A 57671-nucleotide genomic window follows, 5' to 3' on the forward strand; every position below is an offset into this window, starting at 1 on the left:
TTTTGATACCTGCTTCGCCAGTTAAATATTGCTGAACGACAGAGAGCTTGAATTGCGTTGAGTACTTGGACATAAAAACACCCCAAAAATATGGACGGGTGTCCAACTTTTGGGGTGCAGTTCATTATTTAAACGGGCTTTTTTTCGCAAGGGTGAATCTTACAGCGCGGGGGAGAGCTGTAATGCCTCGGCATCACTGATTTTCCACTCTGCTTTTAAGCGCCACTGCCGGGTTGTATCACTTAACTCAACCTGCCAGCGCGGTTGGGTGAGTGCGTTTTCCAGCTTGCCCACATAAAACTGCGGCGCTTGTCTGGTCAGGATGATGGTCTGGTCTTTGCCTGCGCGGGTAGGGTGCATAAGTTTAAGCACCAGATCATCTTTAAGCGCTTTATTGAGCTGAATACGGATTGATTTACCATCTTCGCCGAGCATCAGCTGGCCGCTCAGGCCCAGCGTAGTGGCTTTGGTATCACGATGGATCTGGCTGTTGATTTCCTGGCCTTCTTTGTAATAGTCATCACTCACCAGACCGTCATCTGTTTTGACGGCCTGATAAAACATATTGATGCCACCAATAACGGCAACAACAGGAAAAAGAATCAGCAGCCATACATGGCGATGTTTATACCAGGGCTGATTTTCCATTGGGTCTTTTTGCATCTTATCGTCCTATAAAGCTGGATTTTTCGCGTGTTTGAATTGCAGGGTTGTCGCTGGCCGTAATAATGAAGTGCATTTCATGCCCGCCGGGGCCTGCTTTGCCGGGGTCTATCTGAATGCGTACGCCAATATCCTGGCTGCTGGTGGCAGGTACAAAAATTAGACCTGTGCCTTCGATAATAGTTCTTGATCCGGGCAGGCCATCCGTGGTGATGATATAGCTGTGGGCTTTTTCATCCGCGTTTTGAATTTGCAAACGGTAGCTGTTTTCCAGCCAGCCATCATCGGCCTCTCTGACCATGGCAACACGATCCCGTGAGATATTTACTTTAATCGGTTTACGCAAAACTAAAGAGCCAATGGTTGTGCCTAGTACAATGAGCAATACCAGCAGATACATGACGACTCTTGGGCGGGTGATTTTTTTGATGATGTCGCGCTCAGGGTATTTGTGCTCCAGCGCGTTTTCGGTGGTGTAGCGAATCAGCCCGCGCGGATATTGCATCTTATCCATAATTTCATCGCAGGCATCAATACAGGCAGCACAACCAATACATTCGTATTGCAAGCCATCGCGGATATCGATGCCTACAGGGCAAACCTGTACGCAGACTGTGCAATCGATGCAATCGCCTAAACCTGCCGCTTTGTAGTCTGTGCCTTTTTTGCGGCTGCCGCGTGCGTCGCCCCGCTCAGCGTCGTAAGAAATAATTAAAGTGTCTGCATCAAACATGGTGCTTTGAAAGCGGGCGTAGGGGCACATGTATTTACAGACTTGTTCGCGCATCCAGCCTGCATTGCCATAGGTGGCAAAGGCGTAGAAGAATACCCAGAAGGTTTCCCACGGGCCAAGGCCAAACTGGGTGATTTCGGTCCAGAGCGTGCGGATTGGCGTGAAGTAGCCAACAAAGGTAAAACCTGTCCAGAGGGAGAAGATAATCCAGATGCTGTGTTTAATGGCTTTTAAGCGAATTTTACGCGCGGTAGTGGGGGCGTTATCCAGCTTGATACGCGCCATCCGGTCGCCTTCTACCCATTTTTCTATCCAGAGAAAAATCTCGGTATAAACGGTTTGCGGACAGGCATAACCACACCAAAGCCGACCGCCAGCGGTGGTCCAGGCAAACAGGCCAATGGCGCTGGCGAGGAGCAGGGCGGTGAGATAAATAAAATCTTGTGGCAGAAAAACAAAGCCGTAAATATAAAAAGTGTGCTCGGTAATGTTAAAGAGCAGTGCCTGACGGCCATTCATTTGCAGCCAAGGCATGCCGTAGAAGAAAAGCTGAGTGATCACAACAAACAGAATACGCCAGCGATTAAACAAACCATTGACCCAACGCGGATAGATTTTTTTATGCTTGCTGTAAAGATGGATTTCTTCGTATTCGCCATCGTCTTTAATGACGGTGACGGGAATATCGCGTAACTTTTTACTCATTTCCTTACCTACTCCTGGCAAAACGCTTTGCATGGGCTTTTATGCAAAAGATTTCGATCAAGGAAAAACGGGCGGGATATTTCCCGCCCGTTTTAATGGTGTTTTATGGGTGTCTTTGCACTATTTTGCAAGGACATCCAGTCCATTATGTTTATTTTGCTTTCTCGTTATTTGAAAGACCATAAACGTAGCCAGCCAGTAAATGTACTTTGGCATCGCCCAGGAACTCTTTCCATGCCGGCATTACATTGCTGCGACCATTGGTAATCGTTTCAATGATCGTGGCTTCAGAACCACCATATAACCAAGTGCCATCGGTGAGATTGGGTGCGCCTAAGTCTTTATTACCTTTGCCATCTGCACCGTGACAGGCTACGCAAACCTGTTTAAATGTTTCTGCGCCACGGCTGGCACGCAGTTCATTGCGTGGTTTGCCGGCAATTTGCAGTACGTAGTTAGCGGCATCCTTCACTTTTTCTTCACCAAACACCGCGCCAAAGGCTGGCATCTGGCCATGACGACCATTTGCAATGGTTTCTAGAATTTTTTCAGGTGTGCCACCATACAACCAATCGCCATCGGTCAGGTTAGGGAAGCCTTTGGCGCCACGTGCATCTGCACCGTGACACTGAATACAATAAGTCAGAAACAGGCGTTTACCCATATCTCTGGCTTCCTGGTTCTGTGCAACCGCAGCAATCGGCATTTTGGAGTACTTATCGTACAGGCCCTGATACTTGGAATTAGCCTGTACCACTTCTTTGCCATACTGATTGTCCGAGGTCCATTTCCACAGGCCACCCCAAATGCCGGGGTAGAGTACAAGGTAAACCACACTAAATACAATGGTCATATAGAACATCATGACCCACCAGCCTGGCAGCGGGTTGTTGTATTCTTCTAAATCACCATCCCATTTGTGACCGGTTACTTCGGCGCTTTCACCTTTTTTAAGCTTAACAACGCCCTGGCTCATTAAGAGCAAAGTCATTGCCACAATACCGCCGATCACAATGATCGCGATCCAATAATCCCAAAAGATACTTTGAAAATCTGTCATTTTTTATATCCTCTAGAAATCAGGAGGTTTTGTTTGATGAGGGCAGATCATCGTCAAGGAATGGCAGCTGAGCTGCTTCATCAAAGGATGCTTTGCTGTTTTTGCTGCAGGCCCAAACGAGGATGCCTACAAAGCAGATAAAGCTGATTACGGTCGATAAAACCCGCAGATCGTTGAGCATTTCCATGATGAATTACCTTTTGTTTTTGAGCGCAAGACCCAAGCCCTGCAGGTAGAAAATCACTGCTTCCATTTCTGTTTTGCCCTCTACCGCTTTAACAGAATCAGCAATTTCTGCGTCGGTATAAGGAGTGCCCAGTGTCTTTAGTGCTTTAAGTTTGGCGGGCATAATGGCCGCGTCTACTTTATTGGCAGCAAGCCATGGGAAAGCAGGCATATTGGATTCAGGTACTACATCGCGTGGATTCATCAAGTGAGCACGATGCCATTCATCCGAGTAACGCGCACCTACACGAGCCAGATCCGGCCCTGTACGTTTAGAGCCCCATTGGAACGGACGATCGTAAACGGATTCACCTGCAACCGAGTAATGACCATAGCGCTCGGTTTCTGCACGGAAAGGGCGGATCATTTGTGAGTGGCAGTTGTAGCAGCCTTCACGAATGTAAACATCACGCCCGGCTAAAGCCAGTGCAGAGTAAGGTTTAACGCCATCAATAGGCTTGGTGGTTGAATTGCTGAACATCAGCGGTAAGATTTCAACCAGCATCGCGATACTGAGCGTAATCAGGGTAAGGATGATTAAGAACGCAACGTTTTCTTCAACCCGCTTTTGCAGCTGGTTCATAAAGTTTTTCATGGTTTTCTCTCCGTTCGATCAGGCGTGTTGAGCGATGGCCGGAATTTTGGCATCGACGGCTTGGCCCGAAAAAGCGGTACGCAGCACGTTGTAAAGCATTAATAACATGCCCGACAAGAAGCACAGGCCACCCAAGAAGCGGATAAAGTAATACGGATACGATGCTTTAACTGAATCAATAAAGGCATAAGTTAAAGTGCCGTCTGTATTCACTGCACGCCACATCAAGCCTTGCGTTACACCGGCAATCCACATGGAAGAGATGTAAAGCACGACGCCAATCGTTGCAATCCAGAAGTGGGTATCGATCAGTTTGACCGAGTACATTTCTTCTTTATTAAAGAGGCGTGGGATGAGGTAGTAAATCGAGCCGATGGTAATCATTGCCACCCAGCCCAAAGCGCCGGAGTGAACGTGACCTACAGTCCAGTCTGTGTAGTGCGACAGTGCGTTCACTGTTTTGATGGCCATCATCGGGCCTTCAAAAGTGGACATGCCGTAGAACGACAGCGCAGTAACCAAGAACTTCAGAATTGGATCGGTACGCAGCTTATGCCATGCACCAGACAGCGTCATAATCCCGTTGATCATACCGCCCCAGCTTGGTGCCAGCAGAATCAGGGAGAACACCATACCCAAAGATTGTGTCCAGTCTGGCAGTGCGGTGTAGTGCAGGTGGTGAGGGCCTGCCCACATATAGGTAAAGCACAGTGCCCAGAAGTGAACAACAGACAGGCGATAGGAGTAAACCGGACGGCCTGCTTGCTTGGGCACGAAGTAGTACATCATGCCGAGGAAACCCGCGGTCAGGAAGAAGCCTACGGCATTGTGGCCGTACCACCATTGCACCATGGCATCAATTGCGCCAGAGTAAACAGAGTAAGACTTTGTTGCCGATACAGGGATCGCCAGACCATTCACAATGTGCAGCAGCGCTACAGCAAGAATAAATGCGCCGTAGAACCAGTTGGCTACATAAATATGCTTCACTTTGCGTTTGGCAATCGTGCCAAAGAACACAATCGCGTAGGCCACCCAGATCACTGCGATTAGCCAGGTAATTGGCCATTCCAGCTCTGCGTATTCTTTACCGCGGGTTAAGCCCATCGGTAAGGTAATGGCGGCTAAAACGATCACCAGCTGCCAGCCCCAGAAATGGAAGGCGGCGAGCTTGTCGGAGATCAGACGCACATTACAGGTGCGTTGAACCACGTAATAAGACGTTGCAAATAATCCGCAGCCACCAAACGCAAAAATAACCGCGTTAGTATGCAGAGGACGTAAGCGCCCGAAGTGAAAGTAGGGGCCAAAATTAAGTTCCGGCCAGTACATCTGGGCAGCGATGATCACGCCAACCAGCATCCCGACAATCCCCCAAATGACTGTCATGATGGCAAATTGCCGCACCACTTTGTAGTTGTATGTACCTTGGTGTTCCATGCGAGCTCCGATTGATCTCCAACAGCTTGGACTTTGAAAATTTGGACTTGAAAAATGTACAACCTGTCTGCATTTAACCTGTTGTAAGGAAAAAGCTGGCTTTTTGCTGGTTGTGAATATTTCTTATGTAATTATGCCAGCTGAACTTTAGCTGCTTCAGCAGGCGGTCTTATTGACGAACATCAATGCCTTTCGTCAGATCGCGGCATTTTACACCCCGTCAGACTTTAATTCTTTGTTTTTTCTTTCGTCAGAGGAACTTTTCTCTACTAGCATGCTGTCATCATCTTGCAAAATCTGCCAGCCAGGCCCCTCCATATCATCAAATTGCCCTCCTTTAACTGACCACCAAAAAAGAATCCCAATGAAAAAAACCAGCAAAACAGATAGTGGAATAAGTAAATAAAGGCTTTCCATTTAGTTTTTTCCTCTGAGGCGCAGCGCATTAAGCACCACCAAGAGTGAGCTGCATGCCATGCCAAGGCTTGCAATCCAGGGGGTGATCAGGCCGCATACCGCCAGAGGCAGGGCGGCCAGATTATAAATAATGGCCCAGGCTAAATTCTGACGGATGATAGTGCGGGTTTTTTTTGCAAGGGCCAGCGCTTTGGGGAGCCGGTCCAGCTGATTGTTGAGTAAAACCATATCGCCGGCAGCATGAGCAACATCCACACCCGCTCCCATTGCCATCGATACATTGGCCTTTGCTAAAACGGGCGCATCGTTAACGCCATCACCAATCATTAATACACAACGGCCCTGCTGCTGAAGTGTATTGATGTAAGCGAGCTTATCCCCGGGCGTTGCTCTGCCGGCAGCGTTTTCAATATGCATCTTTAAAGCCAAAGCTTGCACGGTAGCGTTGTTATCGCCCGATACAAGGTGCAGGCGTAAGCCTGCTTTGCTTAAGGCGGCAATGGCATCCGCCGCATCGGCTCTTAAAGTATCTGCCACAATAAAAGCGCCCAGCCATTCTGTAGTGCTGGCGATTGCAACCAGACTGCCCTCCGCATGCCGGATGGCATCGGGCATCAGCATGGCGCACTGGCGGTTTACAAATTCCGGATGGCCAATGTAGTAAAGCACCCCATTCACCACACCACTTAAACCCCCGCCAGGATAGGTTTGTATCTCTTGTGCAAGTGGCGCACCGGCCTGCACAAAGGCGCGGGCCAGCGGGTGGGCCGAGGCTGATTCCAGTGACGCGGCAATCTGGCGTGCTTTTTCTTCGGTGCTCTGGCTGGCAATATAGTGCTGAACCCGCGGCTCTCCATGGGTGAGGGTGCCGGTTTTGTCGAGCATGACATCTGTGATTTGCGAAAGCGTTTCGAGCGCCGGGCTGCGTGCCACCATGAGCCCAAGCTGAGCCAGGTGACCGGTGGCCGCGGTCAGGGCAACCGGGGTGGCCAGTGCGAGTGCGCAGGGGCATGAAATCACCAGTACGGCCACCATAATCGGCAGGGCATGAACAGGATCGTGCAAATGCCAGTACAGCCATGCCAGTGCGGCGGTCACTAATAAAATACTGATAAACCAGCCCGATACCTGCTCAGCCAGCAAGGCAATACGGGGTTTTTGTGCCAGCGCCTGATCCAGCAGGCGCACAATGGCGGCAAGGCGGGTGTTTTCGCCAATTTGGGTGATTTCAATGTGTAAGGGCGCGGCCAGATTGAGCGTGCCGCCTGTTACGTTCATGCCCGCTGTTTTAGGGACAGCGAGGCTTTCGCCAGTCAGCAAAGCCTCGCTGACTTCGCCGCTGCCCTGGCGGACAATGCCGTCTGCCGGGATGGTTTCACCAGACTTAACTAAAATCTGATCGCCAATTTTCAGGCTGTTGACAGTGACTTCGCTTGTGCCTTGCTCGTCTATTTTGTGGGCAAATGCGGGAATCAGTTTGACCAGTTGCTCGGTAGCTGCACCGGCTTTACGCCTTGCACTCATCTCCAGATAGCGGCCTGTGAGCAGCAGAAAGACAAACATGGAAACCGAGTCAAAATAGATTTCGCCATGGGCAGTTATCAGTGAATAGCAACTGGCTGTAAAAGCTGCCAGCACGCCAATCGCTACCGGCAGATCCATGCCGGTGCGGCGGCGTTTTAAATCGCGCCAGCTTGAAACATAAAAAGGCGTTGCAGAATAAAGCACTACGGGCAGGGTGAGGACCAGACTCGCCCAATTCATCAGGTTGAGCCATTCAGTGGCAATTTCGCCTGCTTTAGACATATAAACGGGCACTGAAAACATCATGACCTGCATCATGGACAGGCCCGCTACCCACAGGCGGAAGAGCGCACTTTTGCGCTGCTTTTGCCAGCCTTCTTCCTGTCTGGCCTGATCATAGGGCTGGGCGCGGTAACCAATGGCCGCAATGGCTTGCAAAATGGTCGAGAGCTGAATCTGCTTTTCATCCCAACGTACGCGGGCACGATGGTTGCTGTAGTTAATGCTGGCTGAAAGCACGCCTGGCAAGGTCTGGAGATGACGCTCGTTCAGCCAGATACAGGCTGCGCAGCTGATGCCCTCCATAATCAGCGCAGCTTCTCGCTCATCGGCATCAATATTGAGAACAAAGCTTGCCTGTAAGCTGACATCATCGAATAGCTTCAGCTGGGCCAGCAGCTCGTCAGGCAGCGGTTTGGCGCGGTCGGCGGGTTTGTCGCGCTGGGTGTAATAGCTGTCCAGCCCGCTTTGGATAATGGTATTGGCTACGGCCTGGCATCCGGCACAGCAGGTGGGCTGCTCTGTCTGGCGGTAAATAATCGGGAAGGATTCGTTTGGGCTAAGCGTTTCGCCACAGTGGAAGCAGTCGGTGCGGGAGATCATGCGGCGTTGACAGCCTTAGGAATGATAAAAACATAAACTCTAAGCGCTGCAGACACAGAGAGCACTAAGGGAAATTGAGCGCACAGAGCAATGGGCGTGAATTTGACTGGCGATGCGTTGCCGCTTACAAAATAATCGCAGTGGTAAAGGCTCGCCTGCTGCACTGCCTGGTTCTTTTCTCTGTGCACCTGTGTTCTTATTTAGCGCTGTGTCTGCAGATCTTTTTTACAGATGTAAGCCATTAAATGATCGCTGACTTATACCAAGCCCTTGGGTAGCGAGAAGATGACGTTTTCTTCGATGCCATCCATCTGGCGGATATGACCCGCGCCAAAGCTTTCTACCTGAGCGATCACCTGGCGAACCAGGATATCCGGCGCTGAAGCGCCTGCTGTCACGCCGATATTGGTTTTGCCGGTAAACCATTCCGCTTTCAGCTCGCTGGCGTTATCGACCATATAAGAGTCGATGCCTAAGTTGGCGGCAACTTCGCGCAGGCGATTAGAGTTAGAGCTGTTGGGTGATCCAACCACGACCACTACATCGACTTCTTTGGCTAAATGCTTGACAGCATCCTGACGATTCTGGGTGGCGTAGCAAATATCGTCTTTCTTAGGGCCAACGATATCGGGGAAACGCGCGCGCAGGGCGTCGATCACAATTTGTGCATCATCCACAGAGAGTGTGGTCTGGGTAACATAAGCCAGCTTATCGCTCTCAACAGCCAGAGTGACAACATCGCTGACTTCTTCAACCAGATACATGCCGCCCTGAGCCTGGCCCATGGTGCCTTCTACCTCAGGATGGCCCTTATGGCCGATCATGATGATCTCAAAGCCTTGCTCTCTTAAGCGTTTCACTTCGAGATGGACTTTGGTGACCAGCGGGCAGGTGGCGTCAAAAATTGTCAGGCCCCGTTCAGCGGCTTCAGCGCGTACGGCTTGTGAAACGCCGTGCGCAGAGAAAATCAGTGTATTGCCTGCAGGTACATCGGCTAAGTCTTCAACGAAAATCGCGCCTTTTTGCTTAAGATCTTCGATCACAAATTTATTGTGAACCACTTCGTGGCGCACATAAATTGGTGCACCGAATTTCTCCAGTGCTTTTTCTACGATGGCAATTGCGCGGTCAACCCCAGCACAAAAGCCCCGTGGCTGTGCCAGAACAATATTCATGATCATACTGTTTTCTCCGATGGCGTTTCACGGCGAAATGAATCGATCACCATTAAAACTGCGCCAATACAAATGCCTGAATCGGCAATATTAAATGCCGGGTAATACCAGCGCTGCTGATAGTGAATCTGAATAAAATCGATCACATGGCCCAGCAGCATTCTGTCGATGGCATTACCCAGCGCACCGCCTAAAATCAAGGCCAATGCCAGCGCGTAACGGGTTTCGGCATGATGTTTTTTAAGCAAAAACACGATAAACGCTGAAACACCCAACGCCAGCACGGTAAAGAAATGGCGTTGCCAGCCACCTGCATCAGCCAGAAAGCTGAACGCTGCGCCGGGGTTATAGGCTAGTGTCAGATTAAAAAAGCCCGGAATGATGGCGCGCTGCTCGCCAAACTGAAACAGCGCTTCAATCGTATGTTTGCTGGCCTGATCAAGGATCAGAACCAGTAGCGCAATGGCAAGCCAGCGCCCCAGCCCGCTTTTAAGCATGAGCACGAACCTCTCCTTGCTTAAACAGATTGTCATTACAGCGGCTGCACAGTGTACTGTGTTCGTCGTGAGTGCCTACACTGGCGGTGTAATGCCAGCAGCGATCGCATTTGGCTGCCGTAGACGCGCTCACGCTGATCTTAGTCGCATCACCTTTCACCAGGCGGGCTTGTGAAGTAATCAGGACAAACTTCAGCTCGTCGCCTAAATCGGCCAGAGCCGCATAAGTGTCGCCTGCGGCGGTGATTTCCACTTCGGCTTGTAAGCTCGATCCCAGTTTGCCGTCTGCGCGTTGCAGCTCAATTTCTTTTTGTGCAGCAGCGCGTACTTCACGGATCTGCACAAAGCGGGCGTTCAGCTGCTCTGCATCGCTGACGGCAGGCACGGCGTGCCAGGCAGACAGGAATACATTTTCTTCATTATTGAGTGTGCCCCATGCTTCATGCGCGGTGAAAGACAGAATCGGCGCAAGTAAGCGCACCAGCGCCTGGCTGATATGCCAGAGCGCGGTTTGCGCCGAGCGGCGGCCCTGGCTGTCTGCGCCCATGGTATAGAGGCGGTCTTTAATGATATCCAGGTAGAAAGAACCGAGGTCTTCCGAGCAGTAAGCGTGGATTTCCTGCACGGCAAGGTGAAACTCGTATTTGCCATATAGCGCAGTGATTTTTTCCTGGAATGCAGCCAGCTCAACCAGAGCGTAGCGGTCAAGCTGCAGCAGTTCTTGGGCGGGCAGCAGATTTTGTTCAGTAAAATCAGAAATATTGGCCAGCAAAAAGCGCAGGGTATTGCGGATACGGCGGTATGAATCGGTAGTGCGTTTCAGAATTTCATCTGAAATCGACAGCTCGCCCGAGTAATCGGTTGATGCCACCCACAGGCGCAGCATATCCGCGCCAAGTTGATTAATAACAGTCTGCGGCGCAATCACATTGCCCTTGGATTTGGACATCTTCAGGCCCTTGCCATCCACGACAAAGCCGTGGGTGAGCAATTGCTTGTAGGGCGCGCGGCCTTCCGTGGCGCAGCCTGTCAGCAGGGACGACTGGAACCAGCCGCGGTGCTGATCTGAGCCTTCCAGATACAAGTCTGCAGGCCAGGTGAGCTCTTCCCTCTGGCGCAATACGGCGTAGTGGGTGGAGCCAGAGTCAAACCATACATCCAGTGTGTCTTTGAGCTTGTCGTAGTAAACCGCGTCGTCGCCCAGGAGCTCACTTGCGTCAAGCTTAAACCACGCTTCGATGCCTTCGGCTTCGATACGCTTAGCCACGATTTCGAGCAGCTCGCCCGAATTCGGGTGCAATTCACCGGTTTCTTTGTGCACAAAGAATGTCATCGGCACGCCCCAGTTACGCTGGCGGGAAACGCACCAGTCCGGGCGGTTTTTAATCATGGCTTCCAGGCGGGCACGGCCCCATGCAGGGAAGAATTCTGTTGAATCAACCGCTGTATTGGCTTGCGAGCGAAGTGTTTTACCTTCAGTGCCTGCGGTTTCCATGCCGATAAACCACTGGCTGGTGGCGCGGAAAATAATCGGTGTTTTATGGCGCCAGCAGTGCGGGTAGCTGTGTTCCAGTTTTTTGCTGGCAAACAATGCGCCGCGCTCTTCCAGAAGTGCAAGCACCAGCGGATTGGCTTCCCATACTGTTTTGCCCGCAAAGAATTCCACATTGCTGTAGAAGCGGCCATCATTACCCACTGGGTTATCCGTTGGGATTTTATATTTGCAACCGACTACATAGTCTTCCAGACCGTGAGCGGGGGCGGTGTGCACAAGGCCCGTACCGGCATCGGTCGTTACATGGTCGCCGCAAATAACCGGCACCACGCGCTCCAGGAAGGGGTGTTGCAGTTGCAGGAATTCCAGCGCTGCACCCTTGGCCTGGGCGATAACTTCGGTGGTTTCGATGTCGTAACGTTTGATGGTGGCTTCGGCCAGATCGCGGGCCAGAATCAGCAGGCCTTTCGGAGTGGCGATCAGATCGTAAACCAGCTCCGGGTGAACCGATACGGCCTGGTTGGCAGGCAGAGTCCACGGTGTGGTGGTCCAGATCAGGGCAAAAGCGGGTACATCGCCCACGCTGACACCGCCAAAGGCTTTAGACAGCGCTGCGTTGTCGCTGACACGAAAACCCACGTCGATAGCAGGGGACACTTTGTCTTCGTACTCGACTTCGGCTTCAGCCAGGGCAGACGCACAGTCTACGCACCAGTGAACCGGCTTTTGGCCTCGGATCAGATAGCCATTGGCATGCACTTTGCCTAAGGTGCGGACAATATCAGCCTCGGTTTTGAAATCCATGGTGCGGTAAGGATTGTTCCAGTCACCTAAAACGCCCAGGCGGATAAAGTCTGCTTTCTGGCGCTCAATCTGGATGGCAGCGTAATCACGGCACAGCTCGCGGGTAAATGCCGCAGGCAGGCGTGTTTCTTTAGGATCAAGGCCATTGGCCTTGCGGTATTCCTGCACGCGCTCAAAAATACCGGGGTTGGCGGCCAGCGCCTGCTTATCAAATTTAACGATTTTTTCGATCTGATGCTCAATCGGCAGGCCGTGGCAATCCCAGCCCGGCACATAGGGCGCATCAAAGCCATCCAGCGTTTTGGCTTTGATAATGATGTCTTTCAGAATTTTATTTACGGCGTGGCCGATATGGATATCGCCATTAGCGTACGGCGGGCCGTCGTGCAGCATAAATTTAGGGCGGTTTTCTTCTTTAGCTTTATTGCGAATGGCCTGGTAGAGCGCATTATCCTGCCAGTCTTTTAAAAACCCCGGTTCGCGTTTAGCTAAATCACCACGCATAGGAAATGGCGTGTCGAGTAAGTTGACGGGGTACTTATTTACAGGTTTGGTCGACATGGTGATCTCTTAAATAGCGATGTGGTTGCAAAGTAAGGGGCGATGCTTTGCAACGACCTCTGGTTTTTTATTTGTTGCGGGCGTCTTTATGACGTGAGGCATTTTTGTTTACCGCAAACCATTCTTTGGCTGCGATGCAATCTTTTTCGATTTGCGCGACTAAAGTCGGCAAATCAATATATTTTTCTTCGTCACGCAGTTTATGCAGAAAGTCTACACGCAGATGCTGACGGTATATCTGCCGGTTAAAATCAAATAAATGCGCTTCTAATTTAGGGTAGAGGTCGCCGCCGTGGATGGTGGGGCGAAATCCTAAGCTTGCTACGCCTTGATATGGCTTTTCAAGCCCGTGGATTTCCACTACAAAAATGCCAAATAAAGGCGGGCGATTATGTTTTATCTGAATATTGGCCGTTGGAAAACCAAGCGTTCTGCCAATTTTATCACCATCAACAACCCGCCCGGAAATCGAGTAAGGGCGGTTTAAATAGTGCGCGGCTAAATTCATGTCACCAGCGGCTAAGGCATTGCGTACGGCGGTGGATGAAATTCTCAGGCCACCGTCTGCAACGGTGGCAAGACTACAGGTGCTGAAATCCGGGCTGGCTTGCAGCAGAGCAAAATCGCCTGCGCGTTTTGCGCCAAAGCAAAAATCGTCGCCCACAATTACATGCCGGGCATTTAAGTCTTTAGCCAGTATCTGGTCTCTGAAATCCAGCGCGCTTAAAGATGAAAACTTGCGGTCAAAGCGTTGCACAACCACGTAGTCAATCTCTCTGGCTGCCAGCAGCTCCAGCTTTTCCCGCAGGCTGGTGAGGCGGGCGGGCGCTGAATCTGGTGCAAAAAATTCTCGCGGGTGGGGCTCAAAGGTAAGTACGCAGGTTTTGAGCCCGTGTATTGACGCTGCCGATTTTAATTCGGCCAACATGGCTTCATGGCCAGCGTGCAGACCATCAAAATTACCGATGGTGATTGCCGCAGGAGGAAGGTGCGCGTCGGAAACGTTTCTGAAAACTTGCATGCTTAAGCGCTTGGGCTGACTTTACAAAGCCGTAAATTGTAGCGGCTGGCGAGCGTTTTGTCAGTTCGCATATGAAGATGGGTGATTATTGCTGGATTTTTGCGCGGACGGGCACTCTGCTGCGTTCATTTTGCAAGCCATTTCAATGGCTCACGTCCACGCTGCCTGTTGCTGTAGCAATGCCCTGGATGATCTGCCTTGTGCCCACGCGCACACGCACTGATTGCCCTTCGGCGGCGTTATTCATGGCAATGCCTTCGTTGGCCACCTCAATGACGTCGTCGCGATAAATAACCCGCACTTTTTGGTTTTGCTGGATCACCATGGCGGCTCTGAGCATTTCGCTGCGCAGTGGTTTGCCTGATGCAACGGCGGTGTTGAGCACGCGGCCCACGGCCTGGGAAGGATCCATAATCACAGACCCGGGAAGGGTGCCCAGGTCTCCCTGCTGAGCAGACAGATCACCTATGCCAATTTCCTGATTGCCAGACAGAGGGCGTGCTGCTGTGTAATAGGTCACCAGCAGAGAAACTTTAACCGGCAGATTGATGCCCCAGCTGGCACCGTCCACACATTGAATTCTGAGCATGGTGTTGCCTAAAAGCCGGTAGCCGCTGGGAAGCCCCACATCGTATTGTTTGCAGGGGGCAAGCTGGATGCGTTTATCAATCTGGCTGAGCTGATAGCTCGGCACGCCATTGCTGTTGGCTAGGGATTGATCCAGCCATTGCTGCGCCGCACGCTGAATAGCGGCGATATCTGTGGCATGAACGGCACTGGCGGATAGTGCAAATAGTGTAAATAGCAGAGGTCTCATGGAAGTGATTATAGGCTTACTGCCGTACATCGCCTACAATCGTGGCGTTGCGGGATAAGTGGAAAGCCATGTTAGATCTATTGTTTGGAATTACAACGCTGGTGGTTCTGCTGGCGGGCGCTCTGGTGGTTGCGCGTTTGCAGCAGCTGGCACAGTCGCAAAGAGATGTGTTGGATACGCTAACGCAGGACCTAGAGGCAAAGCACAGGGAAATGCTCTCTGATTTGCATCAGGGCTTAAGCCGGCAAACAGAAAGCACCCATGCAGCCTTAACACAGCAGGCTGCACAGCTTTCTGATGCGGTCACGCGATCGGGCGAGCGCCTGCGTGACACCATGACCGAAGCATTTGAGCGGGTGCGCAGTGGCGTAGGCAGTGAATTAAAAGAAACGCGTGAATCACTGACACGCTTGCAAACCGCGCAAACTGAATCGCTCTCTACCATGCGCCTGTCTTTAACCACCACTTTGTCGGAAACGCGCGAGCTGGTGGTGAAGCAGCTGAGCGATATTTCCAGCCAGCTGTCGGGCAAGCAAGATGCTTTGCGGGAAGAAGTATTATTAAAACTTTCTCAGATGCTGGCCGAGCAATCGGTGCGTGAAATGGAGCAGATTCAAATCGCACTGGCGCTGACCACCACGCAGCTGACTGCTGCCGTGGGTGAACTAACCAAAACGGCCGATGCAAAACTAGGCGAGATTTCCGGGAAAGTCACGGAACGCCTGGACGAGGGCTTTAAAAAGACCAATGAAACGTTTGCCAGCGTGATGGCACGCCTTGCCACGATTGATGAGGCGCAAAAGAAAATTGATGGCTTAACCACCAATGTGGTGAGCCTGCAGGAATTGCTGGGTGATAAACGCAGCCGTGGCGCATTTGGTGAGGTGCAGCTGGAGCATCTGATCCGCAATGTGTTGCCCAACCAGGTCTACGAATTTCAGTCGACCTTAAGTAATGGCACACGCGCCGATTGTATTTTGCGCCTGCCGGAGCCAACAGGCACGGTGGCGGTGGATGCTAAATTCCCGCTGGAAAATTATCACCGTATGTTTGATGGCACGCTGGACAGGGCTGTGGCTTCCAAAGCTTTCAGAGGCGATATTAAAAAGCATATCGACGATATCTCCAGCAAATATATTATCCCGAATGAAACAGCCGATGGCGCGGTGATGTTTATCCCTGCAGAGGCGGTGTTCGCTGAAATTCACGCCTATCACCCCGAGCTGGTGCAGCATGCCATGGCTAAGCGGGTATGGATTGTTTCGCCCACCACCCTGATGGCGGTGCTCAATACTGCGCGGGCCGTGATTAAAGATGTGGAAACGCGTAAGCAAGTGCATATCATCAAAGAGGCATTGGGTAAGCTGGGGCAGGAATTCACCCGTTTTGATGACCGGATGAAAAAATTAGCGACGCATATTCGCCAGGTGAACGACGATGTGCAGCAGGTGAGTATCACCAGCGATAAAATCTCACGGCGCTTTGTGGAGATCGAACAGGTGAAGCTGGAAGGGGAGCCAGAGCCTGTTCTGGTGGAATAACACAATAAACGCCACGGTCAAAACGTGGCGTCCGGCTTGTACCGGCTTCAGGATGCCGGTTTGCAGAGCTCTCTGAGCCGCTGGTTATTGCTTTTCAGCCAGGGAACGATTTCATCGCCGGGCATGGGCTTGGCGGTGAGATAGCCCTGGACAATATCGCAGCCCAGTTCTTGTAAGACGGCTAGGTCTTCTACGCACTCAACGCCTTCAGCCACGCTTCTGAGGTCCAGTTTTTTAGCGATCTCAATGGCGCTGGCCAGAATGGCGCGAAGATGAGGCTTGGCATGTGCGCCATCCACAAAGGAGCGGTCCAGTTTTAGCTCGGTAAAGGGGATGCGGGAGAGCTGCTGCATCGATGAAAACCCCGTGCCGTAGTCATCAATCGATAAGCCAAAGCCTTTAAGCCTGAGTCTTGCCAGCGTGCCCAGCGCATTGCCTACATCGCCCATGACGGCTGTTTCAGTGATTTCCAGCACAATAAAACTGGGGTCGATGGTGTAACTCGCTACTTTTTGGGCGATATGCTCGGCAAAAGTGGAGTTGGATAAAGACAGCATGGATAAATTAATCGCCACAGTGATTTTTAATCCGCGTTCATGCCAGTGCCGGCACTGCTGAAGGGCCAGGTCCAGAATCTCCATCGTCAGCTCGTTAATTAATCCTTGCTCTTCTGCAATGGAAATAAATTGCGAAGGCATGACCAGCCCTTTTTCTGGGTGCTGCCAGCGAATCAGGGTTTCAACCCCTTTTATGACGCCCGTTTTGATAGAAATCTTGGGTTGGAAATAAGCAATAAACTGATGTTCAACCAGTGCTTTTGTGATTTCAGAAGCCGCCATAACGACTTCCGGCCTCGATTGCGGGCTATCTTTGTTGATGGGTTTGAAGTGATCGAGTGCTTTACTGAGCTGCTCAATAGTGAGTGGTTTTTTGATGGCACCAAGTACAGGCAGACCATAAGCCTGCAGCATGGTTTCTACCGATGAAATCAGTGCGTCTTCTTTTGCGCTGGAAACAATTACCGATACCGCAATGTTCCGGTGCGCCAATTCCTGAATCAGCTCGATTCCGTCCATTCCTGGCATTTCCAGATCAATAAGCATCACATCCGGAAGCGGGGAGTTTTGTAAAAGAAGTAAAGCCTCATTGCCATCGGATGCTTCACCCACCACGTTCAGCCCCAGTTCGGAGCAGAGTGTGGCGGCATGCATTCTTTGAATGAGACTGTCTTCTACAATAAAAACATTGAGTTCGAAGGGCATAATCATCACCGGTTGGAAAGTTTTGCAATCACGTCAGGTATTCGCTCAAGAGCAATCACTTCGTCGCTTGCTTCCAGTTTTATTGCTTCTTTAGGCATGCCAAAAACGACACAGCTGGCCTCATCCTGCGCATAGGTGCGCGCACCTGTGTCATGCAATTCTTTTAAGCCTCTGGCGCCATCATCCCCCATGCCTGTCAGAATAAAGCCGGTTGCGTTCCGGCCTGCTGCGTTGGCGACGGATCGGAATAACACATCAACAGACGGGCGGTGACGGCTCACCATCGGGCCGTCAATGACCTCTACATGGTATTGGGTGCCGTTACGCTTTACCAGCATGTGTTTTCCGCCCGGTGCAATCAGTGCCAGCCCCGGCAGAATGCGGTCATTGCTTTTGGCTTCGCGCACTTCAATTTGCGACAGACTGTTGAGCCTGGCTGCGAATGTGGCAGTAAATTTTTCGGGCATATGCTGAACAATCACAATGCCGGGTGAGGTTTTGGGTAGCTCGGGCAGAATGCTTTCCAGTGCCTGTGTGCCCCCGGTTGACGTGCCAATCGCGATGATTTTTTGTGTGGTTTGTATCGTGCTCTGGCTGCCCGCCGCCTGCAAAATCGCATCCGCCGAAAGCTTGGGCGAGCTCATTCTTTCCTGCATGATGCTGGCGGATGTTGCCGGGGCTGAAGGTGTTTTAGAGGATGTTGCCGGGGCTGAAGGTGTTTTAGAGGATGGTGCCGCGGATGGGCTGCTGTGCGGTGTTTGCAGCGGGGCGGCTGTAGCCGGGCGCAACCGTTGCAGTCTTGCCATGGATGCTGCACGAATGGCATGGATCAGATCGGCCGAGCTGTCCTGAATAAAATCACGCACTCCAAGGGAGGGCTTGGTGATAATGGCCAGCGCGCCTGCCGAAAGGGCCTGCATTGTGATCTCCGCTCCTTTTTCTGTGAGCGAGGAGCAGATCACCACGGGTGTCGGGCGCTCGGCCATGATTTTTTTTAAAAAAGTCAGCCCGTCCATGCGGGGCATTTCGATATCCAGCACGATGACATCCGGCCAGTCTTTCTCCATTTTTTCACGGGCAAAAATGGGGTCAGGGGCAGAACCGATCACCACGATGTCGCTGGCTTTTGAAAGTGTGTCGAGCATAACTTGCCGCACCACCGCAGAATCATCAACGATCATGACTTTAATGGTCATGGTTTAGCCTTGCTTAATGAGCATAATCTTAGTTATAGGGGGTTAATACAGATTGCGCTTTTGGAGTTGAGATTGCCAGCCAGTCCGGTCGTGGTTTTGTGCTATTTGGCCTGATGCAGTAAGCGGTGAACGATAATTTTGCCTGTGCTCAGGTCAAGTAATACTCTGCGGGAATGGCGTCCTCCCGTGTCTTCAAAATCAATATTGAGGGACGCATTCAGCAATATTTGCTTGGCAGCATAAATGTTGCGGCTGCCTATGGACAAGGACCTGACTTCTGCTTGTAAAATATTGCTTCCACCGTAAATGTGGTAGCGGTATTCGCTGGGGGTGGTGGCATTACGCTGCATAAACTGGCAAAGCAAATTAAAAGCATCGCTGCCGTAGCGGCCGTCTAATGCTGCATTTTGCGTGGGTTCGGGAAGCAAAAAATGGCACATGCCGCCAAGCAAGCGCTGAGGATGCCATGCAGTGATGGCAAGGCAGGAGCCCAGCAGCGTGCAAAGCTGGTCAGGGGACTGGGAGAAGCGAACTTCGCCAGGGAGTAGGACAATGCGTTTAGCCGGCATGGTTGGTATTGTGGCTCGTTTGTTTTTTTAGCGGGCATCAAAGTGGGTATGGTGTTCCAGGCTGAGGTTGACGTTTTCGTCAACAAGATCTGCCATTTCGCCCAGAGAAAGCGCATGGTTCACATCAAGAATAATGACGAATTTATCGTTGATGCTGCCGATGCCTGCAATAAACTCGCTACGTACTTTTGCCCCGAATTCGGGAGGCGGCTCTATTCGGGATGCTGGAATTTCAATGACCTCGCTGACCGAGTCAACCAACACCCCAATATCGTGATATTCCCCGGCAAAAAAGACTTCCAGGATAACGACGCAAGAGCGGCGGCCAATTTTGCTGCTGCCTTTGCCAAAACGCACCGCTAAATCAATCACCGGAACCACCGCGCCACGCATATTGATTACGCCATGCATAAATTGTGGCATAAGAGGCACTTCGGTTACGCCGGCGTATTCGATAATTTCTTTAATATTATGAATGATGACAGCAAAAAGTTCCTGATTTAAGGTAAAGGTAAGATACTGCTTTTCTTCCACGGGAGCAGTGGTAAGGGCTTCTTCTTTTTTTTTTCTCAGGTTGCTGATATTCATGGATCTGTTCCTTGGTGAGCGCCAAAAAAGCACGGCTCAGGATAGGGGTTTCTGGCTGAGTACTACCGTTTTTCCTGCGGTTTTTGTGGTGTATTCTGTGCGAAAAAAACAGATCATTTCTTGTAGGTGCGAGGCATGAATAGACAGCTCTTCTGCCGTTGAGTTGAGCTCTTCAGCGGCCGCCGCATTGCTTTGGGTGGCTTGTGAAATTTGCGTCATGGCGCTGCTGATTTGCTCTATCCCCCTTGATTGCTCTTCTGAGGCTGCTGAAATTTCTTCGACTAAATCTGCTGTTTTTTGGATTAACGGCACGATTTCTTCCAGTTGCTCACCTGCGCTGGCGGCTTGCCCTACGCTGCTGTCAGCTAGCTCGCTGATTTCTTGCGCAGCAATTTGGCTGCGTTCAGCCAGCTTACGCACTTCGGCGGCCACAACGGCAAAGCCTTTGCCATGTTCTCCCGCACGCGCAGCCTCAATGGCAGCATTAAGAGCAAGTAAATTTGTCTGATAAGCAATATCGTCGATAATTTTAATTTTGCCTGCGATCAGCTTCATGGCGCATATGGTTTCCTTTGCTGCCGATCCACCCTTGACGGCTTTGACCGATGCTTTACCTGAGATCCCTTCGGTAATTTTGGCGTTTTCATTGTTTTGTGAAATCGTTGCGGTGATTTCCTCGAGAGACGAACTGGTTTCTTCGATGCTGGCAGCCTGCTCGGAGGCGTTTTGAGATAAATTTTGTGATGAAACGCTTACTTGCCCGGAAGAGCTGGCCAGTGCATCGGACGTGGCATAAATTTCGCCCATGATTTGATTTAGCGTGCCAGCCATTTTTTTTAAAGAATAAATAATGCTGGTTTGATCGTCGTTAGCCAGTGCGACATTAATTGATAAATTGCCCGATGCCACCTGATTAGCAATATAAACCGCAAGGCTGGGCTCGCCGCCAATTTGCCGCACAATCTGCCTGCTGATAAAAAAAGCAATGAGCAGGGAAAGTAAAAACGTGGCAATAATAATGCTGCTCATCAGTAGGGTTATTTGGTCTGAAATCTCGTTGGCATGGTTGAAAAATTGTATGCTCTGCGCCTCTTTTATATCCTGCAGGGTAGATAAGGCATCGTCGAATTTTTGAAAACTGGGCCGAACTTCATTGATAATGATTTCTTTAATGTAGTCGATATCTTGCTGCTGATTAACAGCATTAATGACTTTTTTCTGTGCCAGTTTAAAGGCCTGCCAATCAGATGGTAGTGCCTGGATAAGCCTTTGTGCCTCCTCACTTTGCTGTGTGTTATTAAATCTAGTAAGAAGGTTCATCATTTTTTTTTCATAACCATCCATTTCTGTAATCAGGTCATTCTGCATTTTTTCATTGTGGGCAAAAACATAAAAATTGAGCTTCCTTGCAATATATACAGCGTGTAAATTTGCTTTGGCATTGTCTTTGATCGGAATAAGCTGATCGGTATACATGTTGTTTACAAGCTGGTTGAGTTGTTTTATTTTATAAATACTTATTGCCCCGGTTAAAAGAGAGGTTCCTGTAATAAACATAAATGAAATAAGTATTTTTTTTCCTGTTCCGGCGTTTTTAATCCAATCCATTTTATTCTCCAAAGCTGCTGTTTGTTGTCGTTAATATTTGCTTCGTGAGCTGAATTGTTTTATTAGTGAAACAATGAGAATTGTCGGATTTTTTATGTGCAAACTGGATTAACTGAGCTACATCCAGAATAAGCGAAACCTGGCCTGAGCCTAAAATAGTTGAGCCGCTGATTCCCTTCAATTCTTTAAACAGCAGGCCCAGAGGTTTGATGACGGCCTGAAATTCGCCGATTAATTTGTCAACAACTAATCCGGCCCGGTGCTGACCATATTGAATGACAACGATATTTTCTTTTTTACTTTTGTTTTCGGGGAAATCAAAGAGGCTCCGTAAGCGCACAAAAGGGAGTACTTTTCCTCGTAAATTAACAAAATTATGTTGTTCGTCGTCCGGAGTCAGCTCGGCGCATTCCAAAACCAGATCGAGTGGAATAACAAAAGTAGAATCTGCCACCATGACTTGAAAGCCATCGATAATGGCCATGGTCAGCGGAAGGCGGATTCTGAAAATACTGCCGGTACCTTCTTCGGATAAAACCTCTACTTCGCCGCGTAATTGCTCAATATTGCGTTTTACAACATCCATGCCAACACCCCGCCCAGAAAGGTGGGTAACTTTCTCTGCGGTGGAGAATCCTGCGGCAAAAATAAGCTGATAAATTTCATGCTCGCTTAAAATGGCCTCTTTGCTGATTAGATTTTTTTCCACCGCCTTGTTTAAAATTCGCTCTTTATTTAAGCCCGCGCCATCGTCGCTGATTTCAATGACCACACTGCCTGAATCATGAAAAGCATTCAGAATAATTTCGCCTGCCGCGGGTTTGCCTTTGGCGATTCTTTCTTGCGGAAACTCAATACCATGATCGACTGCATTTCTGACGATGTGCATCAGCGGATCGCTCAATTTTTCTATCATGCTTTTATCAAGCTCAGTATCGGTTCCCATCAGCTTTAGATTGATCTGTTTGTTTAAGTCTCTGGCCGAATCACGAATGACTCTTGGAAAACGTTCAAATACCTCTTTGATTTGTACCATTCTTAAATTTAAAGCGTTATCCCTGATTTGCTCAACCAGCTTGGATAAATTGGCACAGGCCTCGTTCATGGCGGGGTCGTTTGTTTTTTTAGAAATTAAATTGGCCGCGGCTCCCGCAATAACCAGCTCGCCAACCATATTAATTAAAGCATCCAGCTTGCCTGCTTCTACCTTTATATATTTTAATTCATTATTTTTTTTATCTTCGACTTGTTTCTGCTTTTGTAATGCAGCAGCAACGACCGGCGCCGCAACGATTTTTTCTTCAATAAAGATACTGCCCAATTGCCGGTCAGGCTCTGTTCTCTGAATATGCAGAATTTCTTCTAGCTCTAAAGGGGTGATTGATCCGCCTTTTAATATGATTTCTCCTAAAAGCTGCGGCGGCTCTGGCAGGTAGTAAATCAGGTCAATATATTCCTGTATTTTGGCATGCGGAGGCAGAATACGTACCGTGCTGTCTTTACGGATAAAGTCAAATGCGCCTTCAATGGTTTTTTTATCTTTATCTGATTCAAGATCAATCTCAAAGCCTAAATAGCAGTCTTCTGTGTTTATTTTATCCAGTGCGGGTATATTATCGGTCAGTGTGCAGATGTAGCTGATTTCCCCTAACGTCGTTAAATAACGAATGAATTCCAATGGGTCCATGCCATTCATTAAATTGTTTGTATTAAACCTCAGTGAAATATGCCAATGACTGTCGCCGGTTTGTTTGTGTTCATCTTTCTCGATGGAGTCTGTGGATTGTATGGTTTGCATACTGTTTGTTGAGATTAAATAGCCATCGAGCTGCCTGAGCAGGTTTGCCCGGCTTTCCGGATCCGGATCAATGCTTTCTGTTTTATTTTCAACGGCATTAATTAACAGGCTGAGATAGTCTTTACATTCGAGTAAAATAGAAATCATTTTTTCATCGATAAGGATTTCTTTGCTTCTGACCAGGTCCAGCAGGCTTTCCATGCTGTGGGTAAAAACAACTATATGCTCAAGCGAAAACAGCGCTGCGGACCCTTTTATGGTGTGCGCTGCACGAAAAAGTGAATTTATTTCTTCACTGCTGGCGTTGCTGCCTTCAATGGTAAGTAGTGCAGATTCCATCGAATTAAGTAAATCTCTCGCCTCTTCGATAAGGGCTCCTCTGGCGCTGTCTAAATCCATTTTCTACTCCCGGGTCATGCCCTGAGTTATTTCAGATTGTGCCGGGGCTAACGCTGGGTCAGTACTAATGGATCACCCAATTCGGCGGCAATATTGTAAAGATCGATAACATCAAGTAAGCACTGGCTGTGTTCCTGAAATTGCAGGGTCATTTTTTTATCGTGAGCGTATTTTTTTAAACTGATTAAAAGCTGAATGCCTGCACTGTCTATTTCATTGACTTCAGATAAATCAATATGAATGGCGTGTTCAGTCTGTAATAATTCGAGCAGGGTTTCCTGCATTAATTTGGAGGTGTAAATGGAGATTTCTCCACTGATTGAAATGGTGCATATTTCATTTTGAATTTTGTGTGCGATGGGCATTGCATTCATCCTGCGATGTTGGCCTGAGAAAGCGCACTTCAAGTTGCTGAAAGCAAAATCAGGGCTGAAAAGGATTTTGCTTTGCAGAGGATGACCAGCGTTGAGGTGTAATACTCCGCTGCTATATCTTTATGCCCTGGTTGCGGGCTGAAAATGCAGTTCCGGATTGTTTTTTTACTGCGTAATACAGGCGCACGCTTCATTTTTAAGGCTTTTATTGTCTTGATCGGTAACTTATTCATAGTCAATCTTGATCAAACTTGAAAGCCAGTAATTAAATTAGTGTCTGTTTACAAGGGTATACCAAACAGTTGGGGCTTGTCCCGATGTAATGAATGGTCTGCTTTGTTAGATTGAAAAATAGTATCAGGGATCATCAAAATATCGCGGCGGCCGGTTTAACCGGCGGGCCGTGTTTTTGTCTCTATAAGGCCCCCCTCTCCATTTTCTGGTGTATTTGCGGGAATGGGGCAGGGTGGTTGCATGCTCCCTTGGGTTGAGCGTGCGGTGATTAAAAGCCCAGTTTAAAGCGTTTTAGGTGGCTTTTTCTGAACGTACTGAATAAAAAAATAGCGCTGGTTTAAGGCGTTTTGCCGTGTTTTTCCGGCCTGATTCTGCTGCTGTAAATTGCCCGCATTGAGCGTTTTTTGTCTTTTGCGTGGCAGGCTGCCCGAGTTTAAAAGGAGTTTTGTGAATGTTGATTCGCCCGATTGAGACTGGAGATTTACCTGAGTTGCTGGCATTGGCAAAAGAAGCAGGGGTGGGTGTGACCACGCTGCAAGCTAATCCTGAACGTCTGTCTGCGCGAATTTTAGCAAGTGAAACCTCACTCAACGCTGAAGCCCCTGATACGGCAGATGCAAGTTATGTGTTTGTGCTCGAAGACGAGCTCACCGGCAAAATTGTAGGGACATCGGCTATTGAGGCTGCGGTGGGCATGCATGAAACCTGGTACAACTACCGGGTGGGCATCAATGTGCATGCTTCGCGCGAGCTGGGCATTTATAAGCAGCTGGAAACGCTGTTTTTAAATAGTGATATGACGGGCTCCAGCGAGCTTTGCTCTCTGTTTTTGTTGCCCCATTATCGTAAAGACGGCAATGGCAGCCTTTTATCCAAAGCGCGCTTTTTGTTTATGGCCGAGCACAGTGCCCGCTTTTCACACCGCATTATTGCTGAGATGCGCGGTATTTCAGATGAAGTGGGGCGTTCTCCTTTCTGGGAGAGCTTAGGGCGCCATTTTTTCCGTATGGATTTTGCCCGTGCGGATTTTCTGTCTTATGTGGGCAGTAAATCTTTTATTGCTGAGCTGATGCCACAGCATCCGATTTACACCTGCTTTTTACCTGAAGAAGCCCGGCTTGCCATTGGCGAAGTTCATGCGGCTACACGCCCCGCCAGGGCGATGCTGGAAGCCGAAGGCTTTCATTACCAGGGTTATGTCGATATTTTTGATGCAGGCCCGACTCTGGAGTGCGAGCTGGATCAGGTGCGCGCGGTAAGGGCCAGCGGCTGCTTCGATGCGCAGCTGGTCAGTGCAGAGGCGGGTGTGCCGTGGCTGGTTTCCAACCGCCGCCTGGTTGGCTTTCGCTGCGTGATTGCCATCGGGCAGAAAACAGAAAATGGCCTGCAGCTGACTCAGTCTGTGCTGGATCGGCTGGGTATTGCAGCGGGAGATAGCGTGCGCGCAGTACCGCTGTCTGCCAGGGAGTAGCCATGCAGCTGATCGGTGGGCGTTGGTCTGTGGGCAAAGGGGAGGCGTGGACCTCCCGTAACCCGGTAAGCCAGCAGGCGGTTTGGGTGGGTAATGCAGCAAGTGGTCAGGAAATTGACGCGGCTGTTGCGGCGGCACGATCAGCGTTTCCATTGTGGCGGGATACCGAGCTGAGTAACCGGATTGCGGTGCTCCGGTGTTTTGCCGATTTATTGCAGGCCAATTCTGATGAGCTGGCTGCGACCATTGGCCTTGAAACCGGCAAACCCCGCTGGGAAGCGGTGATGGAAGTGGCCAGTATGGTGAGCAAGGTAGAGATCTCGATCCGTGCTTTTGAAGAGCGCACCTGTCGCAAAGAATCCACGCAGGGCGATGCCAGTGTGATTTTGCGCCATCGCCCGCATGGTGTGGTGGCAGTGCTTGGCCCTTATAATTTCCCGGGCCACTTGCCCAATGGCCACATTGTGCCGGCGCTGCTGGCGGGTAATGTGGTGGTTTTCAAGCCTTCTGAATACACGCCAATGACCGCGCAAAAAACGGTGGAGCTCTGGCTGGCCGCGGGCTTGCCTGCCGGGGTGATTAATTTAGTGCAGGGGGGCGCTGCAACGGGGGCCTCGCTTGCTGCTCATCCTGATTTGGATGGCGTATTTTTTACGGGCAGCTCGGCGGCGGGTTTTGCGGTGCATCAGCAGTTTTCTGGCCGCCCCGATAAAATTCTGGCTTTGGAAATGAGTGGCAATAATGCGCTGATTGTGGATGAGGTGCAGGATGTAGCGGCTGCAATCCATCATGTGATTCAGTCTGCGTTTATCTCTGCAGGCCAGCGCTGCTCCTGTGCCAGGCGTTTATTTGTGCCCAAAGGCGAGTGGGGCGATTTGTTTTTAGAGCGTCTTGTCGATGTGAGCGCCGAGCTGAGAGTTGGCCCGTGGGATGCAGAGCCAGCACCCTTTATGGGGGCCATGATTTCGATGGCTGCGGCAGATAAAATGCTGTCAGTACAGGCTTCCCTGATGGAAATGGGGGGCAAATCCTTACTGAAAATGTGCCGCTTAAACTCGGATGCTGCGATGCTAACTGCAGGGATTATTGATGTAAGTGAGATCGCCGGGCTGCCTGATGAAGAGTATTTTGGCCCCTTGCTGCAGTTGCAGCGCTATGGTCAGTTTGATGAGGCCATTCGCATGGCCAACAGCAGCCGTTTTGGTCTGGCAGCAGGTCTGCTTTCTGACAGCGGCGAGCGTTATAAAACATTCTGGCGCGAATCTCGTGCAGGCATTGTGAATTGGAATAAACCGCTGACTGGGGCCTCCAGTGCCGGGCCGTTTGGCGGAATCGGGGCCAGTGGTAATCATCGGCCCAGTGCTTACTACGCAGCAGATTATTGTGCTTACCCTGTTGCCTCTTTAGAAACAGAATTACTGGCGATGCCCACGATTTTACCGCCGGGTATGGTTATTGATTAATGGATCAGCAAACACGGTGGTGGCCGCAATGAGCCCGCTGCCTGTGTTTTGTCATCAGAAGGAAGAAAAATGTCGACCAGTTTTGAAGCTAATTTTGATGGTTTAGTCGGGCCAACCCACCATTATGGCGGCCATTCTTTTGGTAATGTGGCCTCCACATCCAATGCCAATAAGGCCGCCAATCCGCGTGAAGCGGCTAAGCAAGGCCTTGCCAAAATGAAAGCGCTGGCCGATTTGGGCTACAAGCAGGGCGTATTTGTGCCGCAAGAGCGCCCGGCCATTGGCCTGTTGCGTGATTTGGGCTTTAGCGGGGATGACGCCAGCGTGCTGGCGGCGGTAGCTAAAGCGTCTCCTGGCCTTTTGGCCAATGTGTCGTCTGCATCCAGTATGTGGACTGCCAATGCTGCAACCGTCAGCCCTTCAGCGGATACGGCGGATGGCCGGGTGCACTTTACTGCGGCCAATTTGCAAAATAAATTTCACCGCGCCATCGAGCACGCTCAGACCACCCGTTCGCTCAAAGCCATGTTTAATCATGATGCGGTCTTTGCCCATCATGACGCGCTGCCCATGCAGGCGGTATTTGGCGATGAAGGCGCGGCCAACCACACCCGCTTTTGTCACGACTATGGCCAGTCTGGCGTTGAATTTTTTGTTTATGGCCGCCAGCACTGGGGTGGCTCGGTTGAGCCACAAAAATTCCCGGCCCGCCAGACCAGAGAAGCGGGCGAGGCGATTGCCCGTTTGCATGGCTTAAGCGCGGATAAGCTGGTGTTTGCACAGCAAAACCCTGCCGTTATTGATGCCGGTGTATTTCATAATGATGTCATTTCGGTGGGTAACCAGAATGTGCTATTTACCCATGAAACGGCGTTTTTACAGCAGGCTGCCGTTTATGCTGAGCTGGACGCCAAGCTGGGTGGCGGTTTGCAAGTGATTGAAGTACCACTGGCACAGGTTAGTGTGGCTGATGCGGTGAAGTCTTATCTCTTTAACAGCCAGCTGCTGGCCCGTGCCGATGGCCGCCAGAATCTGGTGGTGCCGGATGAATGCCGTGCGACACCTGCTGTCTGGGAATATTTGCAAGGCTTACTGGCCAGTAACGGCCCGATTGCCGAGCTGATGGTGTTCGATTTAAAGCAAAGTATGCAAAACGGCGGAGGCCCGGCTTGTTTACGCTTGCGTGTGGCCTTGCAGGAGAAAGAGTTGGCCGCGGTGAACCCGCATATCTGGATGAATGATGTGCTGTTTGCCAAATTAAATACCTGGGTAGACCGGCATTACCGGGATCGCCTCACCGAGGCTGATCTGGCCGATCCTAAGCTGATTGTTGAAGTGCGCACGGCGCTGGATGAGCTGACACAGATTTTACACTTAGGCTCGATTTATCCTTGCCAGCTGGCTTGATAAGAAAATGAAACAAGGCGCTTAATGCGCCTTTTTTCATTCTGGAAACGGCTTGATTGTTATCTGTTGTGAATTTTGCTTACGCATGTCTGTCTGGTGCTTTTATAAGACTTTCTGCTGGCCCTGGGGCAATCAGCAGACGGGGACAGGCGGTAATGCCCGCTGTAACAATCTGCTAGACTAATAAACTACCCAAAAGAATCAGACCAGAAATGAGTAACTTTTCTATAGAACCGTCTTTTTTAGCACAGGCTCTCGCAGGTAAAACCTGTATTTCCTTACCCTATTGTTTACCCAATGGCACGCATGTGCAGGTGATGGATGAAGGGGTGATCCGTTTTGAGCCTAAAGATCCGGGTGACAGGCAGCTGGATGTGGTATTGAGCTGCGGCATTCATGGCAATGAAACGGCCCCCATAGAATTGCTTGATCAGCTGATCAGCCAGATCCTGGATGGCCAGCTCAGAGTGCGGGCACGGGTGCTCTTTGTGTTTGGTAATGTAGAGGCGATGCGCCAGGGTGTACGCTGTGTGGCTCAGGATATGAACCGCCTCTTTTGCCGTTTGCCGGATGTGGATGATGGCGATGAAGCCCGCCGGGCCGCCATGCTGGAAATGCAGCTGATGCGTTTTTTCTCCCGATCGATCCAAGATGGCAAGCCCCGTTTGCATTACGATCTGCATACGGCGATTCATGGCTCACTGATTGAAAAATTTGCCATCTATCCGCTGCCGCCGCATGGCCGCGATTTTGATCCTTTACAGGTTGCCCGGCTGGCCTGTGCCGGTGTGGATGCTGTGCTGTTGCAATCAACAACGTCGACGACGTTCTCGTTTTTTTCCAGCCAGCATTGTGGTGCAGCCGCATTTACCGTTGAGCTGGGGAGGGCCATGCCTTTTGGCCAGAACACCCATGTTGATTTAAGTAAAATGCAGGCCTATTTAGAGGGCTTAATCAGCGGCGAGCTGCCTGATTGCGATGTGGTGCCGGCTCACCTTGGTTTGTATAAAGTTTCCCGTGAAATCATTAAGCAAAGCGATGCTTTTGTTTTACGCGTTGACACCAAAATGGATAACTTTACGCCACTGCCCGTCGGCACTGTGCTGGCAGAAGATGGCGATATCCAGCATGTGGTGAATGAAGACAATGCCCGGATGATTTTCCCTAATCCTCATATTGAAATAGGGCAGCGGGCGGGCCTTGTGATTGTTCCGGCAAAAGGTTATTCGCGTTAAATAAGCTGGTCGAAAAAAAAAGCGAAAGCGCCATGCTTTCGCTTTTTTTTTACGTCAGTGGCATGGTGATCTGCCCTAGGGTCTGTTGACGTTTCATTCACAATTGCGCTGAGCCGGAAAACGGCCAAGCACAAGGCATGCGACGAAGGCAATAACTGGTTATTGTCGAGGAGCATAACGCAGTGAATGGCCGTTTTCCGGCTCAGCCCTTCGGGTTGACTGCATTTTTGGGGCTGCACATCGTTAAAAATCGCTAATGGTACTCGTGCCATGTCGCAATTTTTGCCTTGTTCAGCCCCAAAACTGCAGCCAACGCAGCCGTGAATGAAACGTCAACAGACCCTAGCAAATTTAGACATTACTCGCTCAAATTTCGACCGTTAGCCTGCTGAATTTTTGTGCCAATCTGATAAGGTACAGATTGCCAAGGCGCGTGCGGCCTCGCTGGCGATGGTAAAAAAAATCCCGATGTATTTCCATTGCTACTTCAGCTTCAAACCGGCGGTTTCCATTTCACTGTTTTCCTTAGTGTTTGGCCTCAGTTCGCTCAAGCGTTGCTACGTATTCAATTTGCTATAAACCCAATTCGCTTAAGCTTGGGTGGTGATCAGGCCGACGACCTTGGGGCCAATGAAATAGTCGTTCAGATTCGGCGATGGCTAAATCGTTGATACTGGCAAAGCGGCGATGCATCAAACCTTGGGCATCAAATTCCCAATTTTCATTGCCATAAGAGCGAAACCACTGGCCGCTGTGGTCTCGCCACTCATAGGCAAAACGCACCGCAATTCGATTGGCGTCAAACGCCCAGAGCTCTTTGATTAGGCGATATTCCACTTCACGCGCCCACTTGCGAGTGAGAAATTCAATGACCTCTTCACGGCCACTTGGAAATTCATGGCGGTTGCGCCAAATCGTATCAGGCGTATAGGCCATGGCGACGCGTTGCGGGTCGCGCGAATTCCAGCCATCTTCAGCCATGCGCACTTTTTGTGCTGCCGTTTCGCGGGTGAATGGGGGGAGTGGTGGGCGTAGTTCGGGGGTCATGGTTAATCCTTGATCAAAATTGAATTAATAAGCGTCGATGCCAGCCATACTCACGTAAGCATGCAAGTTTTGGATTTGTTTCATCCAAGTCACGATAGCCGGAAAGCCAAGTAGATCGACTTTGCCTTCGGTTGCGAGGGCGATATAGGGGTAGAGGGCAATATCGGCGATAGTGATATGCGTTGCCGCTAACCACGCTGATGCTGTCAGGTGTTGATTGAGCATCGCGAGCAGTTGTTCGGTAATGGTTTCGGCTTCAAGGAGATTAATCGCGCGGCCCCATTTGTGATGCAAGCGCAATGCATTTGGCCCGCGAGTTACTTCATTCGCGGCAGTGGCCAGCCATGCGACCACTTGTGCTAAAGCAGCAGGATCATTCGGCAGCCAAAAATCCGCTTGTTCCGCGCCATATTGCCGCGCCAGATAGACCAAAATCGCTTGACTATCACGCAAGATCACATCGCCATCGACTAATACCGGCACTTGGCCAAGCGGATTCCTTGCCAGATAGTCCGCCGATTTATGTTCGCGTGTCGCGCCGTTTACCATAATGGATTCATAAGGTATATCCAGCAAAGACAATAAAAGCCTGACCTTGTGGCAATTACCTGATGCGGCAAATTCATAGAGTTTGATCATGATTTTTCCTAGATGAATGATTGAAATTACAAATCGAGCTCCAGTCGCGCTGATTTTGCCCGCGACACGCAAATACACATCAGCCCGGCGCGTTCACGCTCGTTTTGATTCAGCGCGTTATCTCTATGGTCGACGTCGCCACTGAGTACTTTAACCGCACAGGTGCCACAGTTACCCACGCCACAATCCGATAGCGTATCAATGCCGGCCGCTTGTACTGCGGCTAATACGGTTTGATCTGCTGCAATCGGAATAATCCGCTGCGAGCGGCGCAGTACCACTTCAAACGGCGTATTGCCTGCGTGCGGCGCCGCAGCAAAGCGCTCAAAGTGAATTCGCCCGGCGGCCATATTGAGCATGGCGGCAGTATCTTGTACTGCGCTCATTAAACCGGATGGTCCACAGGCATACACTGGGGATGTATCGCTGGCCGATTTCAGTATTTGGGTAATATCGGGGATTTGGCCTTCGTCTTGAAAATAACTCGTCATTTGCCCCGCTAAATCGCGCAGCAAACGATCGCCATAGGCCATATCGCGGCGGCTGCGGGCGGCATAGTGCAAATGAAATGCACGACCTTGTGCTTTCAGAGTTTGTGCCATTGCTTTGATTGGCGTAATGCCGATGCCGCCCGCAATCAGAATGGCCGGAGCGTCGCTGTCACTTAGCGCAAAATCATTCTGCGGCAGGCCACAATGCAGCGTCATACCCAGCTGATAATGTTGATGTACAAAGCTTGAGCCACCTTGGCCCTCAATCTGTTGTAGCACCGCAATCTCATAAATATCGCGGCGGGTAGGGTTCGAGGCAATGGAGTAATTACGCACGCTGGTTTGGCCATTTTTCAATATTACTGGCACTTTTAAGTGCGAACCGGCCGTTACAGCGGGCAAATCTTCACCAGTTGGGTGGCGCAATTCATACGCACGCACTTGTGGCGTTAGCTGGCGAATGCCACTAATGATCAGTTCCAGCGGGCCTTCGCCCAATTTCGTGATTGGCGCAGATGCAGCAGGTTTGGCCTGCAATGCTTTCAGTTCGGCTTGCAGCGGTGCGATCAGTTGCTCGATATCGGCATCGGTGTGGCGAGGTGTAATGTGCTGTGGGCAATTCCAATCCCACGCCTCGACGGTAATCACCATTGCCCGTTCGATGCGGGCACGGTAGGCTGGATCTTCCAGTGCGGCGATGAGTTCGGGATTTTCTAACTCGTGCACAATGCGCACTCGCCCCCAGATTTTGAGACGACGACGGTTGGGATAATCCATCAAAATAATCGAAACTTTATCGTTGGCATTCAGATTACCGACTGATAAATACTGCACATTGCCACGAAAATCGGCAAAGCCCAGCGTATTGGCGTCGAGCACTTTCAAGAAACCCGCCGGTCCACCGCGATGCTGCACGTATGGCCAGCCATTTTCACCGACGGTTGCCATATAAAGACTATCGCGCGCGGCGATAAACTCAGCTTCGCGTTCTGTCATCTCACTGCGTGTATCTTCGGCCAGCTCAAAGCCACGATTGCTATCACGGCTGTGATAACGGGTCTGGGCAGCTTTAACACTGTCAGTAAAAGTAATGGCGGCAAAAGCGCGTGGCATGATGAAACTCCTCTACGTACGCAAACATCGATCTGATGTCATGAGTATGTCTTGATTAGCATCAATGGAGAATCACCACAATATTAAATTTATTGTTTCGCTAAGTGGAATGAATCAAATGAACTCATTGATAACTGCAGGGGTTTCTTCTGTGTATTTGAATGTGTCGTTTAGAAGTAAATCCCCATTGTTTTATGCGGGATCAATCTGTGCTCAACGCCCTATCGTTGATGCGTAAGCTTAACGCAGAGTGTCTGTTTTTAAGAAAAGTACTCAACAACTGTGGATACTCCGCGACCACGGCTTGCTGTACGGATGGGCGCAATGCTAAGGCTTGCCGCCAGGTTTGAATCGGCAGGAGTCCTGCCAGCAGGTCCGTATATCCAATTGCATCAAACGCATCCAAATAACGGAAAATTGGCGCAAATACGGCATCGATCATGCTGAAATTTTGGCCCGCGAAATACGGACCTTCGCCCAGTGCCGCGTTGATTTGCGAGAATTTCTGCTGTAGTTGGATCGTCTTTTGCTGCAATATCGCTTCATCTTTGGCCGAATAAAATCCGGCAATATCAGTCAAAATCGCCGAGCCTAGCTCCATCCAAGCGCGGTGCTGAGCGCGTAGCAACGGCTCACTCGGATGCAGCAGCGGCGTATGGGTTTCATCCAGATACTCACAAATGACTGCCGATTCAAAAATTGATACCTCTCCCACTTGTAATACGGGCACTTTCCCTAGTGGTGAAATTGCTAAAAACCATTCTGGTTTGTTGGCTAAATCAATATTTTTCCGCTGAAAAGAAATGCCTTTTTCTAATAAAACAATTGCAGCGCGTTGTACGTATGGGCATAGCAAATGGCTAACTAAAGTGAGTGGCTGAGACATGATGAATTCCTTGTTATCTAGGGTTTTAAGCTAGTGTAGACTTGCTAAATTGCACTGAAAATAAGCAGGGTTGCAGACTATGAATGCAAAAACGCAATATCATTTAGCTAGCCAAGATCTGGAGTTTTTACTTGCAGTCACGCGGGGCGGTACCTTGGCTGCGGCGGCAGAACGGTTGGCCGTTGATGCCTCAACCGTATTTCGTACCATCCAAAGAATCGAAAAAGGCCTTGGTCAACGCTTGTTCGAGCGTAGTAAAACGGGCTATTTCCCAACTGAAATGGCACAAATCCTAGCGGGACACGCTGAGCAACTTGAAATCGCGCTGGAATCAGCGCGCTCGGCGGCACAATTGCAGCCCGAAGACGTTGCTGGCAGCGTACGCATTACCACCACCGATTCGATTTTGCATGGTTTAGTCGCCCCCGCGCTCAATACGCTGGCAACATTACATCCACTGCTGAGTTTTGATTTGCATACCGGCAATGAGCTGGCCAATTTAAGCCGGCGCGATGCTGATATCGCTATTCGTGCCACTCGCAAACCACCACTGCATTTGGTTGGCAAGCACCTTGGTTCCCTAAAAATAGCGCTGTATGCAGCAGAGAGCAGCCCCTGGCAGGATTTGACTGCTGCCATTAGCCACCATGCTGCGTGGATTGCCCCTGACGATGCATTGCCAGATCACCCATCCGTAATTTGGCGAAAAAAACACTATCCAAAACTGATGCCGCGCTACCGTGTCAACAGCATCCTTACAGTGTTGGAATTGATTGAACGAGGAATGGGAGTGGGTTTGGTACCGACATTTTTAGCAGCGTCGCGGCCTGATTTACGTCCATTAACGGGTGTTCTGGATGAGTGTGCTACTGATCTCTGGCTGCTCACTCACCCAGAATCCCGCCATCTGCGCCGTGTCGCTGCGGTGTTTAGTCATTTGGCGCAAAACATTCAGCTTGACTGATTTATTTCGTGCCTTAGTGGGTGCTTGTCACTGAATCAGTTAAGCAGAAAATGATGACTGCGTTTGAGTGTTAACACACCATCGGCCTGCAAATAAATAACGATGGATACCAAACAAAGAAATAATGGATATTCCCAGCCACCACCCGCGCTGGTGTGAACCCAGCCATTGGGCAGATGTACCCATGTTGCAACGGCCATGATCGGCAATAACAGCAATGCAATTTGTCGCGCATAAATGCCGAGTACCAGTGCAAGCCCGCCAAAGAGTTCCATCGTAAAGATCAGATACGCAAGGTTTGCTGGCAAACCAAGACTTGCAAAATACTGCGCGGTGCCCGGCAAGGTAAATACAAATAGTTTGAGTAAGGCATGGGCAATCCACATTACGCCAAAGCTGATGCGTAACAGGCTGTTACCAAGAAGTTGTGATTGAGTATGCATTGCAAATCTCCATAGATTGGGTTTGGAGTTGCAGTATCTCATTGCACTATTGCATTAAACATAAGCAAAAAAACAACCATACATTGCAATGACGCAATCAATAACATTCAGCTTGTTTATGATCCGGCGTTGCCTTGCAATGGACTGGGTCTATTGCAAGGGTATCGATTGTCAGCGGATATCAATGGTTTCAATACGTTACTAACTTGCGAGAAAGTTAGTAACGTTATCGTTGCAGAAAGCTTAATCTGTAAGCCTTAAATTTGTGTCAATCCTCCGTCTGCACTTAGTTCAATACCGTTGACATAGCTCGCTGCTGCGGAAGCTAAAAATAATACCGCAGCAGCAATTTCATCGGGCTGCGCCATTCGCCCGGCAGGCGCTGCGTCGGCCAAATAGGCTGAAAATTGAGCTATTTGTTCATCATTCATTTTCAAACCATTTTCCATAATCGGTGTTCTGGTGACACCTGGACTGATTGCGTTGACCCGAATTTTCCTGCCTTTTAAATCATTCGCCCATGAGCGGGCAAACGAGCGCACTGCTGCTTTTGATGCACTGTACAAACTCAAATTGGGCATTCCTTTTTGTGCGGCTACTGAGGCGTTGAGTACAATATTGCCTCCGTGATTCAGCAGTGGCAGTAAGGTTTGCACGGTAAAAAATACACCTCTGACATTGGTATCAAAAATGCTGTTGAAGCTGGTTTCGTGGGTTGTGCCTAAGCTGTTGTTATGTGCCACGCCCGCGTTGGCAAAAATAACGTCAAGTGTGTCGCCGTGTTCAGCAATCGTTGTTTTAAGTTGTTCAATTTGCGCCAAATCGGCCACGTCGGCGACGACGCCAACAGCGTTTTGACCCAATACTGAAACAGCACTTGCGAGTTTATTGGCGTCGCGTCCGGTTATATACACGCGTTTGGCACCATGTGCCCAAAAGGCTTGGGCACTGGCTAAGCCAATCCCGGAAGATGCACCGGTGACCAGAATGGTTTTGTTGTGGAAAGGCTGTGCTGAGTTCATGCTGAGACCACTGAAAAGGGAAGACCGTAGTATTGCAATCTTTGATTGATGCAACAATCTGGTTAATACTCATGACACTACTGAATTTAGTTCATCAATGAAAACCGATCTGAATGATTTAAACGCTTTTGTACGCGTAGCTCAATGCGGCAGTTTTCGCCAGGCGGCGCAAGAATTGCAGCTCACGCCATCGGCATTGAGCCATACCCTGCGCAAATTAGAACAAGCTCTTGGCGTTCGTTTACTCAGTCGAACTACGCGCAGCGTGAGTCCAACGCAGGCTGGCGAGCAATTGCTGCTGCGCTTAAGCCCTGCGCTGGGCGAGATTACACAGGCGATAGAGGGGCTGAATGAGCTGCGGCAACAACCCGCCGGACGAGTAAGATTAAATGTACCGCGTGCCGCCGCACAATTACGTTTAGCGCCCAAACTCGCCGAATTCCGGCGGCAATACCCGGATATTGAGCTGGAAATTGTCTGCAATGATGCGCTCGTCGATATTGTTGCGGAACGCTTTGACGCAGGGATTCGTTTTGGTGAGCGTGTGCAGCAAGACATGATTGCGGTGCGGCTGGGGGAGGCGATTCATTTTACCGTGGCGGCAGCACCAGCTTATTTGGACGCTTATGGAGTGCCCGGGACGCCAGCGGATTTATTGACGCATCAGTGTTTGCAAATTCGCTTTCCAAGTGGCGTGCATTATCAGTGGGAATTTGAACAAGGCGGGCAAACACTCACCGTCGCAACACGGGGAGCGCTGATTAGCGATGATTTGGCTTTGCTATTGCGTGCGGCTGTTGATGGATCGGGAATGTGTTATTGCTATGACGAGATGCTGGCGCCGCTGGTCCAAGCTGGACAATTACAATACGTACTCAGTGCATGGTCGCCAGTGCCAGAATATTTTTATTTGTATTATCCGAGTGGCCGCAATATGCCTGCAGCTCTGCGCGCTGTCATTGATTTTTTTAAGTGAGCGGCTGGTTTCAGGAAAATTGAATGAATTGTCGTAATGTTCATGGACAAAGCCTGTTAGTTGAATCGCTAGTCCATCATTGTAAGCTGCAGTTTAGTAAATGCCGCCAGAGCGTTTCGCAAGTCATTGCAGCGGTGCAGATTACGCAAAATCGCTTCACGACCCTGTGATTGATGCGTCTTCAAAACATTGCGCCAACTCCATCGTTAACGCTTCACTGCGCACAGTGTAGCGTTGAACGTCACAACAGGTTTGCTTACTAGCAACTGATGCTGCCGTGCTGAAATAAAAATCCTGCCTGTAGCCATTGAACGCCTCCTGCGTTGAATCTCCCTCACAATACAACATGTCTCGCAAAGCAAGGGTGCACAGATATTTTGCAACTGCGATGTGTTTTACTTGCAAGCAATTCAATCTTCAATTAAATTATTGAACATTGTTCAATTTTAAACGTCGTCCATTAATGATGAATTCCCATACAGACATAGCAGCCCCCTCAATTGGGCGCCGCGAGCGCAAGCTGGCACAAACAATGCAGCATATCGTCACATGTGCCTGGGCGTTATTTAACAAATATGGTTTTGAGTCGGTGACGATGGATGCGATTGCCACCGCAGCCGATGTCGCGCGCGGGACGTTGTACAAACATTTTCCGGTCAAAGAAGCATTGATTGCACATCGCTTTCGTCAAGATCAGCTTCAGCATCAAGCCCTGGTGCAAGAGGCCGCATTGGCTGCGCCTTCGATTAAAGCGGCGTTTTTGACCGTATTGCAATTAGAAGCCGCGTATGCCGAAAGGATGCGATCTTTTATTGCGCCCTATGTGTTCTACCGCCTCAGTCATGCGCAAGAGAATGCCAATCCATTTGAAAACGACAGCTTTGCGCCACTGGCTCTGCAGCTGCTACAGCAGGGGCAAAGTGATGGCGTAATTTCGCGCGACATCACTGCACGCACGCTGGCCGAAAATTTGATCTTTTTGCGCTTGGCAACAATGTTGCGCTGGCTACGCGAACCGAATGCACTGCTGGCCGATTTATACGCCGAAATGCTGCACGCATTTTTTCATGGTGCGGCATCCCGTACGACGACACTTGGAGAATAATCATGGTGGCATTGGGTAAAAAATGGTTGGCTTTTAAAAATGCACTACTGCAAAAAGCCCTCAGCGCAGAAGCACTTGCGGCCGGGTTAAGCCGCAAAGAGATTCGGCTCAGCTTTGGTGAAGTGGCCTATTTTGAAAAAACAGGTACACCAAACGGGCGAACCTTGGTGTTGCTGCACGGCGCAGGTGCGGATAAAAACAGTTGGTGTCGTTTTGTCAAATACTTATCGGCAGCAGACCGGGTGATTGTTCCCGACTTGCCCGGCCACGGCGACAGCGTACAAAGCCTGTCGCTCAGCTACACCATTGCAGAGCAATCCAAATATCTGCATGAATTACTCACCCAGCTCAGCGCGCCCAAAATATACCTGGCAGGTCATTCAATGGGAGCAACAATAGCAATATGCTACACGCATATGTATCAAAATTCAGTGCAATCACTGGTTTTGATTGATGCTGGCGGTGTCGAACGTACCCCGAGTGAAATGCGGCTGAAAATCGAGCGTACCGGCATTCATCCGATGATGGCGATTGAAAACGTGGCCGATTACAAACGGCTGGTTCGCTACGGAATGAACAAGCCACCTTACATTCCCAACTTTTTTTTGAAGTTACTGGCCGCCGACAAAATCAGCCGTCGCGCTATCGAGCAGAAAGTCTTTAACGATCTGCTGATCGATTTAGACCAGACCCACATCCTGCCGGCACTACGACTGCGAACATTGATTATCTGGGGCAAACTCGACCGTATTGCGAATGTGGATGACGCCGATTTGCTGCACGAGCAAATCCAGAACAGCGAAAAAGTTATCCTCGATGACATCGGACATGTGCCAATGGTCGAAGCACCGCAAGCAACCGCTTTGCGATGTAATGCATTTTGGGCGGTGATGAATTAACAGTATCGTTCAAGCCAGCTTAAACTTTCACTCAATTTCACTCACGATCTGGAGACATCATGAACCGCCCGCTACTCCTTGCAACACTACTAGCTATTTTCACCGCCGCCTTGCATGCCTTCGGTGGCACCTTACAAATTGAAGGCCCCTTATTGCATTCGAATATGCCTCAAGAAGTGAGTCTGATGTTATTTGCATGCTGGCACTTTGTGACTGTGGCACTCACCCTGACGGCGATTGCACTCGGGCTCGCGGCAAGAAAACCAAACACAAAATCGATGGCGACAGTCACGCTGATCTCCTGTTTATGGCTCAGTTTTGGCACCATTTTTATTCTCATCGATGTGTTGTATGCGGGACCGCACATGCTATTGCAACTGCCGCAATGGATTTTATTGCTGCCAGTGGGGTTGCTGGGTTTATGGGGCGTAAGTAAGGCAAATCATCAGCAGCGCACTCCTTTGCCAACTAATATTTAAGAGTTATCAGCCATGTCTGATTCAAACCACTATCTCGTGATCAGCGTCGGCTCAACTGGCGACATTCACCCCTTTATGTCGCTCGCTCATGAATTGCAGGTATTGGGTCGAGCCGTTACCTTTATTGCGCCAAGCTACCATGCGGCGCTGGCAGAGGGGGCCGGACTACCCTTTGTTGGTTTAGGCAGCGATGAAGAATACCTGCGTTTACTGGCTAATCCAGAAATCTGGGATCCCAAAAAATGCTTCGCTGCGCTGCTTGGCAACTATAGCGATGCACTGAGGCAAATGGACGTTGCGATTCGGTCATTGGCTTTAGCAGACAACAAAGTCATCATTGCCCATCCATTTGCAATACCGGCCGCCGCTATCGCCCGTGAACAAGGCTACGTGAAATCAATCGTTGCGGTCTACTTGGCACCTTCGAATCTAAAAACTTGCCACGATCCACTGACAATTGGCCCTGTGTCAGTACCATCATGGGTGCCGATGAGTTGGCGGCGGGCGTACTGGAATTTTGTCGAAAAAGGCTGGATCGATCCCGTTTCAGTGAGCCAGATCAATGCTGTGCGTGCACCTCGGGGCTTGCCGCCGGTGAGCTCATTACTTTCGCACATCGCTGAGACTCCCGATTTATCACTCACACTGTTTCCTGCTTGGTTTGCAGCACCTGCGCCCGATTGGCCTGGCCCGTTGATAATGGGTGATTTCCCCGTCTTTGAGGCCAATGCACAAGCAGAACTATCTGCTGAATTATCGGACTTTCTCGCAAACGGCGAAAAACCGCTGGTATTCACCGCAGGTACAGCCAATCTTCACGCCGGCAAATTCTTTGCCTGTGCACTCGCCGCGACTCAGCGCCTCGGACGACGCGCTATTTTTCTTAGCAAGGACCGCCAGCAAATTCCAGCGTCTTTGCCTGATTCAGTACTGTGGCAAGTCTATGTGCCCTTAGCAAAACTGCTGCCGCATGCAGCAGTGCTGATTCATCATGGTGGGATCGGCACCACAGCGGAAGCACTTCGCGCAGGCATCCCGCAATTGATCATACCGTTTGCATGGGATCAATTTGATAATGCGGCGCGGCTTGTGGCACTCAGCGCGGGCAAAACATTGTCAGCGCGACAACTCACGCCGCGTAAACTTGCACGCAGTCTTGACGTGCTTTGTCACGCAGATCACATCAAAACACAATGCATGCAGCTGGCTAAACACTTTAATCTGCCGCACCGTCCCGTCGCGCTATGCCAGGCAATTGAGCTTTATCTGTTGCAAAAAAAATCAGAGTTAAGCGATAACTGAGCTTAAACGTCTGCAGGGCACCCAAAGCTAGGCACGGTTGGAGAAAATTGGCATCGAAAGTGCAGAACACTTATACGTTGCCGGTGCATTTGAGGTTTATGCCTGGCTGCATCAGGGGGCGAACGTTTCGCTCAGTCATGCGGCACCTGCACAGGGATGCATTGCCGCATGACTTAAAAGTTAAGCCAATGTGACTTTTGGAAAGTCGATTTCAAGGCGGCTGGCTTTACCCAATATATTGGTCAGGATATTCATGCCGACATGGGTAATGATTTCGACGATGTCGCCATCAGTAAAACCGGCATTACGCGCTTCGATCAGTTCGGCAGTAGTGATGTCACCGTTGTGTTCGGCCAGTGAGCGCGCTAATTTCACTGCGATGGCGGCTTTGGCGTCCTGGCTGGTACCGGAACGGTTGGCAGCGATTTCATCGCCATTCAACCCGGCTTTGCTACCAATTGCGGTATGGGCAGAAAGGCAATATTCGCAAGAATTTTGCTGCGCCAAAGCCAATGCAATGCGCTCCCGAGTTTGCAAATCCAAGCTGCCGCCGTTGGCGATGCCATGAAGGCCGAGGAAAGAACGAAGTGCCACCGGTGAATTGGCAAACACTTTTAAGAAGTTTGGTACGATGCCCAATTGAGCGTGAATTGCGTCGAACAATGCTTGTTGTTCGGCCGTGGCAGTTTCAGTAGTAACGACGTTAATGCGGCTCATGGTGTGTTTCCTATTTAGTTAAGTGGTTCGCTGTGTTGCCAGCGAATGAATGCATTGTGCCGAACGCCACTTGAAAGAAGAATGCTCATGCATAACAATAGATTGTTGCTAAATTTGGAATAAAAGCCATGGATCGATTTCATCAAATGAGCGTGTATGTGGCGGTGGCTGAAACGGAAAGTTTTGCTGCCGGAGCGCGCAAACTCGGCATGTCGCCACCGGCGGTGACGCGGGCTGTTGCGGCGCTGGAAGAAGATTTAGGAGTGAAGTTACTTAATCGGACCACGCGTTATGTGCGGGCAACCGATGCAGGTTTGCGCTATCTGGACGATGCACGGCGGATTTTGGCTGAAGTGCAAGAGGCCGATGAAGTTGCCGCTGGGGTGAATGCGGAGCCGCGTGGGCATTTGGTGGTCACCGCGCCTGTTTTGTTTGGCCAGCAGTTTGTGATGCCAAGTGTGGTGGGATTCTTGCGGCGTTATCCGGATGTAGACGTGTCTGCGCTGTTTCTGGATAGGGTGGTGAATATGCTGGAAGAAGGCGTGGATGTGGGTATTCGTATTGGTCCCTTACCAGATAGCTCGATGCGGGCAATACGGGTGGGGCAAGTGCGGCGTGTGTTGTGTGCATCGCCAGAATATTTAGCGCAACAGGGCATTCCCAATACGCCGAATGATTTGCTCAAACACCAAATTGTGGCGGCCAGCAGCATCAGCCCGACCATCGAATGGAAATTTGGCGACGATGACGCCAATAAGACGATTCGCATTAAACCGCGGCTAACGGTGACGAGTAACGACGGTGCGATTGCCGCAGTGCGCCATGGTGCGGGGATTACCCGTTTATTGTCGTATCAAGTGGCAGGATTACTGCAGAGTGGCGAATTAAAAACCGTGCTTGGCGAGTTTGAGGCCAAACCTTTACCGATTCATATCGTGCATCGTGTAGGTCGGCATGGTTCAGCCAAGATACGTGCCTTTGTCGATTTTATGGCGCAGGCATTGAAAGTAAATAGTGCATTGAATTGATGCGCAGCTGTAACGGCTGCAGGATGCAATCAGGTCTGATGAAGGCCACTACCTGATGGCTAACAGCCTTTTGATTTTAAAAGCCGGCATCAATAGATCCGCCATTGCAGACATACTTCAGCTTTGGTTTGAGGTGTGAAAATGCCTGCTTGCCATGGTGCCATATGAATGCAAAAGTAAACTTCATTAATATGATTAAAATCGCCGTATATATACGAAAATATAAAGCGAAAATAATGGCCCAATTAAAGATAAATTTGGCCATTATTTTTTATAGCTTATCTATTTTTCACCCTTGATAAGGTAGTGGCCTTTAGTTTTGAAGCGGCGATTAATTTACGCAGGCTGGCGTGTTGCTGCTAATACAATTTCCCGCACACACACATTTTGTGGCTGATGATAAGCATAGCTAATCGCCTCTGCGATATCTGTTGCGGCCAATACGCCGCCCATGCCGTCTTTCCATTCTTCGTAACCGGCTTTGATATCCTCATTCGTTGTATGGCTGAGCAGTTCGGTTTCAACGGCACCCGGCGCAATGGTAATCACGCGCACATCGCTGCCAGCTACTTCTTCACGCAGGTTTTCTGAGATGGCATGTACGGCAAACTTACTGCCGCAATAGGCCACATGGCTGGGGAAAGTTTTACGGCCAGCAATCGAGCTGATATTGATAATGGTGCCGTGCTTGCGTGCCACCATGCCTGCCAGCACCGCATGAATGCCATTGAGCAGGCCTTTTACGTTGACATCAAACATGCTGTCCCATTCGGCCGGGTTTTGCTTGCTCATCTCGCCTAATAACATCATGCCCGCATTATTAATGATGCCATCGGCAGGGCCAAACTGTGCTTCAGCTTCTTGCACCGCAGCCAGCAGCGCGGCGCGATCGGTAATATCCACTGCTTTGCACAGGGTGTTAGGTAAGTTTAAGGCTTGCAGGCGATCTGAGCGACGCGCCAGTAATAAGAGCGGATAGGCTACCGAAGAGGCGCGGCTTTTATATCCGCAAGCACGGCGTCTGGTTGATCAGGCTGCGGCGCTCAGCGAGCAGTTTCGTCAGCGTCAGCAGCGCATGCCGCTGGAGCTGGGAATTGATGATGATTTGGGGGAGAGCCAGATTGAGCGTTTTCTGAGCAAAGCGGCGCAAGCTTCACGGGCCATTTTGCTCAATATTCAGGCAGGTTGCTGTGGCGATGCCAGGCTGGCTGCGGAGGAGTCTCGCTGTGAAGATGAGCTGTTTTTGCCGCTGTGGGAAGAAGCTTTTGTTCTGGCGCTGCCTGGCGGGCATCCCTTACTGGCAGAGCCTTTGCTGGAAATGGCACATCTGGCGCAAGTCGGGTGGATTAGCTGCCCGACGCATTCATCGCATCAAAGGTTATTGGCTTTACATGGGGAAAACAGCCTGGGACTGAACTTTGCGGCGCAGGCGGGAAGCCTTACCCTGGCTGCCCGTATGGTTGCTGCAGGCTTAGGAGTGGCGCTCTTGCCTGAATCCTTGCTGGTGGATCATCCCCGGATCTGCATTCGCCCCCTCTCTGGCCCCTATTTAACGCGGCGTGTGGGCTTGTGCTATGCAGCGCAAGCTTTGGAAATCCCTGCGGTGCAGGCATTACACGCTTTTTTGCAAAGTGATTGATTAAAATAATAATGGCGTGCCCATGCACGCTAGGGTTGCCAGTCCTGATAGGGCTTATGGACTTTGATATAGGCTTTTTGTAGTTCACCACTGGCACGAGCGGCGGCGATAGCTTTGCTTAATGCATTGTTTACAAAATCGCCACGCTGATTGCAGGATAAAAACAGCACATCCGGATAATCATCAAAATGTGCACGGTGGATTTGATTGAGTTTGAATTTTTTAATAATGTAATCTGCTTCTTCCTGAGCCCAGATGAGTGCATCAATTCGCCCTGCATTTAGTTTTTTGAGCGATTGCTCTAAATTAACGACGCTTTTAGTTGAAAACCCCCAATTAACGGGTGGTGCTTCAATTGAGTATTTGGCGAGATTGGCTACTTTTAAAATATCTTCTTTGGTTAGTGGTTTTTTGCTGAATGTATAAAGCACAAAACTGACTTTTCCCAGCATTTCTTTTGAAAACTGATAGGGCGTATAGTTATCTGCGCCTTCACTGATTTTCATAATTGGGAATCGAAAGTCGGCATTTTTATTATTGGTATCAAGATAAACCCGTTTTACCGGCTCGATGCTGATGCTGATCTTGCCTTCCGGATAATATTTATTGATGGTTTTTAATAAACCAGGGAAAGGGCCGGTCTCTGCATTTTCTAAAATTTCGGGCAAAAAAACCGCCACGCCATGGATATCAGGATTGTTGATGGGCAGGTTGTCAGGGGTGATTGTGCCATTACAGGCAAGGGCTGATCCTGCTGCTAATCCTATTGCAAGCAGCCCTGTTTTAAATCGCATTCTAACCATGGCAGCACCCTCAGTCGTTCTCCTGATTGATCTTAGTGCATCATGCCGGTTTATTTAATTTGTCATTTTAAAAGCGGATGGTTTTCATTTTTTGCCCATAAAAAATGCGGCCTTAATAAAGGCCGCATTTTTATACTCATAAACACACTTTGCTACATGAAATGCAGCAGATGCTGTTTGCTTAGTAAGTGTAGAACATGCGTTGAATTTCTTTGCTGTCTTTGGTTTTAGTCAGCGCCAGCATCAGCAGGATGCGGGCTTTTTGTGGGGTAAGGGTATCAGATACGGTGAAGTCGGTTTTGTCATCGTCATTCTCGCCGCCACGTACAGTCGGGCCATTGCCTGTGCGGGATGAGCGATTAATGTGGATGCCTTTCTGACGCAGCTCGGTCAGGCGGGTGCGAACCGGAGTGGATAAACTGCCATCCCCTGTGCCTGCATAAACAATACCCACATCGCCAGCAGCGGCAAAGGCATCAATTGCAAGGGTGTTGGCATTGGCTGAGCCGTAAGCAATATCCACGGCAGGTAGGGTTTCCAGCTTGCTTACATCGAATTCTGTTTCGCTGGTGTGCTTACGGGTGCTGCTGCGGTAAAACTTGGCCTGACCCGATACCATATAGCCTAGGCTGCCCAGCTCCGGCGCTCTGAAGGTGTGGCCTGTGATGGTGTTGGTTTTGGTGACATCGCGTGCGCCCTGAATTTCATCATTCAAGGATACCAGGACACCCTGGCCAACGGCTTCTTTGCTGCCTGCCAGTGCCACTGCATTATAAAGATTGATCGGGCCGTCAGCGCTGATCGCTGTGGCAGGGCGCATTGCGCCAACGATCACCACAGGTTTTTTGCTTTTAACAACCAGATTCAGAAAATAAGCGGTTTCTTCGATGGTATCGGTGCCGTGGGTAATAACCACGCCGTCCACATCGGATTTTTTCAGTACTTCATTCACGCGCTTGGCAAGCTTCAGCCAGTGTTCATTGCTCATGTTTTCGCTGGCGATCTGAAAAACTTGTTCGCCTTTTACCTGCGCTACTTTTTGTAATTCCGGCACGGCTTCAATCAGGCGTTCCACACCAATTTTAGCTGCGGTGTAACCCACAGTTGTGGTGCTGGTTGCACCCGTACCTGCAATGGTGCCGCCGGTTGCAAGGATCATGACATTAGGAAGTTTGTCTGCTGCATTTGCAGTAAAAGCGGCACAAATAAGGGTAAGGGTAAGACCCGTTTTAACGCATTGATTAAGCATGCCTTTCTCCAGACTGGGGCGCAGTCAAGTGTTTGACTGCGTTGACCCATTGATAGGTTACTGCAGATTTACAGTGATTGAAGATGATGCTCTGGTAAAGAGGCAGGCGTATATGGATAGAATACCTGATGGGGAAATCCATTACTCAGCCGTTTAAAGTGTCTTTAATTTCCCCTGAAATTCCCGGATTGTTTTGTATCCCTTTTCTTGCATGATCTGGGCCAGTTCGGCTTTGAGGCGTACAAAAATTTCTGGCCCCTGCTCATACAGAGCGGTGCCTACCTGCACAATACTTGCACCCGCTAATAAATGCATAAAGACATGTTCACCGGTATTGACACCCCCGCAGCCAATAATTGACTTTTTAGGGCAGCGCTGGTGAAACGCGTTTACATTGGCCAGTGCCGTAGGTAAAACGTATTCCCCGCCTATACCACCAAAGCCTTGCTTGGGTTTGATCAGTACGGTTTCGCTTTCCATATCAATCATCAGGCCATTACCAATTGAATTAATGCAGGTAATGAAATTGACTTTTTCATAGCGGTTCAGGATATCGGCTACTTCATCAAAATGAGCGATATCAAAATAGGGTGGAAGTTTCACGCCAAATGGGCGTGAATAAGCCGAGCTGATTTCTGCCAGAATAACATCGAGTGCATCAAAATCGTAGGCAATTTGCGCCTTGCCCGGCACATTAGGGCAGCTTAAATTGAGCTCTAATAATGCGGGGGTATAGGCATCCTGTATTTGCGCAACAATGGTTAAATTATCGTCCAGCGTTAATCCGGCCACAGAAAAGAAGAGTGGTTTATTTTCATAATCATGCCGCTCGGCATAATCCAGGTAATATTGATGCCCTTCATTGGGTAGCCCCATAGAGTTAATGCTGCCCATGGTCAGGGTATGGTAGCGGGGCTCAGGGTTGCCATCGCGGCGCAATAAGGTGCAGCTTTTTGTAACCATTGCGCCAGCTTCACTCTCTGCGAGCGCATGAAGCTGACTGTTTACATTGCACCAAACGCCGGACGCGTTCATGAGCGGTGCGGTCAGTGGGCGTCCAAGGAAAAAAGTTGAGAGGTCGAGCATGGTCGGCATCCGCAGGTGTTTATGTTGGAGCAATCATAAAATAGGGATTTGATAAAGAGTGTGCGCGATATCAAGAAATGTGGCGAATTGCGCTTATTTTTAATTGGCTGCGGCTGGTTTTTTAGCTTTTTTGTTAATTGTTAACAATTAAAACAAGGGGAAGTCATTTTTATGATGTGGATCACGGTGTGATGAGGCAGGGAGATGTGGCGAAAATGGATTGAATTGATTTTGCTGAATTTAAAATGTGCGTTTCAATGTGTATGACATGGGGGTGGTGGCGGGTCTGCATTTAAGGAAGTAAGCATTTGATGTAAGAAATAACAATCGGCTTGATAAATACACTGTTAAATAAAATGAATAGGGCCAATACGCTGTTTGTGATGGCTCATTTGTGATTTATTAATCTTTATGATGGTTTGCTTATATGTTTTTCAGCTTGCGCGGATCAGACTTGGGCCGCTCTTTTGGCCTGATGCAGGATTGGCCACTTATGTGCCCGATTACATATGGGCTATTGGGCTGGATTGCATTTTTACGGGGCATTTATAAGCTTTTTAATAAACTCAGGATTAAATTAGGCATGGCATTGGCAGCGGCCAACATGGCGTTGCCAACCTGCATCAGAATTTGCGAGCGGGTAAAAGCGGCGATTTCTGCGGCCATATCCGCATCCCTGATCCTGCTGCGGGCGGCGCTGGTGGTTTCTATACTGTTATCGATATAAGCTAGGGTAAAGGCGATTCGGTTTTGAAATGCGCCAAGGCTGGAGCGCTGCTGATTGAGCGTATCCAGCGCCTTGTCGGCCATGATCATGGCTAAGGCTGCGTTTTGGGCGCTGGAGACATCGAGGCCTGAAACGGCGCTGAGTCTGGGGCTGAGCGTGCTGCCGGGCTGCAGTGTGCCGCTGCTGCCGCCGTCATACAATACGCCATTTCTGATCGACAGCGTGCTGTCGGTCTGTAAGGAATAAGCCGTGTTGCTGTTTAAAGCCACCTGCCCGGCAAAGCTAATGCTGCCTGAGCTGGATAAGTTGTAGGGCGGGCTGCCAAGTAAGGATTCCGTCATGCGCGGGCTGTTACCCAGGGATGTGGCGGGGTCGTAATTCCAGACCGAGACCGCAGCACCAAAGCCGCTGGCCGCACCAGAGTTGGATGCCAGTACAATATGATTGCCATCGCTGTTATTTAATTTAATTCCCCATGCTGCATTGCCGCTGGCGTTTTTAAATTCGGTCAGCTGAGCCAGAACACCGGTCTTTGATGATTTAGCATTAAAGGCGCTGATGGCGCTGGCGTATTCATCGCGATCAATTACGCCATTATTGTTTTCATCCCTTACATTAAAATTAACGGCGCTAAAGTTACAGGATTTTGATGCCACGGTTAATTCATAGCTGCCCGAACCCAGCGATAAAATGGTTTCAGTGCGGGCGCTGGCCGTGACGCCGGTATTGGCCTGATTGATTTTGGTCGCAATGGTTCGGGCAGAGTCAGACTCATTTAAGCTGATGCTGCGGCCGTTGAGTTGTAGTGTGCCACTGCTGAATACGGCGCCACTGACGGTGCTGATCGTGCCTGTCATGCCATCTGTGCAGCTGAGCGTGCCGGTGCTGGCCTCGCTCCATGCTGGCGTGCTGCTGCCGATGGTGTAAGCGCCATATTGATCTGTACGCAGATTAGTTAAGCGGGTGTTCAGGGTGTTCCCGGCATTGGGGCCAATCTGATAAGACATGATGGGGGATGAGCCATCGAACAACTTTTGGCCGTTAAATTCGGTGTCCCGGGCGATGCGGTCCAGCTCCTCAAGCAGCTGAGTCACTTCGGCATTCATCGCCCGCCGGTCCGATGCCGAGTTGCTGGCATTGACCGATTGCACCGCTAACTCCCGGATGCGCTGCAAAATATCGATCTGCTGGGTGAGCGCGCCTTCGCCAGTTTGCGCCATCGAAATGGCATCGCTGGCATTTCGTCTGGCCTGCGTTAAGCCCCGGATTTTGGCGCTCATTCTTTCAGAGATTAACAGCCCCGCCGGATCATCTTTGGCGCTATTGATACGCAAGCCGGATGATAAACGCTGAAGAGAAGTATTCAGCGCCGTCTGTGTTTTTTCCAGATTGCGCTGCACCATTAGCGCGGCCACATTGGTGTTGATGATTTGCAAGGCTAATCCTGAGCTTTTGGCTAAGCTTGCCTCAGGACTAATGCATCGGCATGCAATCAGAAAGCTTTAGGCTATCTGTCTGCTGTTTTAAGCATGGTACTGGCTATCTTTTAGCCTTAAGGCTGGAATCAATCCCTTGCTGTTAAAGTCTCATTGGCCGCCGCGCATTTATGAGCTGGCTGAATGAGACTGTAACGTTAATTATTCACCAAGCTGCTGATCTTCCGGGGGGCTAACAGGGCCGCCACCTGGGCATTGCCGGGAAGCTGCATTTGAAATAGTCGCAGTAAGCACCGGCGATATTCTGCCACGTCTTCGATATGGTGCAGTGTGCGATGGCTATTTTTACTTTGAATGACGCAATCATTCGAAATGGTATTGCGCCCCTCCGCCGTTGCGATTGAGCAAACTGATTTTTGCGTAAAATGTGAAGCAGGGGAGGTTTGCTGATAGATACACATTTCTGCAAAATCACTAATGTCGTATGCATTTAATGTGAATTGGTATTGCGGTTTGTATTCCTGATTACTTTTTTTCTGCATCACGGTATAGGTCTGATCGTTTTGCATGATTTGGTAAGCCGCATTATTGTTTTTTTGCGGATGAACAAGCAGAGGCGTTTGAAATGAATCGCCAAAACCAACATCGGCAATATATTGCTGCTGATCCAGGGTAATCAGCAGAAGCAGATGATCGAATGCTGGCCCATAGCTTTTACCATTAAATACTTGAGCGGAAATCAGCTGAGTGCTAAAGCCAAGCGATGCAAGCAGGGCAAGAAACAGATAATTTAGCTCATAACAAAATCCGCCCCGTTTTTTTAATATGACTTTATCAAACAGGGCGGGAAGGTTTAAATCAATAGCAATACCCAAGTGAATATCCAGATTTTCAAAAGGAATATGCCGCATATGGGCTTGATGCAGGGCGGTGAGCGTGGGCAGACCGGCGGCCATGCTGCCGGAATAATTGATTCGTTCCAGATAAAGCCTGATTTCCTGATCGTTTAGCATTCACTATCCTCGGATGGATTCTCTTTGCAGGGGTGGTGCCGTTTTGGAGCGGATCAACCCGTATAAACCAATATTCAGGCGCACAAGGATTGTGCTGGCATCCTGTCAAACTGGCAGACTGCTCGTTTAATCTATAAGTTCCTTTACGCTGCAGTGCCGGGGTAAAACCGCTGCTCATACTGAGCCGCGCAAGGCGCAGTATGAGCCTCAGGGGTTTGATACGGAGTTTGAACAAGAGGCATCATCAGTAAACACAGTGTAAGTGTACGCCCAGCGGATGACAGCCTGCTTAAAACCGGGCTTAATCGGGGTGAGTGCCTTGTTTTTTTTGCACTGCAGCAACATAAGTGTTTTCCACCGCCGTAAGTCGGGCTAAAAAGTCCGATAATGCAATGACTCACTACGGAGACTCCCATGCTTACGCCACCGATGATTATGCCTTTTTTCCCTCCGCATCGTATTTTGATGGGGCCGGGGCCTTCTGATATTTATCCTTCTGTGCTGGCGGCATTGTCTAAACCCACCGTGGGCCATTTAGACCCGCTGTTTGTGGGCATGATGGACGAGATTAAAATGCTGCTGCAATACGCATTTCAGACCCAAAACTCAGTCACCATGGCGGTTTCAGCGCCAGGCTCTGCTGGGATGGAAGCGTGTTTTGTGAATCTGGTTGAGCCGGGTGAAACCGTCATTGTTTGCCGTAACGGCGTATTTGGCGAGCGTATGCGCCAGAATGTCGAGCGCCTGGGCGCAATTGCCGTGTTGGTCGATAACGCCTGGGGCGAGCCGGTTAATCCAAATCAAGTAGAAGACGCACTTAAAGCGCATCCTGAAGCTAGGTTCCTTGCTTTTGTGCACGCAGAAACTTCGACAGGGGCTTTATCTGATGCCAAAACGCTTTGTGCGCTGGCTAAAAAATACGATTGCCTGACGATTGTGGATGCGGTGACGTCACTCGGCGGCGTTGAGCTGCGTGTGGATGATTGGGGTATTGATGCAGTGTATTCAGGCAGCCAGAAGTGTTTATCCTGCGTGCCTGGCCTCTCGCCGCTGTCTTTTTCTGATGCGGCTGTGGCTAAATTAAAGGCGCGCAAAACGCCGGTGCAAAGCTGGTTTTTAGATCAAAGCCTGGTGATGGGCTATTGGGGCGATGCCGCAGGCGGCGCAAAGCGCAGCTATCACCACACCGCGCCGGTGAATACGCTGTATGCCTTACATGAATCTTTGCGCTTGCTGGCCAATGAAGGCCTGGAAAAAGCATGGCAGCGCCACAGCGATATGCATCAGCTGCTGCGCCATGGTCTGGAATCTTTGGGCTTAGAGTTTGTGGTGGATAAAGCTTACCGCCTGCCTCAGCTCAATACCGTGCATATTCCTGCAGGCATTGATGACGCGGCGGTGCGCAAGGTGCTGCTGGAAGATTACAACCTTGAAATTGGCGCAGGCTTAGGTGCCCTGGCCGGTAAAGCATGGCGGTTCGGCCTGATGGGCTACGGCGCGCGACGCGAAAATGTTGCCGTGTGTGTACATGCTTTGGCGACAGTGCTGCGCTAAGTTGATTTGTGGGGTTTCCCCAGCTTAAAAACCGACCCTAAGCACAGGGTCGGTTTTTTTTATGCCTAAGCTTTTGGCGCTTCCGGCACTGCTTCAGATTCTGAATGCTTAGCATGCCAGTGCTTAGCCACATTCAGCCCCATAGCCATGGGGTTAAATACCGGATCTTGCTTAAGGCTGAGCTGTTGCTCGTAGTCTTTTAGCGTGGCCAGTGCCGGTTTTTGCAGCGCTAAAATGGCAATGATATTCAGCCAGGCCATCAGCCCAACCCCCATATCGCCCAAGCCCCATGCCAGCTCTGCTGTTCGGATGCAGCCGTAAAACGATACGGCGAGAATGGCTATTTTTAAAACAAAAAATAGTCCGGCAGAAGGGATTTTGCGCGCTAAAAAGGCGATATTGGTTTCGGCAATATAGTAGTAAGCCAAAATCGTGGTAAAGGCGAAAAAGAACAGGGCAATGCCGACAAACATGGAACCAAAGCCGGGCAGGGCTTGCTCTACCGCGGCCTGAGTAAAATCGCTTCCTGCCGTCATGCCTACTAAGCCTGTGAAAACAGCCTGCCCATCGGGAGTCACCACATTGTATTTGCCGGTAATTAAAATCATAAAAGCCGTGGCAGAGCAGACAAAAAGCGTATCGATATATACCGAAAACGCTTGCACCAGGCCTTGTTGGGCGGGGTGTTTAACTTCAGCGGCAGCGGCGGCATGTGGCCCGGTACCCTGGCCCGCTTCATTTGAGTAAATACCGCGTTTTACCCCCCATTGAATCGCCAGCCCCAGCATGGCCCCCATTCCCGCCTCGGTGCCAAAAGCAGAGCGGACAATCAGCATAAAGACATCAGGTAATTGCTGAATATTGAGCAGAATCACCACAAAGGCAATCAGGATATAGCCCAGTGCCATAAAGGGCACCACCACTTGCGCTACATTGGCAATGCGTTTTACTCCGCCAAAAATAATCATGCCAAGTAACAGCACCACGATGGCACCGGTTACGGATGGGCTAAGCCCAAAAGCCGTTTTTAAGCCCGCAGCAATCCCATTGGCCTGCACGCCAGGCATCAGTACCCCGCAGGCAATGACGGTGACACAGGCAAACAGCATGGAATACCATTTCCAGCCTAGGCCTTTTTCAATATAAAAAGCGGGGCCGCCCCGGTACTGGCCTTCGTGTTTTTCGTGATAAATCTGCCCGAGCACCGATTCGATATAAGCCGTGCTGGCGCCTAAGAACGCTACCACCCACATCCAGAAAATAGCGCCCGGCCCGCCAAAAGAGATAGCAGTGGCGACGCCTGCAATATTACCTGTGCCTACCCGGCCGGACAGCGATAAAGACAGCGCCTGAAACGATGAAACACCGGCCGCAGAGGCTTTGCCTTTGAACATCAGCCGAAGCATTTCGCGAATATGGCGAACTTGCATAAAGCGGGTGCGAATCGAAAAATACAGCCCCACGCCCAGACACAAATAGATCAGGGCAGAGCTCCAGATCCAGCTGTTTATCGCATTCACCCATTCTTGCATGGTGTTCTCTCCTGACGCATTTTAAATGCGAAATAGGTCAAAGGGAGGGCTATTGTTAAGCACAATGTAACACTTTGATTACTGGGGCTTCCACCTAGGTAGTCAGCCATGCGTAATGCATATGTCAAATGAGTGGGTGAAGTGGTTATTTCTTTAGCTCTTAAAATAATAATGATTCTCATTACTATTTTAAGTTTTGCGTGCTAGTCTCCGCACAGCTCATGGCGGGTTTTCCTTCTTGCTGGCAGGGCGTGGTCATGGACTTTTTTCAAGCGACTTCGTATTTCAATACATGGGAGTGATGTCTTATGGGGCAAAGAATAGTCAGAGTTGCAAAGAAGCTATCGGCAGATTTAATAGAGGAACTGATTCATGATGATATTGCTGCCGTCCTTATAGAGGGCTATTACCCGGCGCATTTATGCAATTTACTCAGTCAGAATATATTGCGCAGCCAGGATATAGATCCTTATACCCATGAAGTGATTGAAGAGGAAAAACTGCTGCAAAAGTATTTTGGTGTTGATCGTATCGGGATTCCGTTTAACAGCACTTACAATGCCGCTGATCCCGAAGCCATTGATGAATATTATCGCAATGCCAGTGTGCAAATTGAACGGTTACGCGGATATTGTGAGCATTTCTTATCGCCCATTGATAAATTGCGGCTGGAATTAGATGAGTTGTTTATTCCTGGGGCAAACGTTGCCCATTTTGAGCATAAAAAAATGCTGGCCGGTATTGTGCGCATCAGCAGGGCAGAGCAATCTTATTTAAGTGCATCAGAGCCGCATTTTGATGCATTACCCCCTGAATATGCCCAATTAGATGCCCAGCTTGCCGCCAATATTTATTTAAAAGTGCCGGATACAGGCGGTGAATTGGAAATCTGGGATATTCCTGCACTGAGCCCTTTGACCCAGGCTCCGGAGCAATGGCGGGCCCAATTACCTGATCCGGTAAAAATAAAACCCAATCTGGGTGATCTGATTATTTTTAACTGCCGTAAACCGCATGCTATTGGCGCGTTTTTGGGTGAAGACAGAATCACGACGCAAATGTTTATCGGCTATCAGCAGGAAAAATCACTCTTGCTTTGGAATTAGGGGCGATATGATGCAACAAGACTTTAAACAGGCACTGGCCGAGGTCAGCGAATGGATGAATGCGTATCAGCAGAATGTCGCTGATTATCCGGTTGTGGCCGCATTAAATGGCGGCGAGATTTTGCAGCAGATTCCTGATTTTGCCCCCAAAGAAGCTGAGCATTTCTCTGAGATTTTTGCTGATTTTAAAAAAATCATTGTGCCGGGTATCAGCCATTGGCAGCATCCGCAATTTCTTGGGTATTTTCCTTCCAATACCAGCCCGCCTTCGGTATTGGCCGAAATGCTGGTGGCCAGCCTGGGGGTGCAGTGCATGAGCTGGCTGACCTCACCTGCCGCTACAGAATTAGAAATCAGAATGATGGAATGGTTGCGTGATTTATGGGGCTTGCCTGAGGCTTTTTCGGGTGTGATTCAGGATTCCGCATCCAGCTCTACCCTGATTGCACTTTTGGTGGCAAGGGAGCGGGCCACGCAGTTTGCCATTAACCAAGCAGGTGCAGCCGGGCATAAATTAAGCGCCTATTGCTCGTCTGAAGCACATACCTCAATTGAAAAGGCGATCAAAATTGCCGGCATCGGCCTGCAAAACTTAAGAAAAATCCCTGTAGACGAGCAGCAATCCATACGTATTGATCTCTTGCAACAAGCCATTGCAGAGGATATTGAGCAAGGCTTTACGCCGTTTTTTATGGTGGGGGCCCTGGGGACAACAGGCAGTACGGCCGTTGATGATCTGGCGGCGATGGCCAAAATCGCTAAGGCACAACAGATCTGGTTTCATATCGATGCTGCCTACGCCGGATCGGCGCTGATGTTGCCCGAGGTGCGGCAATTGGCTGCGGGTTATACCGAGGCCGACAGCATGGTGGTGAACCCGCATAAATGGCTGCTTTGCAATTTTGACTGCTCAGCGTTTTTTATCCGCGATAAAGAAAGCCTGCTCAAAACATTTACGCTGGGCCTGATTCCTGAATATCTGAAATCTCCCAATAGCACAGGTCAGACTAACTTTATGAATTGGGGCGTGGGCCTTGGGCGGCGGTTCAGGGCTTTAAAACTTTGGTTTGTGCTGCGCTGGTACGGCACAAACGGCTTGAGGGATTTAATTACGCATCATCTTGATTTAAGCGCCAGGCTGGAGCAGTGGGTAAGGCAAGAGCCTCATTTTGAAGTGCTTGCTCAGCGGCATTTTAATTTGCTCTGCTTTCGCTTAAAAGCCAGCGACGAGATCAATATGGAGCTGCTGCGCCGCATCAATGCCAGTGGTAAAGTGTTTATGACGCATACCAAAATCAATCAGCAGCTGGCGCTCAGAATGGTGATTGGCCAAACTGAAGTCAATGAGCAGCATGTGCGGGAGGCCTGGCAGCTGATTAAAAACCTAGCGAAAGATTTAATGTAAATGAAAGGGGCTTTGAGTAAAACAAAGCCCCTTTTTATTGTTTTTTTGCTTCTTGCATGATGCGCTGATACTCGCCGCTCAGTTTTAATTTTTTAAGGCCTTTATTAAATTTATCGGCAATTTCTGCGCCATTTGGGGTTTTTTTAGAAATTAATAAATACACAGGTTCTTCGGCAAAATTTTTGGGGAAAAAGATGATTTTGTCTGCATCTTTAGGGGATAGTGTGGTAGAAATAAGGTATTGTCCTAATATTTTATCTGCAGTAAATAAATCAATTCGTCTGGCAATTAATTTTTTGATGTTGATTTCATCGCTGGGGGCTTCATCACATATAAACTGCTGTTTTTTTCTGGCTGTATCAAAGGCGGCACCATAGCTGTAGCCAATGCTTACGCCTACTTTGTAATTGTTTAAATTACTAAAATCCAGTTGCGTTATTTTTTTATCTTTTAAATGAAAAAAACCATATTGAACAACATCAATCGGATCGCTCAAAATAAAAAGCTGACTGCGCTCCGGTGTTTTAACCCAATAAGGGGTGAGGTCTGCCTCGCCTTTTTTTACCATATCGTATGATCTTTTCCATGGGTAATAAGCGATGGATACCGTCACATTTTCCTGCCTGAACGCTCCCCTGATAATTTTGCTGATAAACCCTTCATTCTGCAGAGATTCAGACAGATAGGGCTGAAACTCGCCACTGGCGATACGAACACGCATTTCAGCGGATTGCGCGCTGCCAGCAGAGATTATGAAAAGCAAAATGGTGAGAAAATAACGCAAGGCCCGCCCCCTTTTGAATCAATATAGCAGTAATTTCTGGTGGCATTGGTGTGTTTAAACCTCCTGCAGGATGAAGCAGGCGATTGCTGATTGATTGCATCTTGACAGGGAGAGGCTGGTTTTTGCTCTGAAAAAGCGCTGACGAGCGATATGACCAAGGAAGCAGCGGCAAGTCATTTTAAATGGCAAATGAATGCGTATTTCAATTAAAAATGGTGATTTGCATTTTAATTTAGCGATCTGTTTTTTTGTATTTTTAAAGTAATAGCTAGGAGTTGTTGGCGGGGTTTGAGCCGGATCAGCTGCGGAGCCTGAAGTGTGGCACTTTGCATCTTTGCGAAGAGAGGGGCGCATCCATGGAGGCTATTTTGAGGCGTTTGTCATTTTTATCTTTACCGGCGATTTATTTACGCCCAATATAGAACGATCGTTCTATATTGGTGTTGCCCATGTCGGATTTTTATACT

At 49.7% G+C, this 57671-nt stretch carries 55 protein-coding genes (1 of these 55 running past the window's edge); 18 read left to right on the forward strand and 37 right to left on the reverse strand.

Annotated elements, in window-relative coordinates; genetic code table 11:
* Window positions 1-159: 159 nt before the first annotated feature.
* From CSQ88_RS08530 to flgA, 13 genes are all read right to left on the reverse strand, one after another.
* A complete protein-coding gene (locus CSQ88_RS08530) occupies window positions 160-663 on the reverse strand; it encodes a FixH family protein (protein ID WP_099397687.1) in 504 nt (167 codons plus the stop codon).
* 1 nt (window position 664) lies between these two features.
* The gene (gene ccoG / locus CSQ88_RS08535; protein WP_099397688.1) at window positions 665-2101 is read right to left on the reverse strand and encodes a cytochrome c oxidase accessory protein CcoG; all 1437 of its coding nucleotides are present in this window, start codon (window positions 2099-2101) and stop codon (window positions 665-667) included.
* Between the two features lie 151 nt (window positions 2102-2252).
* A complete protein-coding gene (gene ccoP, locus CSQ88_RS08540; RefSeq protein WP_099397689.1) occupies window positions 2253-3161 on the reverse strand; it encodes a cytochrome-c oxidase, cbb3-type subunit III in 909 nt (302 codons plus the stop codon).
* Window positions 3162-3180: 19 nt separating this feature from the next.
* Window positions 3181-3348 (reverse strand): cbb3-type cytochrome c oxidase subunit 3, encoded by a 168-nt coding sequence (locus CSQ88_RS08545; protein ID WP_099397690.1) that lies wholly within the window; start codon window positions 3346-3348, stop codon window positions 3181-3183.
* A gap of 6 nt (window positions 3349-3354) precedes the next feature.
* Window positions 3355-3969, reverse strand: coding sequence for a cytochrome-c oxidase, cbb3-type subunit II (gene ccoO / locus CSQ88_RS08550; RefSeq protein WP_099397746.1), 615 nt, complete (start codon window positions 3967-3969; stop codon window positions 3355-3357).
* A 30-nt stretch (window positions 3970-3999) separates the two neighbouring features.
* Window positions 4000-5421: a cytochrome-c oxidase, cbb3-type subunit I gene (gene ccoN / locus CSQ88_RS08555; protein WP_099397691.1), complete on the reverse strand. Its 1422-nt coding sequence runs from the start codon at window positions 5419-5421 to the stop codon at window positions 4000-4002.
* A gap of 210 nt (window positions 5422-5631) precedes the next feature.
* Entirely contained in the window at window positions 5632-5838 is a 207-nt protein-coding gene (gene ccoS / locus CSQ88_RS08560) for a cbb3-type cytochrome oxidase assembly protein CcoS (protein WP_099397692.1), read from the reverse strand.
* Window positions 5839-8244: a heavy metal translocating P-type ATPase gene (locus tag CSQ88_RS08565; protein ID WP_099397693.1), complete on the reverse strand. Its 2406-nt coding sequence runs from the start codon at window positions 8242-8244 to the stop codon at window positions 5839-5841.
* 257 nt (window positions 8245-8501) lie between these two features.
* Complete coding sequence (gene ispH / locus CSQ88_RS08570; RefSeq protein ID WP_218963043.1) at window positions 8502-9425, reverse strand: 4-hydroxy-3-methylbut-2-enyl diphosphate reductase; 924 nt, start codon at window positions 9423-9425, stop codon at window positions 8502-8504.
* The gene (gene lspA / locus CSQ88_RS08575) at window positions 9422-9916 is read right to left on the reverse strand and encodes a signal peptidase II (protein ID WP_099397695.1); all 495 of its coding nucleotides are present in this window, start codon (window positions 9914-9916) and stop codon (window positions 9422-9424) included. The genes ispH and lspA overlap by 4 nt, the downstream gene beginning before the upstream one ends.
* Window positions 9909-12776 (reverse strand): isoleucine--tRNA ligase, encoded by a 2868-nt coding sequence (gene ileS / locus CSQ88_RS08580; protein WP_099397696.1) that lies wholly within the window; start codon window positions 12774-12776, stop codon window positions 9909-9911. The genes lspA and ileS overlap by 8 nt, the downstream gene beginning before the upstream one ends.
* A gap of 67 nt (window positions 12777-12843) precedes the next feature.
* A complete protein-coding gene (locus tag CSQ88_RS08585) occupies window positions 12844-13797 on the reverse strand; it encodes a bifunctional riboflavin kinase/FAD synthetase (RefSeq protein ID WP_099397697.1) in 954 nt (317 codons plus the stop codon).
* Window positions 13798-13939: 142 nt separating this feature from the next.
* Window positions 13940-14614 carry a flagellar basal body P-ring formation chaperone FlgA gene (gene flgA, locus CSQ88_RS08590; RefSeq protein ID WP_180273594.1) on the reverse strand — a complete coding sequence of 225 codons (675 nt, stop codon included), beginning with the start codon at window positions 14612-14614 and terminating at the stop codon, window positions 13940-13942.
* Between the two features lie 68 nt (window positions 14615-14682).
* On the opposite strand from flgA, the gene rmuC reads away from it, so the two are divergent.
* Entirely contained in the window at window positions 14683-16155 is a 1473-nt protein-coding gene (rmuC, locus tag CSQ88_RS08595) for a DNA recombination protein RmuC (RefSeq protein WP_099397699.1), read from the forward strand.
* 47 nt (window positions 16156-16202) lie between these two features.
* Here the strand turns inward: rmuC and CSQ88_RS08600 are convergent, their stop codons facing one another.
* The 8 genes from CSQ88_RS08600 to CSQ88_RS08635 form a co-directional block, all read right to left on the reverse strand.
* The gene (locus CSQ88_RS08600; protein ID WP_257212531.1) at window positions 16203-17417 is read right to left on the reverse strand and encodes an EAL domain-containing protein; all 1215 of its coding nucleotides are present in this window, start codon (window positions 17415-17417) and stop codon (window positions 16203-16205) included.
* A gap of 5 nt (window positions 17418-17422) precedes the next feature.
* The gene (locus tag CSQ88_RS08605) at window positions 17423-18613 is read right to left on the reverse strand and encodes a chemotaxis response regulator protein-glutamate methylesterase (protein WP_099397701.1); all 1191 of its coding nucleotides are present in this window, start codon (window positions 18611-18613) and stop codon (window positions 17423-17425) included.
* Between the two features lie 101 nt (window positions 18614-18714).
* Window positions 18715-19182 carry a chemotaxis protein CheD gene (locus CSQ88_RS08610; RefSeq protein ID WP_099397702.1) on the reverse strand — a complete coding sequence of 156 codons (468 nt, stop codon included), beginning with the start codon at window positions 19180-19182 and terminating at the stop codon, window positions 18715-18717.
* 27 nt (window positions 19183-19209) lie between these two features.
* Complete coding sequence (locus CSQ88_RS08615; RefSeq protein ID WP_099397703.1) at window positions 19210-19770, reverse strand: chemotaxis protein CheW; 561 nt, start codon at window positions 19768-19770, stop codon at window positions 19210-19212.
* Between the two features lie 36 nt (window positions 19771-19806).
* A complete protein-coding gene (locus CSQ88_RS08620) occupies window positions 19807-21378 on the reverse strand; it encodes a methyl-accepting chemotaxis protein (RefSeq protein WP_099397704.1) in 1572 nt (523 codons plus the stop codon).
* A gap of 1 nt (window position 21379) precedes the next feature.
* Window positions 21380-23575 carry a chemotaxis protein CheA gene (locus CSQ88_RS08625; RefSeq protein WP_099397705.1) on the reverse strand — a complete coding sequence of 732 codons (2196 nt, stop codon included), beginning with the start codon at window positions 23573-23575 and terminating at the stop codon, window positions 21380-21382.
* 47 nt (window positions 23576-23622) lie between these two features.
* The gene (locus CSQ88_RS08630) at window positions 23623-23940 is read right to left on the reverse strand and encodes a lipid asymmetry maintenance protein MlaB (RefSeq protein WP_180273595.1); all 318 of its coding nucleotides are present in this window, start codon (window positions 23938-23940) and stop codon (window positions 23623-23625) included.
* A gap of 38 nt (window positions 23941-23978) precedes the next feature.
* Complete coding sequence (locus CSQ88_RS08635; protein WP_099397707.1) at window positions 23979-24182, reverse strand: hypothetical protein; 204 nt, start codon at window positions 24180-24182, stop codon at window positions 23979-23981.
* Window positions 24183-24634: 452 nt separating this feature from the next.
* On the opposite strand from CSQ88_RS08635, the gene astA reads away from it, so the two are divergent.
* The 4 genes from astA (at window position 24635) to astE (ending at window position 29759) form a co-directional block, all read left to right on the forward strand.
* A complete protein-coding gene (astA, locus tag CSQ88_RS08640; protein WP_099397708.1) occupies window positions 24635-25654 on the forward strand; it encodes an arginine N-succinyltransferase in 1020 nt (339 codons plus the stop codon).
* Between the two features lie 2 nt (window positions 25655-25656).
* Window positions 25657-27117, forward strand: a complete 1461-nt coding sequence (astD, locus tag CSQ88_RS08645; RefSeq protein WP_099397709.1) for a succinylglutamate-semialdehyde dehydrogenase — start codon at window positions 25657-25659, stop codon at window positions 27115-27117.
* A 69-nt stretch (window positions 27118-27186) separates the two neighbouring features.
* Window positions 27187-28524, forward strand: coding sequence for an N-succinylarginine dihydrolase (astB, locus tag CSQ88_RS08650; RefSeq protein WP_099397710.1), 1338 nt, complete (start codon window positions 27187-27189; stop codon window positions 28522-28524).
* Between the two features lie 212 nt (window positions 28525-28736).
* The gene (astE, locus tag CSQ88_RS08655) at window positions 28737-29759 is read left to right on the forward strand and encodes a succinylglutamate desuccinylase (RefSeq protein WP_099397711.1); all 1023 of its coding nucleotides are present in this window, start codon (window positions 28737-28739) and stop codon (window positions 29757-29759) included.
* 573 nt (window positions 29760-30332) lie between these two features.
* Here astE and CSQ88_RS08665 read toward each other — a convergent pair.
* From CSQ88_RS08665 to CSQ88_RS08680, 4 genes are all read right to left on the reverse strand, one after another.
* Complete coding sequence (locus CSQ88_RS08665) at window positions 30333-30806, reverse strand: nuclear transport factor 2 family protein (protein ID WP_099397713.1); 474 nt, start codon at window positions 30804-30806, stop codon at window positions 30333-30335.
* Between the two features lie 24 nt (window positions 30807-30830).
* Window positions 30831-31445 carry a glutathione S-transferase family protein gene (locus CSQ88_RS08670; protein ID WP_099397714.1) on the reverse strand — a complete coding sequence of 205 codons (615 nt, stop codon included), beginning with the start codon at window positions 31443-31445 and terminating at the stop codon, window positions 30831-30833.
* A gap of 26 nt (window positions 31446-31471) precedes the next feature.
* Window positions 31472-33049, reverse strand: a complete 1578-nt coding sequence (locus tag CSQ88_RS08675; RefSeq protein WP_099397715.1) for a pyridoxamine 5'-phosphate oxidase family protein — start codon at window positions 33047-33049, stop codon at window positions 31472-31474.
* Between the two features lie 202 nt (window positions 33050-33251).
* Window positions 33252-33935 (reverse strand): glutathione S-transferase family protein, encoded by a 684-nt coding sequence (locus CSQ88_RS08680; RefSeq protein WP_180273596.1) that lies wholly within the window; start codon window positions 33933-33935, stop codon window positions 33252-33254.
* A gap of 79 nt (window positions 33936-34014) precedes the next feature.
* Between CSQ88_RS08680 and CSQ88_RS08685 the strand changes: the two genes are divergently transcribed.
* On the forward strand, window positions 34015-34899 hold the full coding sequence (locus tag CSQ88_RS08685; protein WP_099397717.1) for a LysR family transcriptional regulator: 885 nt from the start codon (window positions 34015-34017) through the stop codon (window positions 34897-34899).
* A 35-nt stretch (window positions 34900-34934) separates the two neighbouring features.
* Here the strand turns inward: CSQ88_RS08685 and CSQ88_RS08690 are convergent, their stop codons facing one another.
* Together CSQ88_RS08690 and CSQ88_RS08695 are read right to left on the reverse strand one after the other, a co-directional pair.
* Window positions 34935-35342, reverse strand: a complete 408-nt coding sequence (locus CSQ88_RS08690; RefSeq protein WP_099397718.1) for a DoxX family protein — start codon at window positions 35340-35342, stop codon at window positions 34935-34937.
* A gap of 257 nt (window positions 35343-35599) precedes the next feature.
* Window positions 35600-36421, reverse strand: coding sequence for an SDR family NAD(P)-dependent oxidoreductase (locus tag CSQ88_RS08695; RefSeq protein WP_218963044.1), 822 nt, complete (start codon window positions 36419-36421; stop codon window positions 35600-35602).
* 40 nt (window positions 36422-36461) lie between these two features.
* Between CSQ88_RS08695 and CSQ88_RS08700 the strand changes: the two genes are divergently transcribed.
* The 6 genes from CSQ88_RS08700 (at window position 36462) to CSQ88_RS08720 (ending at window position 41125) form a co-directional block, all read left to right on the forward strand.
* Window positions 36462-37340: a LysR family transcriptional regulator gene (locus CSQ88_RS08700; RefSeq protein WP_099397720.1), complete on the forward strand. Its 879-nt coding sequence runs from the start codon at window positions 36462-36464 to the stop codon at window positions 37338-37340.
* A 23-nt stretch (window positions 37341-37363) separates the two neighbouring features.
* Window positions 37364-37510 carry a hypothetical protein gene (locus tag CSQ88_RS22950; RefSeq protein WP_180273597.1) on the forward strand — a complete coding sequence of 49 codons (147 nt, stop codon included), beginning with the start codon at window positions 37364-37366 and terminating at the stop codon, window positions 37508-37510.
* A 362-nt stretch (window positions 37511-37872) separates the two neighbouring features.
* Window positions 37873-38445, forward strand: a complete 573-nt coding sequence (locus CSQ88_RS08705) for a TetR/AcrR family transcriptional regulator (protein WP_180273598.1) — start codon at window positions 37873-37875, stop codon at window positions 38443-38445.
* A gap of 2 nt (window positions 38446-38447) precedes the next feature.
* Window positions 38448-39344, forward strand: coding sequence for an alpha/beta fold hydrolase (locus CSQ88_RS08710; protein ID WP_099397722.1), 897 nt, complete (start codon window positions 38448-38450; stop codon window positions 39342-39344).
* 59 nt (window positions 39345-39403) lie between these two features.
* Window positions 39404-39823 carry a hypothetical protein gene (locus CSQ88_RS08715; protein ID WP_099397723.1) on the forward strand — a complete coding sequence of 140 codons (420 nt, stop codon included), beginning with the start codon at window positions 39404-39406 and terminating at the stop codon, window positions 39821-39823.
* Between the two features lie 12 nt (window positions 39824-39835).
* Window positions 39836-41125 (forward strand): nucleotide disphospho-sugar-binding domain-containing protein, encoded by a 1290-nt coding sequence (locus CSQ88_RS08720; protein ID WP_099397724.1) that lies wholly within the window; start codon window positions 39836-39838, stop codon window positions 41123-41125.
* A gap of 180 nt (window positions 41126-41305) precedes the next feature.
* On the opposite strand, the gene CSQ88_RS08725 is transcribed toward CSQ88_RS08720, so the two are convergent.
* On the reverse strand, window positions 41306-41842 hold the full coding sequence (locus CSQ88_RS08725) for a carboxymuconolactone decarboxylase family protein (RefSeq protein ID WP_099397725.1): 537 nt from the start codon (window positions 41840-41842) through the stop codon (window positions 41306-41308).
* Window positions 41843-41970: 128 nt separating this feature from the next.
* Between CSQ88_RS08725 and CSQ88_RS08730 the strand changes: the two genes are divergently transcribed.
* Complete coding sequence (locus tag CSQ88_RS08730; RefSeq protein ID WP_099397726.1) at window positions 41971-42870, forward strand: LysR family transcriptional regulator; 900 nt, start codon at window positions 41971-41973, stop codon at window positions 42868-42870.
* Window positions 42871-43206: 336 nt separating this feature from the next.
* Here CSQ88_RS08730 and CSQ88_RS08740 read toward each other — a convergent pair whose 3' ends face one another.
* On the reverse strand, window positions 43207-43833 hold the full coding sequence (locus tag CSQ88_RS08740) for an SDR family oxidoreductase (RefSeq protein WP_099397728.1): 627 nt from the start codon (window positions 43831-43833) through the stop codon (window positions 43207-43209).
* A gap of 112 nt (window positions 43834-43945) precedes the next feature.
* Between CSQ88_RS08740 and CSQ88_RS08745 the strand changes: the two genes are divergently transcribed.
* Window positions 43946-44509, forward strand: a complete 564-nt coding sequence (locus CSQ88_RS08745; RefSeq protein WP_257212532.1) for a LysR family transcriptional regulator substrate-binding protein — start codon at window positions 43946-43948, stop codon at window positions 44507-44509.
* 29 nt (window positions 44510-44538) lie between these two features.
* Here the strand turns inward: CSQ88_RS08745 and CSQ88_RS08750 are convergent, their stop codons facing one another.
* From CSQ88_RS08750 to CSQ88_RS08770, 5 genes are all read right to left on the reverse strand, one after another.
* On the reverse strand, window positions 44539-45312 hold the full coding sequence (locus CSQ88_RS08750; RefSeq protein WP_143449447.1) for a transporter substrate-binding domain-containing protein: 774 nt from the start codon (window positions 45310-45312) through the stop codon (window positions 44539-44541).
* 181 nt (window positions 45313-45493) lie between these two features.
* The gene (locus CSQ88_RS08755; protein WP_099397731.1) at window positions 45494-46561 is read right to left on the reverse strand and encodes a type II asparaginase; all 1068 of its coding nucleotides are present in this window, start codon (window positions 46559-46561) and stop codon (window positions 45494-45496) included.
* 153 nt (window positions 46562-46714) lie between these two features.
* On the reverse strand, window positions 46715-47647 hold the full coding sequence (locus tag CSQ88_RS08760; protein WP_099397747.1) for a dihydroorotate oxidase: 933 nt from the start codon (window positions 47645-47647) through the stop codon (window positions 46715-46717).
* Window positions 47648-48193: 546 nt separating this feature from the next.
* A complete protein-coding gene (locus CSQ88_RS08765; protein WP_099397732.1) occupies window positions 48194-49810 on the reverse strand; it encodes a flagellin in 1617 nt (538 codons plus the stop codon).
* Between the two features lie 197 nt (window positions 49811-50007).
* Window positions 50008-50823, reverse strand: coding sequence for an arylamine N-acetyltransferase (locus tag CSQ88_RS08770; protein ID WP_099397733.1), 816 nt, complete (start codon window positions 50821-50823; stop codon window positions 50008-50010).
* Window positions 50824-51237: 414 nt separating this feature from the next.
* Between CSQ88_RS08770 and CSQ88_RS08775 the strand changes: the two genes are divergently transcribed.
* Window positions 51238-52377: an alanine--glyoxylate aminotransferase family protein gene (locus CSQ88_RS08775; protein ID WP_099397734.1), complete on the forward strand. Its 1140-nt coding sequence runs from the start codon at window positions 51238-51240 to the stop codon at window positions 52375-52377.
* Window positions 52378-52442: 65 nt separating this feature from the next.
* Here the strand turns inward: CSQ88_RS08775 and CSQ88_RS08780 are convergent, their stop codons facing one another.
* The gene (locus CSQ88_RS08780) at window positions 52443-53909 is read right to left on the reverse strand and encodes a sodium:alanine symporter family protein (RefSeq protein WP_099397735.1); all 1467 of its coding nucleotides are present in this window, start codon (window positions 53907-53909) and stop codon (window positions 52443-52445) included.
* Window positions 53910-54217: 308 nt separating this feature from the next.
* Here CSQ88_RS08780 and CSQ88_RS08785 point away from each other — a divergent pair, with 308 nt between their 5' ends.
* On the forward strand, window positions 54218-55015 hold the full coding sequence (locus tag CSQ88_RS08785; RefSeq protein ID WP_099397736.1) for a 2OG-Fe(II) oxygenase: 798 nt from the start codon (window positions 54218-54220) through the stop codon (window positions 55013-55015).
* A gap of 7 nt (window positions 55016-55022) precedes the next feature.
* On the forward strand, window positions 55023-56420 hold the full coding sequence (locus tag CSQ88_RS08790; RefSeq protein WP_099397737.1) for a pyridoxal-dependent decarboxylase: 1398 nt from the start codon (window positions 55023-55025) through the stop codon (window positions 56418-56420).
* Window positions 56421-56454: 34 nt separating this feature from the next.
* Here the strand turns inward: CSQ88_RS08790 and CSQ88_RS08795 are convergent, their stop codons facing one another.
* Window positions 56455-57204: an ABC transporter substrate-binding protein gene (locus tag CSQ88_RS08795; RefSeq protein WP_099397738.1), complete on the reverse strand. Its 750-nt coding sequence runs from the start codon at window positions 57202-57204 to the stop codon at window positions 56455-56457.
* Between the two features lie 54 nt (window positions 57205-57258).
* Window positions 57259-57558 carry a hypothetical protein gene (locus CSQ88_RS08800; protein WP_099397739.1) on the reverse strand — a complete coding sequence of 100 codons (300 nt, stop codon included), beginning with the start codon at window positions 57556-57558 and terminating at the stop codon, window positions 57259-57261.
* 95 nt (window positions 57559-57653) lie between these two features.
* On the opposite strand from CSQ88_RS08800, the gene CSQ88_RS08805 reads away from it, so the two are divergent.
* On the forward strand, window positions 57654-57671 hold the start of the coding sequence (locus tag CSQ88_RS08805) for a LexA family transcriptional regulator (protein ID WP_099397740.1). It continues 423 nt past the right edge of the window; 18 of the gene's 441 nt are visible here — the first part of the coding sequence; the start codon lies at window positions 57654-57656; the stop codon falls past the right edge of the window.

Source organism: Iodobacter sp. BJB302, from assembly GCF_002735645.1.
In the GTDB taxonomy this organism is placed as follows: domain Bacteria; phylum Pseudomonadota; class Gammaproteobacteria; order Burkholderiales; family Chitinibacteraceae; genus Iodobacter.

Bases quoted from the DNA above. Each gene is read 5' to 3' on its own strand.
- CSQ88_RS08730 (WP_099397726.1), top strand. From the start codon at position 41,971: ATGGATCGATTTCATCAAATGAGCGTGTATGTGGCGGTGGCTGAAACG.
- CSQ88_RS08545 (WP_099397690.1), bottom strand. From the start codon at position 3,348: ATGGAAATGCTCAACGATCTGCGGGTTTTATCGACCGTAATCAGCTTT.
- CSQ88_RS08785 (WP_099397736.1), top strand. From the start codon at position 54,218: ATGGGGCAAAGAATAGTCAGAGTTGCAAAGAAGCTATCGGCAGATTTA.
- astE (WP_099397711.1), top strand. From the start codon at position 28,737: ATGAGTAACTTTTCTATAGAACCGTCTTTTTTAGCACAGGCTCTCGCA.
- lspA (WP_099397695.1), bottom strand. From the start codon at position 9,916: ATGCTTAAAAGCGGGCTGGGGCGCTGGCTTGCCATTGCGCTACTGGTT.
- astD (WP_099397709.1), top strand. From the start codon at position 25,657: ATGCAGCTGATCGGTGGGCGTTGGTCTGTGGGCAAAGGGGAGGCGTGG.
- CSQ88_RS08620 (WP_099397704.1), bottom strand. From the start codon at position 21,378: ATGGATTGGATTAAAAACGCCGGAACAGGAAAAAAAATACTTATTTCA.
- CSQ88_RS08625 (WP_099397705.1), bottom strand. From the start codon at position 23,575: ATGGATTTAGACAGCGCCAGAGGAGCCCTTATCGAAGAGGCGAGAGAT.
- flgA (WP_180273594.1), bottom strand. From the start codon at position 14,614: ATGAGACCTCTGCTATTTACACTATTTGCACTATCCGCCAGTGCCGTT.
- CSQ88_RS08700 (WP_099397720.1), top strand. From the start codon at position 36,462: ATGAAAACCGATCTGAATGATTTAAACGCTTTTGTACGCGTAGCTCAA.
- CSQ88_RS08720 (WP_099397724.1), top strand. From the start codon at position 39,836: ATGTCTGATTCAAACCACTATCTCGTGATCAGCGTCGGCTCAACTGGC.
- CSQ88_RS08715 (WP_099397723.1), top strand. From the start codon at position 39,404: ATGAACCGCCCGCTACTCCTTGCAACACTACTAGCTATTTTCACCGCC.
- CSQ88_RS08690 (WP_099397718.1), bottom strand. From the start codon at position 35,342: ATGCATACTCAATCACAACTTCTTGGTAACAGCCTGTTACGCATCAGC.
- CSQ88_RS08615 (WP_099397703.1), bottom strand. From the start codon at position 19,770: ATGAATATCAGCAACCTGAGAAAAAAAAAAGAAGAAGCCCTTACCACT.
- ccoN (WP_099397691.1), bottom strand. From the start codon at position 5,421: ATGGAACACCAAGGTACATACAACTACAAAGTGGTGCGGCAATTTGCC.
- CSQ88_RS08745 (WP_257212532.1), top strand. From the start codon at position 43,946: ATGCCGCTGGAGCTGGGAATTGATGATGATTTGGGGGAGAGCCAGATT.
- ccoP (WP_099397689.1), bottom strand. From the start codon at position 3,161: ATGACAGATTTTCAAAGTATCTTTTGGGATTATTGGATCGCGATCATT.
- ispH (WP_218963043.1), bottom strand. From the start codon at position 9,425: ATGATCATGAATATTGTTCTGGCACAGCCACGGGGCTTTTGTGCTGGG.
- CSQ88_RS08770 (WP_099397733.1), bottom strand. From the start codon at position 50,823: ATGCTAAACGATCAGGAAATCAGGCTTTATCTGGAACGAATCAATTAT.
- rmuC (WP_099397699.1), top strand. From the start codon at position 14,683: ATGTTAGATCTATTGTTTGGAATTACAACGCTGGTGGTTCTGCTGGCG.
- CSQ88_RS08585 (WP_099397697.1), bottom strand. From the start codon at position 13,797: ATGCAAGTTTTCAGAAACGTTTCCGACGCGCACCTTCCTCCTGCGGCA.
- CSQ88_RS08775 (WP_099397734.1), top strand. From the start codon at position 51,238: ATGCTTACGCCACCGATGATTATGCCTTTTTTCCCTCCGCATCGTATT.
- CSQ88_RS08635 (WP_099397707.1), bottom strand. From the start codon at position 24,182: ATGAATAAGTTACCGATCAAGACAATAAAAGCCTTAAAAATGAAGCGT.
- CSQ88_RS08800 (WP_099397739.1), bottom strand. From the start codon at position 57,558: ATGCGCCCCTCTCTTCGCAAAGATGCAAAGTGCCACACTTCAGGCTCC.
- CSQ88_RS08705 (WP_180273598.1), top strand. From the start codon at position 37,873: ATGCAGCATATCGTCACATGTGCCTGGGCGTTATTTAACAAATATGGT.
- CSQ88_RS08710 (WP_099397722.1), top strand. From the start codon at position 38,448: ATGGTGGCATTGGGTAAAAAATGGTTGGCTTTTAAAAATGCACTACTG.
- CSQ88_RS08780 (WP_099397735.1), bottom strand. From the start codon at position 53,909: ATGCAAGAATGGGTGAATGCGATAAACAGCTGGATCTGGAGCTCTGCC.
- CSQ88_RS22950 (WP_180273597.1), top strand. From the start codon at position 37,364: ATGAATTGTCGTAATGTTCATGGACAAAGCCTGTTAGTTGAATCGCTA.
- astA (WP_099397708.1), top strand. From the start codon at position 24,635: ATGTTGATTCGCCCGATTGAGACTGGAGATTTACCTGAGTTGCTGGCA.
- CSQ88_RS08680 (WP_180273596.1), bottom strand. From the start codon at position 33,935: ATGTCTCAGCCACTCACTTTAGTTAGCCATTTGCTATGCCCATACGTA.
- astB (WP_099397710.1), top strand. From the start codon at position 27,187: ATGTCGACCAGTTTTGAAGCTAATTTTGATGGTTTAGTCGGGCCAACC.
- CSQ88_RS08685 (WP_099397717.1), top strand. From the start codon at position 34,015: ATGAATGCAAAAACGCAATATCATTTAGCTAGCCAAGATCTGGAGTTT.
- CSQ88_RS08630 (WP_180273595.1), bottom strand. From the start codon at position 23,940: ATGCCCATCGCACACAAAATTCAAAATGAAATATGCACCATTTCAATC.
- CSQ88_RS08665 (WP_099397713.1), bottom strand. From the start codon at position 30,806: ATGACCCCCGAACTACGCCCACCACTCCCCCCATTCACCCGCGAAACG.
- CSQ88_RS08605 (WP_099397701.1), bottom strand. From the start codon at position 18,613: ATGACCATTAAAGTCATGATCGTTGATGATTCTGCGGTGGTGCGGCAA.
- CSQ88_RS08530 (WP_099397687.1), bottom strand. From the start codon at position 663: ATGCAAAAAGACCCAATGGAAAATCAGCCCTGGTATAAACATCGCCAT.
- CSQ88_RS08670 (WP_099397714.1), bottom strand. From the start codon at position 31,445: ATGATCAAACTCTATGAATTTGCCGCATCAGGTAATTGCCACAAGGTC.
- ileS (WP_099397696.1), bottom strand. From the start codon at position 12,776: ATGTCGACCAAACCTGTAAATAAGTACCCCGTCAACTTACTCGACACG.
- CSQ88_RS08600 (WP_257212531.1), bottom strand. From the start codon at position 17,417: ATGCCCTTCGAACTCAATGTTTTTATTGTAGAAGACAGTCTCATTCAA.
- CSQ88_RS08760 (WP_099397747.1), bottom strand. From the start codon at position 47,647: ATGCTCGACCTCTCAACTTTTTTCCTTGGACGCCCACTGACCGCACCG.
- CSQ88_RS08565 (WP_099397693.1), bottom strand. From the start codon at position 8,244: ATGATCTCCCGCACCGACTGCTTCCACTGTGGCGAAACGCTTAGCCCA.
- ccoG (WP_099397688.1), bottom strand. From the start codon at position 2,101: ATGAGTAAAAAGTTACGCGATATTCCCGTCACCGTCATTAAAGACGAT.
- CSQ88_RS08675 (WP_099397715.1), bottom strand. From the start codon at position 33,049: ATGCCACGCGCTTTTGCCGCCATTACTTTTACTGACAGTGTTAAAGCT.
- CSQ88_RS08750 (WP_143449447.1), bottom strand. From the start codon at position 45,312: ATGGTTAGAATGCGATTTAAAACAGGGCTGCTTGCAATAGGATTAGCA.
- CSQ88_RS08755 (WP_099397731.1), bottom strand. From the start codon at position 46,561: ATGCTTAATCAATGCGTTAAAACGGGTCTTACCCTTACCCTTATTTGT.
- ccoS (WP_099397692.1), bottom strand. From the start codon at position 5,838: ATGGAAAGCCTTTATTTACTTATTCCACTATCTGTTTTGCTGGTTTTT.
- CSQ88_RS08610 (WP_099397702.1), bottom strand. From the start codon at position 19,182: ATGCCGGCTAAACGCATTGTCCTACTCCCTGGCGAAGTTCGCTTCTCC.
- CSQ88_RS08790 (WP_099397737.1), top strand. From the start codon at position 55,023: ATGATGCAACAAGACTTTAAACAGGCACTGGCCGAGGTCAGCGAATGG.
- ccoO (WP_099397746.1), bottom strand. From the start codon at position 3,969: ATGAACCAGCTGCAAAAGCGGGTTGAAGAAAACGTTGCGTTCTTAATC.
- CSQ88_RS08725 (WP_099397725.1), bottom strand. From the start codon at position 41,842: ATGAGCCGCATTAACGTCGTTACTACTGAAACTGCCACGGCCGAACAA.